Origin of the sequence: Roseovarius indicus, from assembly GCF_008728195.1 — a bacterium.
Lineage (GTDB): Bacteria > Pseudomonadota > Alphaproteobacteria > Rhodobacterales > Rhodobacteraceae > Roseovarius > Roseovarius indicus.
Window position 1 is genome coordinate 2,858,484 of the sequence record NZ_CP031598.1, and the last position, 54,954, is coordinate 2,913,437.

At 64.5% G+C, this 54,954-nt stretch carries 56 protein-coding genes and 1 tRNA gene (1 of these 57 cut by a window edge); 14 read left to right on the forward strand and 43 right to left on the reverse strand.

The features are described from left to right. Window positions 1–150 carry the 3' end of a tetratricopeptide repeat protein gene (locus tag RIdsm_RS13540; protein WP_143100328.1) on the forward strand. The gene continues 1,281 nt to the left of window position 1, outside the view, so only the last 150 of its 1,431 coding nucleotides appear in the window; its start codon lies off the left edge, out of view; the stop codon is at window positions 148–150. Then, window positions 150–1,754, forward strand: a complete 1,605-nt coding sequence (locus tag RIdsm_RS13545; protein WP_057815398.1) for a hypothetical protein — start codon at window positions 150–152, stop codon at window positions 1,752–1,754. Before RIdsm_RS13540 ends, RIdsm_RS13545 begins: the two co-directional genes overlap by 1 nt. A 142-nt stretch (window positions 1,755–1,896) precedes the next feature. Here the strand turns inward: RIdsm_RS13545 and RIdsm_RS13550 are convergent, their stop codons facing one another. Further along, the gene (locus RIdsm_RS13550; protein WP_057815397.1) at window positions 1,897–3,201 is read right to left on the reverse strand and encodes an ATP-binding protein; all 1,305 of its coding nucleotides are present in this window, start codon (window positions 3,199–3,201) and stop codon (window positions 1,897–1,899) included. Window positions 3,202–3,240: 39 nt separating this feature from the next. Between RIdsm_RS13550 and RIdsm_RS13555 the strand changes: the two genes are divergently transcribed. Together RIdsm_RS13555 and RIdsm_RS13560 are read left to right on the forward strand one after the other, a co-directional pair. Beyond that, window positions 3,241–4,149, forward strand: a complete 909-nt coding sequence (locus tag RIdsm_RS13555) for an MBL fold metallo-hydrolase (RefSeq protein ID WP_057815394.1) — start codon at window positions 3,241–3,243, stop codon at window positions 4,147–4,149. A gap of 82 nt (window positions 4,150–4,231) precedes the next feature. Beyond that, window positions 4,232–4,306: transfer RNA gene (locus tag RIdsm_RS13560), tRNA-Asn, on the forward strand. Window positions 4,307–4,442: 136 nt separating this feature from the next. On the opposite strand, the gene RIdsm_RS13565 is transcribed toward RIdsm_RS13560, so the two are convergent. Next, the gene (locus RIdsm_RS13565; protein WP_057815392.1) at window positions 4,443–4,682 is read right to left on the reverse strand and encodes a hypothetical protein; all 240 of its coding nucleotides are present in this window, start codon (window positions 4,680–4,682) and stop codon (window positions 4,443–4,445) included. Beyond that, window positions 4,679–4,903, reverse strand: a complete 225-nt coding sequence (locus tag RIdsm_RS13570) for a hypothetical protein (protein WP_057815390.1) — start codon at window positions 4,901–4,903, stop codon at window positions 4,679–4,681. The genes RIdsm_RS13565 and RIdsm_RS13570 overlap by 4 nt, the downstream gene beginning before the upstream one ends. Before the next feature lie 306 nt (window positions 4,904–5,209). On the opposite strand from RIdsm_RS13570, the gene RIdsm_RS13580 reads away from it, so the two are divergent. Both RIdsm_RS13580 and RIdsm_RS13585 read left to right on the forward strand, forming a co-directional pair. Continuing rightward, on the forward strand, window positions 5,210–5,809 hold the full coding sequence (locus RIdsm_RS13580; protein ID WP_057815389.1) for a hypothetical protein: 600 nt from the start codon (window positions 5,210–5,212) through the stop codon (window positions 5,807–5,809). 215 nt (window positions 5,810–6,024) lie between these two features. Beyond that, window positions 6,025–6,534 (forward strand): hypothetical protein, encoded by a 510-nt coding sequence (locus tag RIdsm_RS13585; protein ID WP_143100327.1) that lies wholly within the window; start codon window positions 6,025–6,027, stop codon window positions 6,532–6,534. A 47-nt stretch (window positions 6,535–6,581) separates the two neighbouring features. Here RIdsm_RS13585 and RIdsm_RS30155 read toward each other — a convergent pair whose 3' ends face one another. The 19 genes from RIdsm_RS30155 to RIdsm_RS13680 form a co-directional block, all read right to left on the reverse strand. Then, window positions 6,582–8,357 (reverse strand): hypothetical protein, encoded by a 1,776-nt coding sequence (locus RIdsm_RS30155; protein ID WP_057815387.1) that lies wholly within the window; start codon window positions 8,355–8,357, stop codon window positions 6,582–6,584. A 4-nt stretch (window positions 8,358–8,361) separates the two neighbouring features. After that, window positions 8,362–8,811, reverse strand: a complete 450-nt coding sequence (locus RIdsm_RS13595; RefSeq protein ID WP_057815386.1) for a phage terminase small subunit P27 family — start codon at window positions 8,809–8,811, stop codon at window positions 8,362–8,364. Window positions 8,812–9,024: 213 nt separating this feature from the next. Then, window positions 9,025–10,134 (reverse strand): phage major capsid protein, encoded by a 1,110-nt coding sequence (locus tag RIdsm_RS13600; RefSeq protein ID WP_057815384.1) that lies wholly within the window; start codon window positions 10,132–10,134, stop codon window positions 9,025–9,027. Next, a complete protein-coding gene (locus RIdsm_RS13605) occupies window positions 10,127–10,378 on the reverse strand; it encodes a hypothetical protein (RefSeq protein WP_143100326.1) in 252 nt (83 codons plus the stop codon). Before RIdsm_RS13605 ends, RIdsm_RS13600 begins: the two co-directional genes overlap by 8 nt. Then, entirely contained in the window at window positions 10,378–10,641 is a 264-nt protein-coding gene (locus RIdsm_RS13610; RefSeq protein ID WP_057815382.1) for a hypothetical protein, read from the reverse strand. Before RIdsm_RS13610 ends, RIdsm_RS13605 begins: the two co-directional genes overlap by 1 nt. After that, window positions 10,638–10,838: a hypothetical protein gene (locus tag RIdsm_RS13615; protein ID WP_057815380.1), complete on the reverse strand. Its 201-nt coding sequence runs from the start codon at window positions 10,836–10,838 to the stop codon at window positions 10,638–10,640. The genes RIdsm_RS13610 and RIdsm_RS13615 overlap by 4 nt, the downstream gene beginning before the upstream one ends. Window positions 10,839–10,964: 126 nt before the next feature. Further along, window positions 10,965–11,477 (reverse strand): helix-turn-helix domain-containing protein, encoded by a 513-nt coding sequence (locus tag RIdsm_RS13620; RefSeq protein WP_074939733.1) that lies wholly within the window; start codon window positions 11,475–11,477, stop codon window positions 10,965–10,967. Continuing rightward, the gene (locus tag RIdsm_RS13625; protein ID WP_057815378.1) at window positions 11,467–11,712 is read right to left on the reverse strand and encodes a hypothetical protein; all 246 of its coding nucleotides are present in this window, start codon (window positions 11,710–11,712) and stop codon (window positions 11,467–11,469) included. The genes RIdsm_RS13620 and RIdsm_RS13625 overlap by 11 nt, the downstream gene beginning before the upstream one ends. 207 nt (window positions 11,713–11,919) lie before the next feature. Next, window positions 11,920–12,117 (reverse strand): helix-turn-helix transcriptional regulator, encoded by a 198-nt coding sequence (locus tag RIdsm_RS13630; protein ID WP_057815376.1) that lies wholly within the window; start codon window positions 12,115–12,117, stop codon window positions 11,920–11,922. Window positions 12,118–12,200: 83 nt separating this feature from the next. Continuing rightward, window positions 12,201–12,875, reverse strand: a complete 675-nt coding sequence (locus RIdsm_RS13635; RefSeq protein ID WP_057815374.1) for a hypothetical protein — start codon at window positions 12,873–12,875, stop codon at window positions 12,201–12,203. Between the two features lie 20 nt (window positions 12,876–12,895). Beyond that, entirely contained in the window at window positions 12,896–14,149 is a 1,254-nt protein-coding gene (locus tag RIdsm_RS13640) for a tyrosine-type recombinase/integrase (protein ID WP_057815371.1), read from the reverse strand. A 345-nt stretch (window positions 14,150–14,494) separates the two neighbouring features. Next, the gene (locus tag RIdsm_RS13645) at window positions 14,495–15,400 is read right to left on the reverse strand and encodes a polysaccharide deacetylase family protein (RefSeq protein ID WP_057815368.1); all 906 of its coding nucleotides are present in this window, start codon (window positions 15,398–15,400) and stop codon (window positions 14,495–14,497) included. Window positions 15,401–15,430: 30 nt separating this feature from the next. Further along, window positions 15,431–16,216, reverse strand: a complete 786-nt coding sequence (locus RIdsm_RS13650) for an SDR family NAD(P)-dependent oxidoreductase (RefSeq protein WP_057815366.1) — start codon at window positions 16,214–16,216, stop codon at window positions 15,431–15,433. Between the two features lie 22 nt (window positions 16,217–16,238). Continuing rightward, window positions 16,239–17,030: an SDR family NAD(P)-dependent oxidoreductase gene (locus RIdsm_RS13655; RefSeq protein ID WP_057815364.1), complete on the reverse strand. Its 792-nt coding sequence runs from the start codon at window positions 17,028–17,030 to the stop codon at window positions 16,239–16,241. Beyond that, window positions 17,027–17,803 carry an ABC transporter permease gene (locus RIdsm_RS13660; RefSeq protein ID WP_057815362.1) on the reverse strand — a complete coding sequence of 259 codons (777 nt, stop codon included), beginning with the start codon at window positions 17,801–17,803 and terminating at the stop codon, window positions 17,027–17,029. Before RIdsm_RS13660 ends, RIdsm_RS13655 begins: the two co-directional genes overlap by 4 nt. 9 nt (window positions 17,804–17,812) lie before the next feature. Then, window positions 17,813–18,655, reverse strand: coding sequence for an ABC transporter permease (locus tag RIdsm_RS13665; RefSeq protein ID WP_057815360.1), 843 nt, complete (start codon window positions 18,653–18,655; stop codon window positions 17,813–17,815). Between the two features lie 3 nt (window positions 18,656–18,658). Then, on the reverse strand, window positions 18,659–19,747 hold the full coding sequence (locus RIdsm_RS13670) for an ABC transporter ATP-binding protein (RefSeq protein WP_057815357.1): 1,089 nt from the start codon (window positions 19,745–19,747) through the stop codon (window positions 18,659–18,661). Further along, the gene (locus RIdsm_RS13675) at window positions 19,744–20,889 is read right to left on the reverse strand and encodes an ABC transporter substrate-binding protein (protein WP_057815355.1); all 1,146 of its coding nucleotides are present in this window, start codon (window positions 20,887–20,889) and stop codon (window positions 19,744–19,746) included. Before RIdsm_RS13675 ends, RIdsm_RS13670 begins: the two co-directional genes overlap by 4 nt. 47 nt (window positions 20,890–20,936) lie before the next feature. Further along, complete coding sequence (locus RIdsm_RS13680) at window positions 20,937–21,851, reverse strand: dimethylarginine dimethylaminohydrolase family protein (RefSeq protein WP_057815354.1); 915 nt, start codon at window positions 21,849–21,851, stop codon at window positions 20,937–20,939. Between the two features lie 159 nt (window positions 21,852–22,010). Between RIdsm_RS13680 and RIdsm_RS13685 the strand changes: the two genes are divergently transcribed. Then, complete coding sequence (locus RIdsm_RS13685) at window positions 22,011–22,889, forward strand: LysR substrate-binding domain-containing protein (RefSeq protein WP_057815352.1); 879 nt, start codon at window positions 22,011–22,013, stop codon at window positions 22,887–22,889. Window positions 22,890–22,895: 6 nt separating this feature from the next. On the opposite strand, the gene RIdsm_RS13690 is transcribed toward RIdsm_RS13685, so the two are convergent. From RIdsm_RS13690 to RIdsm_RS13745, 12 genes are all read right to left on the reverse strand, one after another. Further along, on the reverse strand, window positions 22,896–24,599 hold the full coding sequence (locus RIdsm_RS13690; RefSeq protein ID WP_057815351.1) for a GMC family oxidoreductase: 1,704 nt from the start codon (window positions 24,597–24,599) through the stop codon (window positions 22,896–22,898). Window positions 24,600–24,602: 3 nt separating this feature from the next. After that, a complete protein-coding gene (locus RIdsm_RS13695; RefSeq protein WP_236553217.1) occupies window positions 24,603–25,880 on the reverse strand; it encodes a TRAP transporter large permease in 1,278 nt (425 codons plus the stop codon). Beyond that, on the reverse strand, window positions 25,871–26,395 hold the full coding sequence (locus tag RIdsm_RS13700) for a TRAP transporter small permease (protein WP_057815348.1): 525 nt from the start codon (window positions 26,393–26,395) through the stop codon (window positions 25,871–25,873). Before RIdsm_RS13700 ends, RIdsm_RS13695 begins: the two co-directional genes overlap by 10 nt. Before the next feature lie 61 nt (window positions 26,396–26,456). Then, complete coding sequence (locus RIdsm_RS13705; RefSeq protein ID WP_057815346.1) at window positions 26,457–27,461, reverse strand: TRAP transporter substrate-binding protein; 1,005 nt, start codon at window positions 27,459–27,461, stop codon at window positions 26,457–26,459. Window positions 27,462–27,519: 58 nt separating this feature from the next. Beyond that, a complete protein-coding gene (locus RIdsm_RS13710; protein WP_057815344.1) occupies window positions 27,520–28,986 on the reverse strand; it encodes an aldehyde dehydrogenase family protein in 1,467 nt (488 codons plus the stop codon). Continuing rightward, the gene (gene ilvD, locus RIdsm_RS13715) at window positions 28,983–30,680 is read right to left on the reverse strand and encodes a dihydroxy-acid dehydratase (protein ID WP_057815342.1); all 1,698 of its coding nucleotides are present in this window, start codon (window positions 30,678–30,680) and stop codon (window positions 28,983–28,985) included. The genes RIdsm_RS13710 and ilvD overlap by 4 nt, the downstream gene beginning before the upstream one ends. Beyond that, window positions 30,677–32,044, reverse strand: a complete 1,368-nt coding sequence (locus RIdsm_RS13720) for an FAD-dependent oxidoreductase (RefSeq protein WP_057815341.1) — start codon at window positions 32,042–32,044, stop codon at window positions 30,677–30,679. Before RIdsm_RS13720 ends, ilvD begins: the two co-directional genes overlap by 4 nt. After that, entirely contained in the window at window positions 32,041–33,078 is a 1,038-nt protein-coding gene (locus RIdsm_RS13725; protein ID WP_057815339.1) for a LacI family DNA-binding transcriptional regulator, read from the reverse strand. The genes RIdsm_RS13720 and RIdsm_RS13725 overlap by 4 nt, the downstream gene beginning before the upstream one ends. A 189-nt stretch (window positions 33,079–33,267) precedes the next feature. Beyond that, on the reverse strand, window positions 33,268–34,029 hold the full coding sequence (locus RIdsm_RS13730; RefSeq protein WP_057815337.1) for an iron ABC transporter ATP-binding protein: 762 nt from the start codon (window positions 34,027–34,029) through the stop codon (window positions 33,268–33,270). Next, a complete protein-coding gene (locus RIdsm_RS13735; protein ID WP_057815685.1) occupies window positions 34,026–34,970 on the reverse strand; it encodes an iron chelate uptake ABC transporter family permease subunit in 945 nt (314 codons plus the stop codon). Before RIdsm_RS13735 ends, RIdsm_RS13730 begins: the two co-directional genes overlap by 4 nt. Next, window positions 34,963–35,910: an ABC transporter permease gene (locus RIdsm_RS13740; RefSeq protein ID WP_057815335.1), complete on the reverse strand. Its 948-nt coding sequence runs from the start codon at window positions 35,908–35,910 to the stop codon at window positions 34,963–34,965. The genes RIdsm_RS13735 and RIdsm_RS13740 overlap by 8 nt, the downstream gene beginning before the upstream one ends. Further along, complete coding sequence (locus RIdsm_RS13745; RefSeq protein WP_057815333.1) at window positions 35,907–36,821, reverse strand: siderophore ABC transporter substrate-binding protein; 915 nt, start codon at window positions 36,819–36,821, stop codon at window positions 35,907–35,909. The genes RIdsm_RS13740 and RIdsm_RS13745 overlap by 4 nt, the downstream gene beginning before the upstream one ends. Before the next feature lie 133 nt (window positions 36,822–36,954). On the opposite strand from RIdsm_RS13745, the gene RIdsm_RS13750 reads away from it, so the two are divergent. After that, window positions 36,955–37,254: a DUF2218 domain-containing protein gene (locus RIdsm_RS13750; protein WP_057815331.1), complete on the forward strand. Its 300-nt coding sequence runs from the start codon at window positions 36,955–36,957 to the stop codon at window positions 37,252–37,254. 24 nt (window positions 37,255–37,278) lie between these two features. Here RIdsm_RS13750 and RIdsm_RS13755 read toward each other — a convergent pair whose 3' ends face one another. The 5 genes from RIdsm_RS13755 to RIdsm_RS13775 all read right to left on the reverse strand — a co-directional run bounded on the left by RIdsm_RS13755 (window position 37,279) and on the right by RIdsm_RS13775 (window position 43,389). Further along, window positions 37,279–37,947: a TrmH family RNA methyltransferase gene (locus RIdsm_RS13755; RefSeq protein WP_057815329.1), complete on the reverse strand. Its 669-nt coding sequence runs from the start codon at window positions 37,945–37,947 to the stop codon at window positions 37,279–37,281. A gap of 186 nt (window positions 37,948–38,133) precedes the next feature. Continuing rightward, window positions 38,134–40,077, reverse strand: coding sequence for a TonB-dependent receptor domain-containing protein (locus tag RIdsm_RS13760; protein WP_057815327.1), 1,944 nt, complete (start codon window positions 40,075–40,077; stop codon window positions 38,134–38,136). 290 nt (window positions 40,078–40,367) lie between these two features. Beyond that, on the reverse strand, window positions 40,368–41,741 hold the full coding sequence (locus tag RIdsm_RS13765; protein ID WP_057815325.1) for an NAD-dependent succinate-semialdehyde dehydrogenase: 1,374 nt from the start codon (window positions 41,739–41,741) through the stop codon (window positions 40,368–40,370). A 95-nt stretch (window positions 41,742–41,836) separates the two neighbouring features. Continuing rightward, window positions 41,837–42,595, reverse strand: coding sequence for a DUF1036 domain-containing protein (locus RIdsm_RS13770; protein WP_057815323.1), 759 nt, complete (start codon window positions 42,593–42,595; stop codon window positions 41,837–41,839). A 164-nt stretch (window positions 42,596–42,759) separates the two neighbouring features. Next, complete coding sequence (locus RIdsm_RS13775) at window positions 42,760–43,389, reverse strand: response regulator transcription factor (protein WP_244955830.1); 630 nt, start codon at window positions 43,387–43,389, stop codon at window positions 42,760–42,762. A gap of 294 nt (window positions 43,390–43,683) precedes the next feature. Between RIdsm_RS13775 and RIdsm_RS13780 the strand changes: the two genes are divergently transcribed. From RIdsm_RS13780 to sucD, 6 genes are all read left to right on the forward strand, one after another. Beyond that, window positions 43,684–44,895 (forward strand): aminotransferase class V-fold PLP-dependent enzyme, encoded by a 1,212-nt coding sequence (locus RIdsm_RS13780; protein WP_057815319.1) that lies wholly within the window; start codon window positions 43,684–43,686, stop codon window positions 44,893–44,895. A 3-nt stretch (window positions 44,896–44,898) separates the two neighbouring features. Continuing rightward, window positions 44,899–45,879 carry a 2-hydroxyacid dehydrogenase gene (locus RIdsm_RS13785; protein ID WP_057815317.1) on the forward strand — a complete coding sequence of 327 codons (981 nt, stop codon included), beginning with the start codon at window positions 44,899–44,901 and terminating at the stop codon, window positions 45,877–45,879. Between the two features lie 35 nt (window positions 45,880–45,914). Beyond that, on the forward strand, window positions 45,915–46,142 hold the full coding sequence (locus tag RIdsm_RS13790) for a hypothetical protein (protein WP_057815315.1): 228 nt from the start codon (window positions 45,915–45,917) through the stop codon (window positions 46,140–46,142). 393 nt (window positions 46,143–46,535) lie between these two features. Further along, window positions 46,536–47,477 (forward strand): HpcH/HpaI aldolase/citrate lyase family protein, encoded by a 942-nt coding sequence (locus tag RIdsm_RS13795; RefSeq protein WP_057815313.1) that lies wholly within the window; start codon window positions 46,536–46,538, stop codon window positions 47,475–47,477. A 15-nt stretch (window positions 47,478–47,492) separates the two neighbouring features. Further along, complete coding sequence (locus RIdsm_RS13800; protein WP_057815312.1) at window positions 47,493–48,677, forward strand: malate--CoA ligase subunit beta; 1,185 nt, start codon at window positions 47,493–47,495, stop codon at window positions 48,675–48,677. Next, complete coding sequence (gene sucD / locus RIdsm_RS13805; RefSeq protein ID WP_057815311.1) at window positions 48,677–49,558, forward strand: succinate--CoA ligase subunit alpha; 882 nt, start codon at window positions 48,677–48,679, stop codon at window positions 49,556–49,558. The genes RIdsm_RS13800 and sucD overlap by 1 nt, the downstream gene beginning before the upstream one ends. Before the next feature lie 325 nt (window positions 49,559–49,883). On the opposite strand, the gene RIdsm_RS13810 is transcribed toward sucD, so the two are convergent. From RIdsm_RS13810 to RIdsm_RS13825, 4 genes are all read right to left on the reverse strand, one after another. Further along, window positions 49,884–51,356, reverse strand: coding sequence for a carboxypeptidase M32 (locus tag RIdsm_RS13810; protein ID WP_057815310.1), 1,473 nt, complete (start codon window positions 51,354–51,356; stop codon window positions 49,884–49,886). A gap of 4 nt (window positions 51,357–51,360) precedes the next feature. Then, the gene (gene ctaA, locus RIdsm_RS13815) at window positions 51,361–52,500 is read right to left on the reverse strand and encodes a heme A synthase (RefSeq protein ID WP_057815308.1); all 1,140 of its coding nucleotides are present in this window, start codon (window positions 52,498–52,500) and stop codon (window positions 51,361–51,363) included. Between the two features lie 58 nt (window positions 52,501–52,558). After that, a complete protein-coding gene (locus tag RIdsm_RS13820) occupies window positions 52,559–53,305 on the reverse strand; it encodes an RNA methyltransferase (RefSeq protein WP_057815306.1) in 747 nt (248 codons plus the stop codon). Between the two features lie 372 nt (window positions 53,306–53,677). Continuing rightward, entirely contained in the window at window positions 53,678–54,541 is an 864-nt protein-coding gene (locus RIdsm_RS13825; RefSeq protein WP_057815304.1) for a hypothetical protein, read from the reverse strand. Window positions 54,542–54,954: the final 413 nt, after the last annotated feature.

The following is a 54,954-nucleotide window of genomic DNA, read 5'->3' on the forward strand; positions in this document are numbered from 1 at the left end:
GGCTACCGGCTGGCCAACAAGGGCGCGCCCGAGGGGATCGTGAGCGCCTCGCTCAGCCCGCTGGAGAAGGTGCTGGACGCCGCCGAGGGCGAAATGCCCGGCGAGGTGTCGGAGGCGCGCAAGGACCTGATCAGCGACTGGCTGAACTGATGGGCGCGGCGGTGATACGGGCGGCCCTCTATGCGCTGATGGTGCTTGTCACGGGCCCCGCCCCTGCCGAGACCTACAAGATCGAGAATATCGGCTCGGGCGACCCGCGCGGCGCGACCGACGGGTTGAGTTTCACCTACGATGTGCATCTGCGGCTGGAGCTGCTGCTGGGCGAGCCGGTGGTGGGCACGCGATTCCGCTGGCAGCTCAACCCCAATTTCAGCGAGGTCGAGGTCTCGGAGCTGGTGACGGATAAGCGACGGCGGGTGAAATTGCTGAACCTGCCGCGCGAGTCGCAGCTGAAGGCGCGGATCTACGACGTGGATATCGAGTTCGAGATGTCGGGGGCGACGGGCGTCTATTACCTGCTGGCCGATGGCGGCGACCCCGGCCCCGGCGATGGCAAGACGTGGAGCTTCAACGTGCCCGGCTCGCCCGACTGGAGCGAGATGTTCTACCGCACCCCGCTCGACGGGCCGGACGACCGGGCCGATTACGTCTCGGAGAAGGAGGCGAAACGGATCTGGAAGGAGGGGCTGCGCCTGCATACCGCGCGGCTGGTGGATGTGAAGGTCTCGACCCATGACCTCGTGCGCTGGTACGTGCAGCAGAGCAAGGCGCCGGAGGTGGCGGTGACGCAGAAGGCAATCCGCAACCTGGCCGAGGGGATCAGGGAAGGGTTCGGCTACGATCTCGACGCGGAAGAGTTCGCCGAGGTCACGCCGGAGGACCGCTGGGATACCGAGGGGATGAGCGGCCTGCCCGAGGAGGAGGGGCTGCGCGCGGCCGAGATCGACTACCAGATCCTGAGCGAGCGGCTGGGCAAGCTGCTGGCGATGCCGAAGAAGTTCGAACCGACGGGCGAGCTGATCCTGTTCGATGCGGCGGTGGCCGAGTTGCGCTCGGACATCGCGGCGCTGGCGGATAAGCGCACCGAGCGGGGGTTGCGGGACTATCCGCTCAAGCTTGGGCTGTCGCCGCGGGAGTTCGAGGAGGGGCATGATATCGAGGTTCAGCCACAGTATCGGATGATCAATACCGAGGGCGAGATCCGCCAACAAATCGTCTGGGACTCCGACTTGGGCATTGAGTACGATACCAGTTATGACCAGGCGGTCTTCGACGCAGAAGGAAACCAGGTCACGCCATTCGCCACAGGATACCGCAGCCAGTTGATTTTCAACCGCTACGTTGCCTTTGGCGGGTGCCTCTTTGAACTGCCGTCCGGCGATATGGTGACAGAAGAGCACACGTATGAAGGACGCCGGTACACAGGCGGTTTCGGATGGCATTGCGGTGGGAAGGAGCTCAAGGAGTATCCGAACATCCTTCTGAGCGAGTTGGGGCCGGACACACCGGAGTACGTTTTCGACGAGCGCAGGTTTAGATACACGTCCGACCTTGACGAAGACGTGAAGTGGGCGGGATTCGATGGTCCGGACGGGCCCGTCATCTACATGCTGAAATGCAATGGCTGGTGGTTCGAGGGTGCGGTGGTGTTCGACACCGATCTTCAAGAAATCGGAAAGATCGGGGAGTTCGAGTTTGGCTCGCACGATGACACCGAGGGCTATTTCAGCAGGCTCGGCGCCAGCTGCGGATGAACATGAAAGGCAACGATCAAGTGTGCGCGTTACGCGGGACCCTGCTCTCGCCACGGATTTCGCATCGCTTGTGAAACCGACCGGGGCGCAATCCGGGAAAACCTTGATCATATGCTGCGCCTAGGTCAGCCCCCTGCCCGCCTCAGCGCCCGATCACCAGCTCGGCGCGCAGGCCCCCCAGACGTTCGCTTTCGCCCAGCCGCAGCATGCCGCCATGGGCGCGGGCGATGTCGGTGGCGATCGACAGGCCAAGGCCAACCCCGGTGCCGAGGTTCTGGTTGCGCGCGGTGTCGAGCCGAACGAAGGGTTTGACCGCCTCTTCGCGCCGCTCCTTCGGAATGCCGGGGCCGTCATCCTCGACCCGGATGCGCAGGGACTTGTCGGTCAGCAGAACCGAGACCTCGGCCCTTGTGCCGTAGCGCACGGCGTTGTTGATCAGGTTCTCCACCGCCCGGCGGATGCCGGCCTTGCGCAGCGCCACGGTGCCCTCGCCCTCGGCGAGAAAGAGCGTCACGTTGCGCTCGGCCCGGCGCATGTCGTCGACGATCAGGCTGACCAGCGCAACCGGGTCGACGGGCTTGGCCTCGCCCTCGCTGGCGCCGCGGGCGAAATCGAGGAACTCGTCGATCAGGCGTTCCATGTCGGTCACGTCCTGCTCCATCGCCTCGCGGTCCTCGTCATCCAGCATCGACAGCCCCAGCTTGAGCCGGGTGAGCGGCGTGCGCAGGTCGTGGCTGACGCCCGAGAGCATGAGCGTGCGCTGTTCGATCTGCCGTTCGATCCGGGCGCGCATGTCGAGAAAGGCGTTGCCGGCCGCGCGCACCTCGACCGCCCCGGCGGGCCGGTAATCGAGGTGGCGGCCCCGCCCGAACGCCTCGGCCGCGCGGGCGAGCCTCGTGATGGGCCGCAGCTGGTTGCGCAGGTAGAAATAGGCGATCACCGTCATCACCGCCGAGAAGAACACCATGTTCACCAGAAGCTGGTGCGGGTTCGACGCCGAGACGCGGCGGCGGTCGAAGGTCATCCGGATCGGGCCGTCGGCGCTGTCGAAATAAAGCGAGACGCGCTGGTCGTCGGGCAGTTCGACCGCGCGAAGATCGGACAGCCGCTGCTTGAATTCGCGGATCACGGTGCCGCCGGTGAAATCGTACCAGCGGCGATAATCCTCCCCTGGCACGGCGCTTTCCGGCACCGGGTCGACCCGGATCTGCAGCGTGCGGGCCAGCGCCGAGTCGGAGACCTGCGCGGGGGTCATCCCGCTGTCGAGCATGACCCGCACCTCGCGGCTGACCGAGTTGGTCATCTGGGTCGTGACGCCCTCGAAATGGCGCTGGATGAACACCACCGAGACCACCAGCATCAGCGAGACCACCGGCAAGAGCAGGATCAGGATGGCGCGGCCATAGAGGCTGCCGGGCATGTAGGGTTTGAGCCAGCGAAAGGACATGCTTGAACCTAGCCAATGAACCGTGTGTAAGAAAGAACCATGAGCGAGACGGATTTCAACCCGGTGACGGGCGTGGCCGAGGATCTGGGCGGCGGGGTCAGGCGTATTCTGGCGCCGAACCCCTCGCCGATGACGTATATGGGCACGAACACCTACCTGCTGGGCGACCGGCAGGTTGCGGTGATCGACCCGGGGCCGGACCGGGAGGCGCATCTGAAGGCGATCCTGGGCGCGCTGGGGCCCGGTCAGCAGGTGACGCATGTCTTCGTGACGCATTCCCATGTCGACCACTCGCCCCTCGCGGGCCGGCTGGCGCGCGAGACCGGGGCCAAGGTGCTGGGCTTCGGGCCGTCGGGTGCCGGGCGCAGCGCCGTGATGCAGGAGATGGCGGCGCAGGGGCTGGAGGAGGCCGGCGAGGGCATCGACCCCGGCTTCGCGCCCGACGTGGAGCTGGCCGATGGCGAGAGGGTCGCGGGCGAGGATTGGGCGCTTACCGCGCATTGGACGCCGGGGCACCTGGGCAACCACCTGTGTTTCTCGCGAGGGCAGACGGTGTTCACCGGCGACCTCGTGATGGGCTGGGCCAGCTCGCTTGTCTCGCCTCCCGATGGCGACCTGACCGATTTCATGGCCTCCTGCCGCCGGTTGCGAGAGATGGGGGCGGAGGTTTTCCATTCCGGCCACGGCGCGCCGATGACGGCGCCGATGGACCGGCTCGACTGGCTGATCGGCCACCGCGAGGGGCGCGAGGCGTCGATCCTTAAGGGGTTGCAGGCCGGCCCGGCCGACGCCGCGACGCTCACGGCCGCGATCTACACGGATATCCCGCCGCAAATGCTGCCCGCGGCCGAACGCAACGTGCTGGCCCACCTCATTGACCTTTATAAGAAAAACCGCGTGGAACCCGTCGGCGGCCTGTCACAGCACGCCCGCTTCCGCCTGCTGTGACCCGCCCTGCCCGATCGGGTGAAATTTTTGTCACAAACCCACTGGACGCCACCTGAGCCTGTTGCTATATCGCGCCTCGTGTTCCGGCGTAGCTCAGCGGTAGAGCAGTTGACTGTTAATCAATTGGTCGTAGGTTCGATCCCTACCGCCGGAGCCAAAATCCTCAAGTAAATCAGAGATTTGGCGGAAAGCCGTGCTCGGGGCCTTCTTCATTTTCGTTCTGGGGTAACGTTTAGGGTAACAAAAAACCGGGGCAAATGGCCCCGGCTTCGTGGTTGGATTCGCGCCGTGCTTTAGGCGTCTTGCTCGGAGTTATTCCTCGACATCTTCCCCTCGGCTTCATGCAGCTGCATCGCAGTGCGAGCCTTTTCTCGGGCGACCTCCAATATCGCCATCATTTCTATCGCCTCCTGATCAGAATGGTCTATCGCTCGGCATTCCATTGCCATGTCATACGCCGCGTCGATCAGGCTGGTGGTCAGGTGCAGTTGATGATTGGTTTCGTTGAAAGCTTCTGTCTGAAGGCAAGTCATGCCTCACCGCCTTTCTTGTCCATGGTTTCGAGGTCATTCGCCAGTTCGGTCGCGCGTCGGCGCATATCGGCAAAGATCGCGGGAAGAGAATTCCGTGCTTGCTGAAACTCAGGGTCATTAGAGTCGCCGCACGTGGCTCTATCAGCCAGCAGGTCAGCACCGTCGATAAGCGCGGCTAGGTAAACCGCCTCAGTCTGTATGTCGGAAATTGTTTTGGGCATTGTCTCAGTCCTCCATCGTGGTAATGTTACCAAAAGGAACAATACGGAATGTTCTGAAATGGAACAAGCGAAAATTTCGCAAGGACAGTTAAGAGCTGCACGTGGCTTGCTTGGCTGGTCACAGGCGACACTGGCAGATCGAGCGGGCATATCTTCGATGACGGTTAAACGTGCCGAAGGGTCTGGGTCGCCCTACCCTGCACAAGGAGCGCTCAGTGCCATTCGCGCGGCCCTGGAGGATGGAGGCGTACAGTTCATCGAGGAAAATGGGGGCGGTGCGGGTGTTCGCTTGAGAAGAAGAGAGCCATGAATCCCATACTTGAGTACGACGACTTAAGAAAGGCGGGGCGCGCGGTCGTCATCACGTCATTTCTGGTGATCTTGACCTCGGAATGCACGGCTCCATTCAAGGAGATTAACTTTCTTGGAATTAATGTAGGCTTTGGGCTGGGCGAACTCATTGTAATCCTTTGGTTCCTTTTGGTTATATATACGATAAATTTTCTGTTCTTTTTGTTTTCGGAAAACCCTCTCTACGCCACAGACAAATTGCGAATTCAAAGAGATAATCGGGTGCAGCAGCGCCATGAAGATATCCGTCATCTGAGCGCAGAATTGGATGCATCACTCAAAACTCAGCGAGACCAAGTTAGAAGGAACAGAAAAATCGATGTCTTCGAACGTGACAATAAGGAGAACGCTATTGTTGAAAGACAGGGGCAACTTAGCAAGAAAAACAACCAAAAGAAAAAAAGAGCGTCACAATACTTCGGATGGGTTTTTCGCTTTGAAGCCGCGAGGTTTTGGCTCTTTCAAGTCGCTGCACCAGTCCTCCTGTTAGCTGTCGCTCTAACCCCGCTGTCTAACTTCTTCGGTGAGCAAGTTTGTCCAAATTTCACTCCATAGTGTGATGAAGGCATAAGATGCGCTAAATTAGACCCGTCAGGTTGGCGGCATTCAATTCAAAGAGGGAACGGCACCGGGCTATGGGTCAAGCGGACTTGAAAGAAAGCGTTTGGCAGAGAGCGCGAAGAACAACTGGCGACGTGGTCTTTGCCCGACACCCGAACAAATGGCTATCACTCGGGTTTTGGAGTTTTGAAGTTATCGGAGGCGCCTTGATGGGTGCGCTCAACGGATGGCTGAGCCTATTTTGGGTTGTTGGGATTCTCTTGTTGGTCTGGCTTGGTGCTGTTGGCACCGCGCCGATGATACAAAGAAACGAAGCGAGGAATGAGTGCCGAGATTTACGTCAGCGGCTTGCGCCGAATGAAGCTCAATGGGTTTCTGTGGAAATGGCGCTGCAGTATTTATACGATGAGTTAACCTCGGGGCGCTTCCGAGACCAAGGCCAGATTCTACAGGCGACAAAATCCCTTGGGGGTCAAAGCGAAAACCTATGGGATCACGTTGGAGCTTGGCTCGTTGATGGCATTAAGTCAGGAAAGATTGTCGCTAGAGGCATAAGGGAGATGCGCAGTCGCTTAGAAAGAGTCCCTCGATCTATAAGTGACAATCCCTGGGATGGTGATCTCGCGCATAAAGCGGTACTCGATGACGATGGGATAAAGTGGTCACTGAAAGAGATAAATCAGCCGTCCGTAAGGGAATACCTAGTAGGTTTGTCTTGACACTAGCCCGAATAGGCCAGCGAGAAAGACAAGTTTACGCTAGGCCATCAGACCACCCGGATATTGCCGCCGTCTTCGACGTACTCGTTAAGCTCGGTCAAAAACTCCGCCACTTGCTCGCGCGTGAACATCGGGCCTCCGGTAAGTTGCACCACGACGTCGCGGGAAACCTGCGGGGTTTGTGCCGCCCCGCCTGCTGCCGCTGCTCCACCGCCGCCAACGGCGCCGGCACCTCCGCCCCCGCCACCACCATACTGAGTGGATGCAATCTGAGAAATGAGCATCCCGGTCTTTGCCACAGAAGCTGCCGCGAAGGCCGCAGCCAAATGAGGCCCACCGCCGGGCGTTGACATACCCTTTTCCCAAGCCGCAACCGCTGCCTGATACCCCTTGATCGTTGCGTCCGCGATTGCCGCCGCCTTGCCGATCTGAAAAGCCTTCTTGTTCTCCGACTGCATTAGGCTGGCAACATCGCCCAATGCGCCCGAAATGGCGTTTAGGGTTGCCGCGCGGCGCGCCTTTTCCAAGGCGAGCATCTTGTCCTGGTGGTCCTTGTGGATGCGCTTCTCAAGCTCGTTGTATTCTTCCTCAGTCGCCAGCTTGCGGTTACGGAACTCCTCAAGCTGCTCAAGCTGCCGCTCGTAGTTCTCCTGAATGATTTCCTGCTCTGTCGCGAACTGATCGCGTAGGCGCTCGAAATCTTCTTCGGTCGGCCCCGAGCTTGACCCGCCACGACGACTTGAGCCCCTGCCCGTGTTAAGATCTTCTGGGCGAGCGCGGGGGCGCCTCATCGACGGGCTGTTAGGTCTTCCTTGGCCGTTCAGGCCTTGGGAAAAGAACGGGTCTGTATAGTCGTATGTTCCGGTGTTTGAGTTCGGTTCGTTGCCGGGCGTACGCTCATTATCAGGAATGGGGTATTCACGATTGGGGTCTGCCGGCGTCATGCCGTCCAGATCGTTCATAACCCTCATAGCCGAAGCAACAATGTTGACACCTTCCGCCGCTGCCGATGCCCATTCCACCAATTTCTTGAAGGCAGGAACACCATAGTCAGCCACGAAATCTGCAAGCGCGACCAGCTCATCCTCTAGATCGACCATCGCATCAATCAGGTGCGCGTCGATCTCGTTGCGCATCCCGCGCAACTTCTCTTGCAGATCCGCTGCACCCTTCACGGCTTCGTTGGAAATGATCGCGCCGGCGTCTCGGGCTTCCTTGCCAAGCCGGTTCATTTCCCGCCCGTTGTCCCGCAGCAGCGGCAGCATTGCCGTCAGGTCGGACGACATGGCCTCAAGATAGAAGGTCATCTCGTTCTGCGTCAGGTTCGCCCGCTCAAGCGAACTGACATAGAGTTGCAGCGCTTCCGGCCCGCTCAGCTTGGCGAATTGTTCGGCGGTCACACCAACTTTAGGTGCGATGTTCTCGAAAAAATCCGCCATCGGCCCGCCGCCGGTTTGCAGGAAGTCACCAACACGGTCTTGAACGTCCTTCAGAATGTCGGCCAGCTTTTCCTGCTCGACACCAACCGAACGGGTCGCAACCGCCATTTCCTGAAACTTTTCAGGCGTCGTGCCTGCTACTCGGGATAGGTTGGTAAGGCTCTCACCCACCTCCCCTACTCGGTTGGCAAGCGCCACGCCTGCCGCTGATGCGGCGACAAACGCCCCGGTAATTACCGCACTCATCCGCGCGGCTCGTCGGGCCATCTGTTCGACATTGCGGCCAAAGCGGTTCACATCGCCCCGCGCTTGCCTCATGCCGCGCTGCAGCGGGGCAATGTCTGCGGATACCTCGACGGCGATATCGCCCACAATCTTGCTCATTTGATTAATCCAGTGCTGCGAATGGGTTCTTCTCGGCGGGCTTGTTCGCCGTAACTTTGTTTCGTGTCGCCGGGCTTAGGCCAAACTCGCTCAGAAGGGCGTGACAGTGGCGCATGGCCTCGTTGCGCTGCGAGACCTCGGGGCGCGCTTTCCAGAGGCCGCTTTCGCCTTTGTACGTCCGGCCCTGGTCTTCAATCGTCGCGGTCAGTACCTCGATTTCCTCGAGCCGGCTGGCCAGCATGGCGATCATGCATTCATCAGCCGGGCTGACGATGTTCAGGTTATCCAGAACCGCGCAAAGGCTCGCAAATAGCTCTGACGCGCGCTCAGAGAGCCATGCAGGGGCTTCGGGAATGCCAGATGGTACAGAAGGCGCGTTCGGGTTGCTGCGATCCTTGCGGAACGTGCCCGTGATGACCTTCATTTCGTCGGGGATCTGCTTACCGCCCTTCATGGAAATTTACCTCAATGCTGACCCTGTGAAAAAAAGACGCCCGCCGCCGGTCCCGTGACAACGCGCCCAGAGATTTGCCCACCCCCTACCCTTCGGGAATTGGCGCCACCGCACCCGACCGCATGAAGCGGCAGGACGCGGGCGCGGTGGCTGTCGGCCAGTCTGAACTGCTGGCCTAGACCGCAACGGTAGGGAAAACCGAGCGGCATTCTCTTAGTTCGCGAACTTGATCAGCTTGATCGCGTTGCTATCTGCAACGGTGCCGCCCGTGCGGCGCGCTGCGTACAGCTTGATGAAGCCCGGTTGCGTCACCTCATCCCGGATCATGGTCATGCCTGCCCGGTCAGCGATGATGTAGCCTCGTTGGAAGTTGCCGAAGGCGATGCTGAGGGAGTCAGCCGCAATGTCCGGCATGTCCTCTGCAATCTCCACCGGATAGCCCAGAAGGCGCGAGGGTTGCGCCTCGGTCAGACCGTCCACCCAAAGGCTGCGACCGTCAGTGTCCTTCAGCTTGCGCACCGCCGCTGACGTGGTGCTGTTCATCATCCAGACAGCGCCGGCGCGATAGCCCGGCTTCAGCGCGGCCACAGTGTCAAAGAACACGTTGTCAGGGTCCGAAGCCGCGAAGTCACCGCTGGCGCCCGTGGCAATGAATTGCAGGGTTCCGAAGTCCCGCGTATCGTCGCCGGTTGAAACCGGCGCATCACCCGCGAGGAAACCAACCGGCTTGTTGACGCCATCGCCGGAAACAAAGGCCGCGCCTTCCTGCACCGCGAATTCGGTGACGATGTTCTCGATCAACCATGCCTCGATATCAAAGGCCGCGTCTTCCAGCAGGTGCCGCGTCACTGTGCCGTAGGTGTAGAGTTCACCCATGCTCGGTTTGACCTGCGCCAGGTTCGGCGTGTCCTGCGATGTGCGCGTGCCGGTTTCAGAGGTCCAGCCCGATCCGGTGCCGCGCCGGCCGATCAGCTTCGCATAATCCGGCGAGGTTGTTTTGACCACTTGGGCCACACGACGCACCGGCGTGATATCTACCAGCTGGTCGAGCACCATTCGGTCGATCTGCTCGGGAACGGCAAAGCCGCCTTGCGCGCCGACATTACCTTGAAGCTGTTTTGCTTCGAGGCCCTGGCCCGTGCGCAGAAAGTCGATCATCTGCGCTTTGGCGCCGTCGCGCAGATCCCGCGCTTTGGCGAACGGTGCGCCCGGTCGGTTTGCGTTGGTTTCAAGTTCTGCGAGGCGGTCAGCGAGTTGCTGCACCTCGGCTTGGGTATTCGAAAAGAGGTTTTTCACCTCAACAAGGGTGTTGCCATCAGCCATTGGGCTTCTCCATGCAATTCGGAGCGGCGAAAGCCGCAATATGTAAGGGGGTTGTCGCCGTCATCGCGCCAGCGTCGTGCATGGCGGTATGTCGGTTGGACCAGCGCCCGGCATGGCCCGAAGTGATCGCGCGGCCAGCGTCGTGCTTGGAAACGCGATAATTAAATCCTATCACAATGAGCAGATAGTCGCAAATATAAGTTATGGTCAATTCCACTGTTCTCGATGTTCCTTGCCAGTCCATTACGCCCGCCCTGCCGGTCCACAGTGCGGCGAACTGGGGTCTTGCGCCGCGCGTTCCGCCTCACGGGCCGCAATCCGGGCCAGCATGGCAGTCAGTCCGTTGGCGTCGCTGTCGCCATGAACGAGGCGATAGAGCGCGCAAGACTGGCCCAGAAGGCAGTTAGCGAATTCGCCAATGTCGCCGTCCTCGCTGATCTCGTTGAGTGCTTGGTCGATCAGGCTGCGGGCGCGGCTGTATTCGGGGTGGGTATTGGGGTTGCTCATTTTTGGCGCTCCTTCTGGATTTGCTCTTTCGCTTCTTCGGCCACTGCGATGCATTCCCGCGCGGTCATAATTAGACCATCCAGGGAAGCGATGGGGTCATGTCCAAGCTCTTTCGCTTTAGCCAATGCGTGGTCCACGCTTTGCGCGGCTACGGCTGTTATGCTGGCCTTGATGTTGTCGTCGAAGCTGTCGTTCATGGATCTTGCTCCTATGGGGTATGGTAGATTAAGGATTTGCCCATTTTGGGCATGGTCACTTTGCGAAAACGGGCGAAACCAACCCCATTTTGGGCATAGGGCTTCCCCATTTTGGGCATGGTGTTTTCAGAACCTTCCCCTTTTTGGGGTTGCTCCTTCCCCATTTTGGGCATGGGGTTTTGTTTTTCGATTGATGCCGCGCGGGTTGTTTGCGGGCGCTCGATAAACGGGAAAATCTTTTCCGGGCCTCCAATCGTTGAACAGTTTCCGCCCCACCACCGGCTTGACGCCTGGAAGTGCGATTTCTGTGAGTTCGTAGGCCGGCGCGGTGCCTGAACCTTCAGAGCCGAGGTGCGCGCCCTCTGTGACCACAAGAAAGCCTTTGGCCTGTAGGTCGTGGAATGCGCGCCCAGCAGTCTTGATGTTGACGCCCATGCGCTCGGCAAGCTGAGACAATGAAAGGCGCAATTGGCCGTTCCGGTTCGCTTTCGGCCCTTTCCATTCCATGCGAAGCCACGGGTATGCGGCCTGCGCGGACGGAGACAGGGCGCGCCATGCAGGCGTTTCCAGCGTTGCGCGAAGTATCTGTGTTCCCCAATGCTGCCCTTTGCCTGCTTCATTCTTCTTCTCACGCCCCATCCTTCGGCCCTTTGGCATGGTGTTGCTTGTGATGGCGTCGGCAGAGAAAGCGCACATCGAAGGGCCGCGAATAATCGTCGTGATGCATGTCCGCCTTTTCGCCGCCACACACCTCGCAGGGTTGACGCTTGATCACGCCGAGGCGTAGGGCGTTCTGCGCTGCAAGGTGGCAGGCGTATTTCTTCGGATTGCGCTTCCGCCATATCTGCTGGCGTGTGGGCTTCTCCTTGCTCATTAGGAAGCCCCCCAGATCAGGAAGGCGAGGGCCTGTGCCTGTGCTTCGGTCACGCTATGCAAGCGCATCAGGTATTTGACTTGTAACTTCTTCATTTGCTCACCTCGTTGTTGCCCGAGGTGGCGCGGCATGGTATCTTTCCCGTCGAACCCGCTAAAATTCGCACTAATGGAAAGCCCCCGCCGTGCCATCGGTCGGGGGGTTTTCTTATGCGGCTTCCGTGTTCTGGGATTCGAGCCATTCAATCACGTCGGCTTCACGCCAGTAACGGCGATTTCCGATGTAGACTGGCTTAGGAAAGTTCAGCGCGGGATCGCGCATCCAGCGCCAAAGCGTCATTTGGGAAATGTCACCACACAGGGCCAAGACCTTCGCGGCCTGAATGCGTTTTTCGTTCTCAGTCACTGGCTTACCTCCTTCGCGTTAAACCATGTGCGAAAGAGGTAACGTGTCGAGTTGACGGCACACGATCATGCCTCGTCAACTTTCTAAATGGCTTGTCGGATTGTGTTTGTCGCCGGGCGTAATACCCCGGCATCTTCGGGCCAATTGCGGCTGATCCAAATGGCGATACTGGACTTGGAAGCCTGTGGGTTCCTTTCCTTGTATTCGTTCGCCATTCTGATGGCGATCATCTTCCATTGCTTGGCCTTCGCCGCTTTCTCGGCGTTGGCCGCAGCGCGCCCTTCCGAGACTTCTCGAAGACCTCGCTCTGATTTCTTGCGGATCGTTATTCTTTTTAGGTGCCGCCGCCGTGCGTTAAAGCGGTTGATCCCAACCCCAAGTTGAAAGGCGTTAAAAAAAACTTTCTCCATATCCCCATGAGCCAAAGCGCTTTCCAGGAAAATGATACCCATGTAGATGCTTGCCGCCTCATGCACAGGCGTAAGCGGTTCAGATTGACTTCTCGCGAAAGCCCAACCTGGCGATACCGCCTTGCCAGTGGGGCGCTCGCCTTCTTGAACATCACACCAGAACCTGCCCTTGTGGAAAATGCTTTTACCAGGATCTGAAAACCCCGCATCCGTCAAAACCTCCGCAATCTCACGCTTTACTGCAGATAAAAGGTTCTTGGAACTGATGTTCCCAGCTTTTGACAGCTCTGCCAGCGCATCAAAATCTTCATCTGAGTCAGAAAACGTTTCACTTTCAACGCGATGCATCGCGTCTTCCCAAACGCACTTCACCGTTTTGCCCCCTCAATCTGAACCACGTTATCCGACCTGCCCTCTACCAGATCGGCCACCAGCCTCGCCCATGCGTCCAGCGCGGCCCGCTTTTCGTCGGCATAGTCATGTCGCTGATAAACGGCCACAATGCCGCCGCCCGTGCCGCTGACGTGGTTTAGAACCGCCTCTGTCACACGCACAGGTATGCCAAGCCGCGCCATGCCAGTAGCGGCAGTGCGGCGCAGATCATGAAATGTCCAATGCGGGATTTCCACCGGCTCCCCGGCTTCTTCGCTGGCAATCTCGGCCATGCGTTCGGCAATGTGATTTCGGCCTTTGTGAAAGCCGCTGAGTGGGCTTGCGCCGGTTGTGGTATAGATTAGGCGGGGGCGGCTCTCTACCCGCTCCACGCCCGCCAGAACAGCCCGCACGGCCTCAGAGAGCGGCACCGTATGCGAGCGTCCGTTTTTGGTGCGTTCGGTAGACAGATACCAAACACCGCCTTCTATTTCGGCGTCGGAAATCCCGGCAACTTCTCCAAGCCGCTGGCCGGTCAAAAGCAAGGTTTTGCCAAACGGCCCCCAAGGAAAGCCCAGATCGTCGCAGGCGCGCCAGAACCATCGGATCTCGTCATCACTCAGAACGCGGTCGCGGCTCTTTTCCTTGACAACCGGCTTGACGCCCTGCGCCGGTGACATGGCGATGATGTCACGATCCACGCACCAACCGAAGAACGTTCCGAGATAGGATCGGACGCGATTTGCGCTCACAACGCGACCGCTATCAGCTATCCCGTCTAGAAGGTCGATCACATCACGGCGGGCAATGTCGTGAATGTCGCGATCCCCCCAGACGGTCCTAACGTGACGGTCCAATTCGCGCTTCACTGTCGCGCCGGATTTCAAAGTGCTGAGATGCCTTTTAGCGTATTGTTCTAGTAGCGTCTTGATCTTGTCGCGCTCGGATAAGTGCGCCTCGATGCGCGCCGCCTTGGCCTTCCTTTTCGCGGCGCCAGGATCGTTACCTAGTTCCAGCGCCTCGATTGCCTCCGATGCAGCGGCCCGTGCATCTGCCACTCCCATAATCGGCCATTTGCCTAGCGTGAGTTTGCGAGGCTTGCCGGAATACCGATATCGGAGCGCCCAGCTTTTGACGCCGCTCGGTTGGATCACAAGGTACAGGCCAGAAAGTGCCGGATCTGGAATTTCACGACGTTTTGGCCCCGGCTTAAAAGCCTCCACCGCCTTGGTTGTCATCGCCTTTGCCATAATCAATTTGTCCCTTGGGGTAACGATGGGGTAACAGTTTTGCGTGTTTTCGACTGTTACCCCAAGTTAGGAACATTGCATAACAATGCAATAAAATACTTGTTTTACAGGGTATTTTTCTGACCCGATAGTTTTACATGGTTATGATCTGTTAGGCCAAGAATTTCGACTGTTAATCAATTGGTCGTAGGTTCGATCCCTACCGCCGGAGCCAAAATCCTCACAACCTCCTGATTTCATTGGAAATCCGTCTCGGCGGGGTGGTGGGGTGTGTTCTGGCCCAGGACGCAGGGGCAAGGCAGCGGGGGCGAGTCCCCTCGCAGGAGCCCCGCCCGTCTCGCCAAATCAGATCTGTTTCGGCCGTTGGTCGTCCGGCAAAGCGCCGGTGTAATACGGCAGGTCGACCGCGCGCGGGGTGTAGCTGCCGTCGGCGATGCAGGCGTTGATGTGGGTGGCGATCTCTTCCAGCGTCGCGAACCAGACGTCGACCTTGTCCATGATGTAGCGGATCATCTGCGAGATCGCCTGTGCCCGGGGCCCGCGCGCCGACACCCAGGGGTGCCAGATCGCCAGCCACAGACCGCCATGCTCGTAGGCGAAGTCGAATTCCGACAGGTACACCGCCTTGGCCTCGTCGGGGGTGCGGATGCTCATCATGTATTGCAGTTCGATATTGTGGACGTAATGCGGCCAGTCATCCATGGCCCAGTGCGTCGGCAGTTCGATCAGGTTGCCCGAGCCGGTGCGGATGAGGTTGGGCACGTCGTCGGTCATCAGGCTGGAATCGTAGAGGAACCCCTCCTGCGCCAGAAGATCGGCGGTGTCGCGCGAGAAATTGTAGACCGGGGCGCGGTAGCCGCGGGGTTTCTGGCCGGTCATCCGCACGATCGTCTCGGTCGAGCGTTGCAGCCAGTGCAGCTCGTCTTCGCGGGTCAGGCGGTTGGGGCTTTCGTGCAGGTAGCCGTGATGGCCGATCTCGTGCCCGCCCTCGAGGATCATCTCGACAAGCCTGGGGTGCTGTTCCATGCACCAGGCCGGGTAGAAGAAGGTCTGGCGCAGGTCGTATTCGCGGAAGATCTTCAGAAGGCGCGGCACCGCGATCTCGTCATAGCGCAGCCACGAGGTGGAGGAGACCATGTCGGGCACGCGATCGCCGTACTCGAGATGCAGGAAGCTGTCGGTGTCGATGTCGAAGGTGATGGCCGCCGCGCATTTCGCGCCGTTGGGCCAGGGGACGGGGTTCTCGATCATGGGAGGCTCCTTTCGCGGGTCGGGGGGCGGTCAGGTCAGCAGGTGGCCGCCGTCGATGGCCAGTTCGGTTCCGGTGACATAGGCGGCCTCGTCCGACAACAGGTAGACGGCGCCATGGGCGATATCGGCAGGCTGGCCGATGCCCAGCGGGCAGAGCCGGTGCCATTCGGCGCGGACCTCGGCGTCGGAGGACAGGCCGCGTTCGCGGGTGACGTCGGCGATCTCGCGTTCGACCATCGGGGTGGCGATCACGCCGGGATGGATGGTGTTGACGCGGATGCGGGCCTCGGACGTGGCGCCTTCCAGCGCCGCGACCTTGCTGAGCTGGGTCACCGCCGCCTTGCTGGCGCAATAGGCGGCGTTCAAGGCAAGCGGGTGGGAGGCGAGCGTGGAGGACATGTTGACGATGGCCCCCTGCCCGGCCGCGCGCATCACCCGCATCGCGGCCTGCGTGCCGAGGAACGTGCCCTCGAGATTGACGGCGAAGACCCGGCGAAGATCGTCGAGCGTGGTGTCGAGAAGCGGGCGGGAGAGCTGGATGCCGGCGTTGTTGACGAGGCCGTCGAGGCGGCCGTGGGTGGCGGCGATCCCGTCGGTTACTTCTGTCCAGCGGAACGGGTCGGTGACGTCGAGCGGTTGGGCCTGTGCGGCGTGGCCCTGGCCGGTGATCTCGGCGGCGACGGCCGCGCAGGCGGAGGCGTCGATATCGGCGACGGTCACGAGCGCGCCCTCCGTGGCCGCCTGGATCGCGATGGCCCGGCCGATCCCGGCGCCCGCGCCGGTGACGAGGATCACCTTGCCTGTCAGTCTGCCCATCGGTTGGCCTTCCTTGTCCGTCTCATATCACCCCTGCGCCCCGGTCGACATTGATCGCCTGCCCGGTCATGTCGCGGGCGAGGTCGGAGGCGAGGAAAAGGTAGATCGCCTGCATGTCCTGCGGTTGCATCATGCCGGGCATGGGGAAGCTGTCGGCGATCTGCTGCACGATCTCGGCGACAGGAATGCCCTGTTCGGCCGCCTGCTCGCGCACCGTCCACATGGCGCCCTCGGTTTCGACCCAGCCGGGACAGACCGCGTTGACATTGATCCCCTTCGGCCCGAGATCGGCGGCGAGCGCCCGGGTCAGGCCGATGACGGCGTGTTTTGAGGTCACGTAGCCCGCGTATTCCGGCACCGCCGTCTTGCCCCAGATCGAGGAGGTCAGGACGATCTTGCCGCCCTGCCCCATCTTGCCAAGCGCGGCGCGGGTGACATGCCACATGCCGGTGACGTTGATGGCCATGCAGCGCTCGAACTCGGCGTCGATCAACGGGTCGGGGTTATCCACCGGCGTGCGCGGCTGGTAGCCCGCGACCTGGATCAGCGCGTCGATGGGCGGCAGCGGGTCGAGCGCGGCGCGCACCTGCCCGGCATCCGATACGTCGCAGTGCAGGACATGCTCGGGCGCGGTGCCGGTGGCGGCGATCCCGGCCGCCGCCTCGTGGATCAGGTCGTTCTCGGCCAGCACCGACAGGCGCGCGCCCGCCTGCGCCAGCCCCAAAGCCACGGATCGGCCAATGCCGCTGCTGGCGCCTGTCACCAGCACGTGCCGCCCCTCGTAGAGTGCGCGATAGGCGGCCGCCGCGCTCATCCGCGGTACCGGGTGATGCGCAGGGCCACGATGCTGGCGCTGATCGTCGCCACCAGAACCAGCGTGCCGAGCGCGTTGATGCTGGGGTCGAGCGAGGTGCGCAGCATGCCCCAGATCAGCGTCGGCAGGGTCATGCCGCTGCCGATGGTGAAGAAGGTGATGATGAAATCGTCGAGCGAGACGGCCATGGCGATCAGCGTTGCACCGATAAGGGTGGGCCGGATGATCGGCAGGATGATGGTGAAGAAGATCCGCAGCGGCGAGGCGCCAAGGTCGCGGGCGCTGTCGACCACGGCATAGTTGAAGTTCGACATCTGCGCATAGACGATCAGGATGACGAAAGGCTGGGTGAAGACGAGGTGGCTGGGGATGACCGTATGCAGCCCCATCGGAATGCCAAGCCCCGCGTAGGAGGTGACGAGCGACAGCGCCAGCACCAAGGGCGGCATCATGATCGGGAAGGACAGCACCGTTATCAGCCTTCCGGCCCGCGCCGGCCTGAGCCGCGCAAGGCCCAGAGCGGCCAGCGTGCCCACCACGGTCGAGGACAGACCCACCGCGCCGGTGACGATGATCGAATTCTGCAAGCCGCGCCAGAAATTGTCGTTGTCGAAAAGCGCCCGGTACCAGTCGAGCGTCAGCCCGCCGATGGGCAGCGTTGCCTGCGCGTTCTCTCCGAAGGAGAAGAGCACCACCAGCACCAGCGGCGACAGCATGAAGAAGATGCTCACGGCACCGAAGAGCGGCCAGAAGAGGTTGTTGGATCCCTGCATCGCCGCCCCCTATCGCCGTCTCAGAAGCCGCGACAGCGCCACCCGGAAGGCGACCAGCGTGGCGAGGCAGACCAGGAGAACCGAATAGGACAGCGCCGATCCCATGGGCGTGTTGAGCCGGTTCACGAACTGGCTTTCGATGAAGTTGCCCACCATGAAGGTATGCGGCCCGCCCACCAGTCGGGGCGTCACGTAATCGCCGGCCGACATCAGGAACGACAGCGCAAAGGCCGCGAAGATCCCCGCCTGGCATTGCGGCAGCACCACGTCGAGCACGGTGCGGGCCTTCGAGGCGCCAAGGTCGCGCGCGCATTCGACCGGCGTGTCGTCGATGCTGCTGAGCGAGCCGACAATGGGCAGGATGGCGAAGGGCAGCAGGAAATGCACCAGCGTCAGCACCACGGCGGGCGGGCTGTAGAGCAGCCACGAAATGGGCTCCGACACGAGCCCGAGCCCGACAAGCGTCTGGTTGAGGATGCCGTTGGTGCCGAGGATCGTCTTCCAGGCGTAGATCTTGACGAGGTAGCCGCCGAAGAGCGTCACCAGCGCGATGAACAGCACCAGCGGGCCGAAGCGGCCGGCATGAAACCGGATCATGTAGGCGATCATGAAGGCAAGGAAGGTGGTGATCGTGGCAATCAGCAGCGCGATGCCGAGGGTGAACAGCCCGGCATGGAAATACTGCTCGTAGACCTCGACATAGTTCTCGAAGGTCGCGTCGGGCACAAGCTGGTACATCTTCAGCTGCCAGAAGCTGACCACGAAGAAATAGCTCATCGGCAGCACGAAGAAGCACAGCAGCACCAGAAGCGCCGGCGTGGTCATCAGAAGCGGTTTGCGGTCGGCTGACATGGGCTACTCCGGCGCGACGGCGTTGCAGCGGTCACGGTGCCAGCCCAGCCGCACGGCCGCGCCCTCTTCGGGCAGGTCGGGGCCACCGGGGGTGGGCTGCGTCACCATCATCTCTTCACCGTTGGCCAGCCGGGCGGTGAAGGTGACATGGGTGCCGTAATAGACCTGGCTGGTCAGGGTGCCCGTCACCTCGAATTCCCGGGTTTCGCCGCCGGTCAGAAGGTCGACCGCATCCGGCCGCACGACGATGGATACGTCGCCATCGGGCCCGTCGACATGGCCAAGCTTGGACAGACCCGGCACGATCACCTCGCCGCTGCGGCGGGTGCCGCGCAGGATGTTGGCGTCGCCGATGAAGTCGGCCACGAATTCGTTGGCGGGCTGTTCGTATACTTCGCGCGGCGTGCCATGCTGCACGATCCGCCCGTCCTTCATAATGGCAATCCGGGTCGCCAGCGCCATCGCCTCGGCCTGGTCGTGGGTCACGAACACGAACGTGCCGCCGATGGCGCGGTGAATCTCGCGCAGCTCGTTCTGCAGCGACTTGCGCAGCTTGAGGTCGAGCGCGCCCAGCGACTCGTCGAGCAGCAGCACGGCGGGGTTCATGATCAGCGCGCGCGCCAGCGCCACGCGCTGGGCCTGCCCGCCCGACAGCGCCGCCGGCATCCGGTCTTCGAACCCTTCGAGCCGCACCAGCGACAGCATCCGCGCCACCTTCTCGTCGATCTCGGCGCGGGGGCGCTTCATCAGTTGCAGCCCGTAGGCGATGTTGGCCCGCACGCTCATATGCGGGAAAAGCCCGTAGCCCTGGAAGACCATGTTGGTGCGCCGCTTCTCGGGGCCGAGGCGGGTGACATCCTCGCCGTCGATCTCGATCCGGCCGGTGGTCGGCGCGAGAAACCCGCCGATCATCCGCAGCACGGTCGTCTTGCCACAGCCCGACGGGCCCAGCAGTGCCAGGAACTCGCCCTCGGCAATGTCGAAATCGAGAGGCGGCACCGCCGTGACGGTGCCGTAATCCTTCGAGACACCGCCAAGGCGCACGAGCGGTCGGGGGCTTTCGCCCCCGGTTGGTTCAGTCTTGTCGCTCATCCCTTCAGTACACGCTCCCAGGCTTCCTGGTACTCGTCCCAGGTGGCCAGCTCGCCATCGGATTCCAGCGGGTACATCGGCACCACGTCGGTTTCCTCGGTGAAGTAGCTCTCGATATTGGCGTAATCGTAGAGCGCGTCGTTGAGATCGCTGACCTGGCTCATGGCGTCGGCATTGACCACCGGCATGGTGTTCCACTCCGCCCCCGCAAGCTGCCCCTCGACCGAGATGGCGTGGTCGATATAGGCATGTGCCGCGTCGATGTTGGACGAGCCCTTGCCGATCGAGTAGCCCTCGATGAAGCCCATGCATTTCTCCTTCGGGTAGGCCGGGCGGATATCCACGCTGTCGCCCACCCAGGTCGAGACCGGCTCCCAGCCCTGGCACATCACGATTTCCTCGTTGGCCAGCAGGTTGATCAGCTCGCCATAGCTCGAGGCGATGGTGCGCAGGTGGTTCTTTTTCAGGTTGATCAGCATGTCGGTGACCTTCGACAGTTCATCCCGGGTCATGCGGTTGGGGTTCTCGACACCGGCCACGCGGGCCCAGGCATAGAAGTTGCCGGGATAGTCGCTGGTGATGGCCACCTTGCCCTTGTACTCGTCCTTCAGCATGTCGGTCCACGAGGTCGGCTTTTCGGCCAGGTCGGCATTGTACATCATGCAGATCGAGCCATAGGTCACCGGCACCGAGTACCACGAACCGTTCTCGCTCATGTTCTCTTCGCAATATTGCCGGATCACCGGATGCAGCTTCTCGAAGTTCGGCACTTTCGCCAGGTCAATCGGTTCGAGCAGGTCCTGCGAGACGAGGAAGTCGTCATGGATGAAATAGGGCGTGCAAAGATCGACCTGCGACGACCCGAGGCGCAGCTTGGTGATGACCTCGTCGGCGGTGGAGATGAAGGTCTTTTCCAGCGTCGCGCCCACCGTCTCGGCAATGTCGCCGGCTTCGAGGAAGGTGTCGTAGCCTTCCCAGCCCACGTAGTTCAGGCTACCCGCGGCAAAGGCGCGGCTGGCGGTGGCACCCATCGCGCCGACACCGGCGGTGGCGGCCATCCCGGCCAGCATCTGCCGGCGGGTGGGCGTGATGTAGGTTCTCGTGCGGGTGACGTTTGCAGGCTTGGCTTTCTTGTCGGTCATGTCTTGGTTCCCCTGTTGGCTGAGTTTCTGGTCTTCCTCCCGGTGCGTTATTCTTCCGGTACGCGCTTGAGTTCGTGGCACGAGCAGTGCACGCCGCCACCGCCGAGGGCGAACATGTCGTAATCGACCGCCGTCACCTCGAAACCGGCCTCGGTCAGAACCCGGTTGACGTTCACGTTGTGGGACATCGACAGGACCCGCTTGTTGCCCAGCGAGACGATGTTGCCGCCAAGCTTCACGCAGTCGGCATAGGGCACCACGATGCGCTCGATGCCCTGGTCGTCGAGCCAGTCGATGGCGTAGCTGGGCAGCGCATCCTCGCAGACCAGCGCGAGGCCCTTCTCGAGCATCACCACGACCGCATCCATATGCACGAATTGCGGCGGGATCGGCACGATGAACGCCTCCCAGCCCTTGTCGCGCATCCAGCCGGCGACCTGTTCGGCGCCCGCCTTGGTCGAGCGGTCCCCGGACCAGCCAAGAAGCGTGACGCCGGGCTTGATGATGACGAAATCGCCGCCTTCGAAATGGTCCGCCGTGACCCATTTCCAGATCGGGATGCCGGCGTTGCGGTAGAAATCGCTGACCACCGAGTAATCCTGCCGCCGCACCGGCGTCTGGACGCTGGTCACCACGGCGCCCCAGGGCGTCATGAAGCTGGAATCGCGGGTGAACACGCTGCTGGGCAGGCCCTCGTCGGCCTCGACGAAGTGACAGCGCACGCCGTTCGTCTCGTAGACCTCGACCATGCGCTGGTGTTGCTGCATGGCCTTCTGCGCGTCGAAGCGATAGCCGAACTGCTCGGCATTGGCCTGGTTGACCGCCGAGATCGAGTTGAGCGGCACCCAGCGGAAGTGGTCGGGTTTCCCCAGCAGAACATCGGTTAGAACCCCGGTCTGGGCGTTGACGCCCCAGGGGGTGGTCTCGGGGGTCGTCTTTTCGGCAATCGTGTTGGTTGTCATGGGAGTTGTCCGTTGATCGAAGCGTTAACTCACGGTAATTCAGAATCTGACTCAAACATAACGAGTATTTCTCCGTTTTATCTTGAACTGGATTCAAATCATGATCAGAAATGCGGCAGATTTCGCGCGCGTCGCTCAGGCAATCACCGGGGTGCGAACATGATCAAGCGCCGCGACCTTCCGCTTTACGCTTTGCGCAGTTTCGAGGCCGCCGCGCGACTTCAAAGCTTGACGGCCGCCGCCGAGGAGCTCGGGGTCACCTATAGCGCGATCAGCCACCAGATTCGCAAGCTCGAACAGCTGGTCGCGCTCGACCTGTTCGACCGCCGCCACAAGCCGCTGATGCTGACCGCGCGGGGCGAGGCTCTGTTCGCCAGCGTCCGCGACTCCTTCGATCAGCTGGCGCAGGCGACCGAGGGGTTGGAACGGGCCGAGCCCGGTGGCGAGCTGACCATTTCCAGCGTGCCGGGGCTGGGCACCAACTGGCTGATCCCCGAGCTGGGCGAGTTCATCCGCACCTTCCGCAGTGTCGACATCCACATCACCACGCATTTCTGGCACCGCGAGGCGCAGAACACCGATGCCGACCTGTCGATCGTCTATGGCTCGGCCGAGCATCCGGGCAAGAAGGTCACCCGGCTGGGACAGTCGCAGTTCTTCCCCGTCTGCAGCCCCCGCATCGTCGATGCGCTGGCCAAGCCCAAGACACTGGCGGGCATGGTGCTGCTGCACGATCACACGGAAGAGACGTGGTCGCGCTGGCTGCTCGAGGCCGGGTTCGACAGCATTCAGCGGCACCAGAACATGTATTTCGACAATGCCAACATGTCGCTGGAGGCCGCGCGCCGCGGGCTGGGCGTGGCGATGGGCGACCGGGTGACGGTCAAGAGCGACCTTGCCGAGGGCCGGCTGATCCGGCTCTTCGACAAGTCGGTGCCGGCCATCCACCCCTATTACATCGTCACCAAGGCCGAGGATAAGGCCCTGCCGGTGGCCCGCGCGCTCGAGGCGTGGCTGATCGATCGGTTCAGCGACTGACGCGGCTCAGCCTCGGCCGAGAATGGCGTCAGATAGCTTCTCGGCGATCATGATGGTGGTGATGTTGATATTGGCGCAAGGGATGCGCGGCATGACCGAGGCATCCGCCACGCGCAGCCCCTCGACCCCGATGACCCGGCCATCCGGGTCGACCCCCGCGGCCGGGTCTGTCGCGCCGCCCATGGCAACCGTGCCGCAGGCATGCCAGTTGCCAAGCACCGTGTCGCGGATGAAGCGCTCCAGCTCGGCGTCATCGTCGCGCATGCTCGTGATGTCATAGCCCCGTACCGCCATGCCGATCATCGCCTTGCGCAGCGTCGGGTGCAGGTCGAGCAGCTTCGCCCCGATGGCGTTCACCGTCCTCGACAGCGGGTCCTTCTGCCCCAGCCGGCGGATCCAGGTCGTGTAGGCCCCCGCGAAGGCGCCCTGCCCCACGGCGGCCAGCTCGGGCGCGTGCAAAAGGTCGATGGCAAAGCGGACGCCGAGTTTCATCCGCTCCATGTCGCGCGGGTCGGACAGCAGGTTGAAGGCCACGAAGGGTTCGTCAGCCGGGTCAGCCGAGCGCAGCTCGACAAAGCCCGTGGAATGCGCCTGATCGGGGCCGACGCGCAGCACGCCCAGCTGGTGGCCGATGGGGGTCTGGTCGAACCGGGCGCTGAGCGACATTTTCATGTCGCCGGGCGCGCAGCCGTCGAGGCCGGAAGAGAAGCGCGTGTAGACGAGGAAGGCATTGGCCATCGTGCCGGGCATCCGCGCCTCGGGGCGCAGGTGCAGGCCAAGGCCCACCAGCGGGTGATCCTGCAGGTTCCGACCGATGCCGCGCCGGTCGGCCAGTACGGGAATGCCGTGCTCGGCGAGATGCGCGGCAGGGCCAATGCCGTGGCGCATCAGGATTGCGGGTGTATGCAGGGCCCCGGCGCAGAGGATCACCTCGCCCGCGTCGACGCGTTCGGTCGTGCCATCGGGCCGCGCGAGGGTCACGCCGGTGGCGCGGTGCCCGTCGAAGATGATCCGCTCCAGCGTGGTCTCGGCCATGATCCGCAGGTTCGCCCTGCGGCGCGTCACCTGGTCGAGATAGGCCACAGCCGCCGACACCCGGCGGCCATAGACGTTGTTCTTGGGAAAGGGGAAGCAGCCGGTCCCGGCCACGTCGTGGCAGTCGTCGTGATAGTCCAGCCCCTGCCCCGCCAGCGAGTCACGGAAGGCCAGCGCGAAGCCCGACCAGTTATCCGGGAAGGTACGTTGCAACGGCACCGGCCCGTCGCGGCCATGTTTCGGCCCGTCGAAATCCATATCCCGCTCCAGCCGCCGGAAATAGGGCAGACAGTCGTCGTAGCTCCAACCCGTGGCGCCCAACCCCTCCCACCGGTCATAATCCGACGGGATGCCGCGCAGGGCCACCTGCCCGTTCACGCTCGACCCGCCGCCCATCACGCGGGCCTGTTCGTAGCGGTGTTCTTCGAGGCTCCTGCCGCCGGTATTGCCCACCGGGTCGCGGGTGACGGTCAGCTTGGTCCAGTAGCGGTTGTCCTTGAAGTAATCCGGCAAATAGCCGTCGGCGTAGATCGACGCCGGCACCTCGTAGGGCGGCGTGTCCGGCCCCGCCTCGACCAGCAGCACGCGCGAGCGCCCGTCCGCCGACAGCCGGTTCGCCAGCACGCAGCCAGACGAGCCCCCACCAATCACGATGTAGTCGTACCGTTCCGTCATCGCTCAGCCGCCGTAGAGATCGGGCAGGACCATCACCAGCGCCGGCACGAAGGTGATGAGCAGCAGCACGGCAATCGATACCAGCAGGAAGGGCATGTTCGCCAGCGCCAGCCGTTCCGGCGATATCCGGGCGATGGTGGCGCCGATGAAGAGGCTGATGCCCACCGGCGGGGTGATCATCCCGATGGTCAGGTTGATCGCCACGATGATACCGAAATGCACCGGGTCGAGCCCGATGCCGGTGACCACCGGCAGCAGGATCGGCACGAGGATGATCAGCGCCGCGATCATCTCCATGAAGGCGCCCAGGACCAGCAGCATCAGGTTGATCAGCAGCAGAACCACGATCGGGTTGTCCGAGACCGACTGGATCGCCGCCGTCACCGTGGCGGGCACTTGCTCCTTGGTCAGGATCCAGCTCAGCGGCGCGGCGATGGCGACGATGATAAGCGCGCTGCCGGTCGTACGCGCGCTCTGGATCACGATGCCCGGCAGGTCGCGCCAGCTGATCTCGCGGTAGATCAGCATCCCCACGACCAGCGCGTAGAGACAGGCCACCGCCGCCGCCTCGGTCGGGGTGAAGAAGCCCGAGAAGATGCCGCCCAAGATGATGATCGGCATACCCAGCGGCAGAAGCCCGTCGAGAAACGCCTTGAGGAAGGCCACGATCGAGAACCGCCCCTTCTCGCCGAAGCCGTAGCGCCACGCATAAACCGAAACCAGCAGCATCTGCGCCACTCCCAAAAGGATGCCCGGCACGATCCCGGCAAGGAACAGCGCGTTGACCGATACGCCCGCCACAACGGCATAGACGATCAGGATGATGCTCGGCGGGATGATCGGCCCGATCAGCGAGGACGAGATCGTGACCGAGGTGGCGAACTCCGTCGGGTAGCCCCGCTCGCGCATCGACTTGATCATGATGCTGCCGACCGCGGCGGTATCCGCCGCCGCCGAGCCCGAGATACCGGCAAAGAGCATCGAGACCACGATATTCACATGCGCCAGCCCCCCGCGCACCCAACCGACCATCGACTCGGCCAGCGCCACCAGCCGCCGCGTGGTGCCGCCCGCGTTCATCAGGTTGCCCGCCAGCATGAAGAACGGCACCGCCATCAGCACGAAGACATCGATCCCGGCAAAGGCGCGGTGCGGAATGGTCACCGGGTTCACCCCGGAAAAGATGAAATAGACCACCACCGACATGCCCATCACCGCATAGATCGGCAGGCCGATCAGCAGCGTCAGGAAAAAGGTGGCGGCAAGGGCTGTCAGTTCCACAGTCGGTTCCCCGCGTCGGCGTCAGGCGGTGTCAGGATATCGCCGGTCACGACCCGGTGCAGGGCGTCGACCAGTAGCGAAAGCAGCATCAGCAGCGTGCCCACGAAAAGCGGCGCATAGACCAGCCACAGCGGGATATGCAGGTTGGCCGACGACCGCCCCGTCTTGATCATCAGCTGCACCAGCCCCAGCGCGTACCAGCTGAAGAAGGCGAGAAAGGCCAGCAGGATCAGGCGTCGCAGCACCCAGAGCACGGCCTGCACCTTCGGGCCGCACATCTTCGAGAGCGACTCCATCCCGATCAGGTCGCCATACCGCGCGCCCGCGGCGGTGGCGAGAAAGACGATCCAGACCAGCGAGTACCGCGCCAGCTCGTCCAGCCCGCGCACCCGCAGCGACGAGTTGCGCACCAGCACGTCGAGCAGCACGGCCCCCAGCATGAACAGCATCACCGCCACCACGAGGATGCGGATCAGGCGTTCGATGACGAGGCTGGTGCGATGTATCCGCTCCAAGGCGAGGCTCCTGTCAGGGGTCAGGGCCCGGCGCACGCCACCGCGCGCCGGGCCATCGGGTTTACTTGGCCGAGGGCAGTTCCTGGATTTCGGCCATCAGGTCACGCACCCACGGCTCGAGATCCTGCGAGTATTTCTCGCGCACCGGGGCCGTGGCCTCGACGAAGCTCGACAGGTCGTCGATCTCGTTGACCTTGAGGCCCTCCTGCTTCATCGCCTCCAGCGCCTCTGCATCCATCGAGGCATAGTCGCTGTTGTTCTTCTCGACGGTCTGCTTGCCGATCTCGTCGACCAGGGCCTGCTCTTCCGCCGACATCGCGTCGTAGGTCGACTTGCTCATCACCAGCACGGCGATGTTGGCGACGGTGGGCAGCAGGGTCAGGTATTCCTGCACCTCGTTGAAGCGCATGGCGTTGAGCGCCGACAGGGCGTTTTCGTTGCCGTCCACGGTGCCGGTCTGCAGCGCGCCGTAAAGCTCGGCGAAGGAGGTCGAGGCGACCTGCGAGCCAAGCGCCTCGTAGGTGTCGATATGCGCCGAGACGCCCATCGTCCGCATCTTGATATCCTCGAAATCCGCCGCGGTCTCGATCGGCCGGATATTGTTCATCGGATAGCGGAAGGCCGGCGAGCCGATGCCGATCAGCTTGAAGCCCGCCGCGTCGGCCTCCTCGTAGAATTTCGAGAAGTCGAGCGTGCTCAGCGCCTCCTCGATATGCTCGGGGCTGTGGAACACGAAAGGCATGTTGAAAAGCTCGAAAGACGGCACGAAGCTCGCCATCGCGGCGGTGTGCACCCAGGTGAAATCCATCGTGCCCAGCAACAGCGCGTCAAGCGCGTCGCGCTCGCCGCCCATGGCGCCGCTCGGATGCACCTCGAGCGTCCACTTGCCGTCGGTCTCCTCCGCCATCTTCTCTTTCATGAACATCGCCGAGGTGTGGTACGGGAACTGCTCGGCCACCACGTGGCCAAGCGTCATGGTGCGTTCCTGAACCTCCTGTGCCGCGGCGCCCGCGACCCCCGCCAGTGACATCGCGGCGCCAAGCGCCACGCTCCTGAAGTAACTCATTTTATCCTCCCATTCAGGTTTCTTGGTTCAAACATCCCGCCCGCGCCAGGCTTTTCCCTCAGTCCAGCGCATAGCGAACGTTCTTCAACTGGGTGTCGTCCAGAAGCGCGTCCTTCCCGCGCTCCTTGCCGAACCCGCTCATCCGGAAGCCGCCGAACGGGGCGTCTACCGAAACCTTGCGGCCCGCGTTGATGCAGACCGTGCCGGCGCGTATCTGGCGTACCGCGCGCATGGCCCGGCCGCTGTCGCGGGTGAAGACCGCGGCGGCGAGGCCGTATTCCGTGTCATTGGCGAGGGCGATACCCTCATCCTCGGTGTCGAAGGTCAGCACGCTCTGGACCGGGCCGAAGAGTTCCTCCCGCGTGGTCGCCATGTCGCTGCGGGCGTTGAGGATCAGGGCGGGCGGCAGGTAATAGCCCGCGCCAAGGTCGTCTCGGCCCTCCAGCTCGACATAGCGGCGCACCTCGGCGCCCTCCTCTTCCGCCTTTGCAAGACAGCCCGCGATCCGGTCGCGCTGGGCGGCGCTGACCACCGGGCCCATCTGCGTGTCTTTCTCGTTGGCCGGACCCACATGCACGCCGCGCAACCGCTCTTCCAGCCGCGCGACGAAGGCGTCATGCAACTCGCGATGCACGATCAGCCGTGTACAGGCCGCACAGACCTGGCCGGAATTGCGCACGTTGTCGGTGAAGGCCGCCTCGACCGCGGCCTCCAGATCGGCATCCTCCATCACCAGAAGGGGCGACTTGCCGCCCAGTTCCAGCGTCAGCCGTTTCATGCCGTGGCCCGCCGCCTGGAAAATCCGCCGCCCCGTGACGGTGCCCCCGGTGAAGGAGATCTTGCCCACGTCCGGGTGCGTGACCAGCCGCATTCCCGGCTCGGCGCCCCCATGGATCACGTTCAGCGTCCCGGGCGGCAGATCGGCCTCCCGCGCGCATTCGGCCAGCAGCGCCGACGACAGCGGCGTCACCTCCGAGGGCTTCAGCACGGCGGTATTCCCCGCCGCCAGCGCCGGCGCGATCTTCAGCACCGCCAGAAGCGCCGGGTAGTTCCACGGCGTGATCAGCCCGCAGATGCCGATGGGCTCGCGCAGGGTGAAATCCGCCAGCGTCGGGTCCGAGACGTTGAGCGTCTCGCCCGACAGCCCCAGCAGGATGCCGGCATAATACTCCACCGAGTCCGCCAGCCCCTCCATCTCGGTCGAGGTGATCGAGATGGGCCGCCCCACATCCATCGTCTCGGCCAGCGCAAAATCCTCGGCCCGCGCCCGTATCGCATCGGCAAAGCGCATCAGGTACCGCGAACGGGCCTTGGGCGTCAGCGTGCCCCAGGTCGTCTCGAAAGCCTTGCGCGCCGCCGCGACCGCCCGGTCGGCATCCGCTTCGCCCGCCTCGGCAAACCGCGCCAGCACCGCGCCGGTCGAGGGGTTCATCGCCTCGAATGTCTGCCCGCTCTCGGCCGCGACGGCCTCGCCGCCGATCAGCAGCGGCCAGGGCGTGTCGGTCATGGTGAAATGGGTGGTCATCGTTTGCGATCCTCCGAAACCTCGCGCCCGGGGCGCAGAACGCCGCCGCGGCTGAGCGGTGTGACAAGCTGCTGGTAAAAGCCGAGCCAGCCGTCGCGCATCTTGAAAGCCGGGCCGGTGGCCGCCTTCTGCCGTGCGGCAAGCGTGTCCTCCGCGACCAGCAGGTCGACAGCCCGCGCCGCCAGTTCGATCCGGATCGCGTCGCCATCCCGCACCAGCGCCAGCGGCCCGCCGCTGGCGGCCTCGGGCATGACCTGCCCCACGACGATGCCGCGATTGAGCCCCGACAGCTGGCCATCGGTGACAAGGGCCACGCTGCCCGCCAGCCGGCTGCCCGCCAGCGCGGCGGCAAACCAAGAGGCCGAGGCGACACCCGGCCCGCCAAGCGCGCCGAGCCCGCGCAGGACAACCACGTCGCCCTCGACGATCTCGCCAGCTTCCAACGCATCGAGCGCCGCCTTCTGCGTCTCGTAAACCCGTGCCGGACCTTCGAAAACGAGATCGGCATAAGCCCCCGTGCCCAGCTTCATGATCGCCCCTTCGGGCGCCAGGCTTCCCTTCAGCACCATCAGCGAGGGCCCGGCCGAAACCGGCGCCGCCATCGTGGCCACGTCACCGCTCTCCACCGCCTCGAACGCATCCAGCCGCGCGCCCAGCGTCTGCCCGTCGACGCCCATCGCGCCCTCGTGCAGCACGCCGCGCAGCCGGCTCATGATCGCCTGCGTGCCGCCCGCCGCGTCGAGCTGTTCTATCCGTCCCTCGCCGTTGGGCTTGATCGCGCAAAGCACCGGCACCTTGCCGTCGAGCCCCGCGAAGACGTCGTAGATATCGACCGGCACCTGCCCCTCTTCGGCCACGGCCTGCATGTGGCGCATGACGTTGATCGAGGTGCTGAGCGCCATCGCCACGGCGGCGGCGTTCTCGAACGCTTCCGGCGTCAGGATCTTGGAAGGCCGCAGATCCTCCCACACCATCTCGACAATCCGCGCCCCGGCGGCGCGGGCGCGCTCATACATCCGTTCGCTTTCGGCGGCCACCGGCGCGCTGCCCGGCAGGGCCATGCCAAGCGCCTCGGTCATGATATGCATCGAATTGGCCGTGCCCATCCCGGCACAGACCCCCGGCCCCGCCACGGCCACCCGCGACATGCAGGCGATGTCGGAGATATCGAGCTCCCCCGACCCCAGCTTGCCGACGCTTTCAAAGACATCCTCGATATCCACCGTCTCGCCGTTGAGCGCGCCACAGGCCTGGTAGCCGCCGATCACCAGCAGCGTCGGAATATCCAGCCGCGCCGCTGCCATCAGCTGCGCCGGCGCCGTCTTGTCGCAGGAGGCCAGGCACACCATCGCGTCCAACTGCGGGCCTTCGACCGACACCTCGATATCGTTCACCACGAGGTCGCGCGACGGCAGGATGTAACTGCCCGACGAGCCTGCGCAGTGGATGAAATCGCTGGGCGCGGTGGTCTTCACGACAAAGGGCAACGCCCCTGCCGCCCGCACCGCCTCGCTCACCGCCTCGGCCACCCGGTCGAGATGCGAGAAACAGCTCGACAGCTCCGACGAAGTGTTGATGATGGCGATCTTGGGCTTGTCCATGTCGGCCTCGTCGATGCCGAGCGCAATCCACTGCGCGCGGCGCAGGGCCCAGATCGTGCTGCCTTCCTCGAAATTGCTCCTGAGCTTTCTCATCGCGCGGCCTCCAGTTCGGCCCCGGCGGGCTGGAATGTCTCGGGCTGGCCGTCACCGAGGAAGGCGCCCCGCTTCGCCAACTCTGCCCGCAACGCCGGCACATCAAGCGCCCGAAGGTCGCCGCCATGCCGCGCCGCCGCCATCGCCGCACCAATCCCCGCCGCCTCGCCCATGGCGAAACACGTCCCCGCCACCCGTAGCGACGCCTGCGCCACGTGGGTGGCGGAGACACAGCGCCCCGCCATCACCAGCCCGCCGATCCCCTTCGGCAGAAGGCAGCGCCACGGGATCTGGTAGAACGTCCCATCCGGCAGCCAGACCCAGCGGGTCGCCCGATCGGCGCCGTGCTCCTCGACCGGCCAGGCACAGGCGGCGATGCCGTCCTCGTACCGCGCCCCCGACAGCACTTCGTCCTCGTCGATCGTGTAATCGCCCGCGATCCGGCGGCTTTCCCGCACACCGATCTGCGCGCCGGTGTCCAGCAGCCAGGCATTGGCATAGCCCGGCACGTGCTGGCGAAAGGCCTCGAGATACAGCTCGGCCATCCGCCGGCCCTTGGCCTCGGCCTCGCTCATCTCGCGCACCGAAAGCGGGTTGGGCGGGCGCCCGTCCACGTCGACGCGGGTGATGTTGAGATGCACGACCTCGGCGTTGAAGGCAAAGATGCCGCCCGCCGTGCGCGGCAGATCGAACCCCGCGGCCACGGCGGCCTCGAGATGCCGGTGCAATGCCGCGCGGTCGGTCTTCTCGACCGCCTTGGTATCGACACCGCCAAAGCGGATCATCGTCGTCGGGAATTGCAGGTCTTCGACGTCACAGCGCCACTCGGCCCCGGCCAGCGCGGCGATCTGGCCGTCGCCGGTCGTGTCGACCACGACACCGGCCTCGACGCCCCAGCGCCCATCGATCGACTCGAAGATCACACCGCCCACGCGCCCCTCGCGCCGGATCACCTCGACCGCCAGCGAATGGAAGCGCACGGCAACGCCGGCCTCCTCCATCAGGTCATCGGCCACCCGCTTCATCGGCTCGGGGTGATAGGGCAGCGACGCGGTCTGAAGCCAGACCTTGGGCGCATTGGCCCCGCCGCGCCGTGCCAGCCTGTCGATGATCTCGTCCGCGAGCCCCCGCACCAGCCGCTGCACCCGGCCGCCATCCAGTCCGTAAAGCCCGCATATGCTGCCAAGCGTGACCGAGGTCAGCGTACCGCCCAGGAACCCCATCCGCTCGACCAGCATGACGCTGGCGCCGGTCCGCGCCGCCGCAACCGCCGCCGCGATCCCGGCCGAGCCGCCGCCCACCACCAGCACATCGACGCGCTCGCGGATTTCGGTCTGCCGTTCGGCCTCGGTGATATTCGTCATTCCGCCTTGTCCTTCTGCCCGCCCTTGCGGGCCCGCGCCGTGCTGCGCCGGATCATCATGTCGACCGGGTGCACGATGCGCCTTGGTTCCAGTTCCGGCTGGGCCAGCCGTTCGAGCAGCAGCGCCACGCCATCCTCGACGATCTTGCGCACCGGCTGGCGCACCGTTGTCAGCGACAGGGTCGACCACGACGCCTGTTCCACATCGTCGAACCCCACGACCCAGCACTCCTCGGGCACCCGGACGCCCGCCTCGAACGCCCCGTCGAGCGCGCCGAGCGCCAGCAGGTCGTTGGCGCAGAACACCGCGTCGGGCGGGTCGGCCAGGTCGAGCAGCGACTGCATCGCCGTCCGTCCGCTTTCATGCGAGAACGGCACCCGGCGGGTGAGCGAGCTTTCCAGCGTCACGCCGCGCCGCTCCAGTTCCTCGAGGAACCCCGCCTCGCGGTCGCGCACCGTGCTCACCTCCAGCGAGCCGCTGATGAACCCGATCCGCCTGCGCCCGTGGTCGAGCAGGTAGCTCGCCACCGCCGCCCCGCCCGCGCGGTTGTCGCTCGACACCTGGTCACAGCTCAGGTCGTCGATCGTCCGGTTGATCAGCACCAGCGGCGCGGCCGAGCGGATCGCCTCTTCCAGAACCGGAGAGCTGCGCGTCACGGCGGCAAAGATCACCCCGTCGACCAGCGACTGGCTGATCGAGTCGATGGCGGCGGTCTCGCCCGTGCCTTCCGTGTCCCACAGGACAACCTTCAGCTCCTTGTCGGCCAGCACCTCGTTCAGGGCACACAGGATCTCGGTGTAAAGCGGGTTGCTGAGGCGGGCGACGACCACGCCGATCACCCCAAGGCGGCTGGTGCGCATGGCCCGCGCCAGCACGTTGGGCCGGTAATCGATCTGCCTTGCCGCTTCGAGAACGCGCTCGCGGGTGTCGGCATTGACGCTCGCCTCGCCCCGGAACACGCGCGACACGGTCGCCTGCGACACCCCGGCGGCGCGGGCAAGGTCTTTACTGGTGGCACCTGATTTCGATTTCATTTTTCTTCTTTGGAATCATGTTTCCCTGTTGATACGGCATGACTACGTAGTCATTCAACTGAAATCTTCACCGCCCGTCGGGTCTCCATGACGCTGCAATGCGGAAATGAACGGCTCACACCCCGGCACCCGCCATGGCAGGCCCGGCGCTCTGAATGCTCAGATGTTCAGGAAAATCAGCCGCCGCGCTCAGCGCGCCACGACCACCGGCCGCCCGGCATGTTCCAGCACGTCGAACCGCGTTTCGTAGATCTCTTCCAGCACCCCGGGCGTCAGGATATCGGCACTCGGCCCGCTGGCGTGAATGCGCCCGTCCTTCATGGCGATCACCCGGTCGGCCCAGGTGGCCGCCGCGTTGATGTCATGCAGCACCACCACGACCGAGCGCGCCCCCGGCCCCGGCCGGGTCAGCTCGTGCAGCCGGTGCATCAGGTCGCGCGCATATTTCGGGTCGAGCGCATTGAGCGGCTCATCGAGCAGCAGCCACGGCGTCGACTGCGCCCAGACCATCGCCACCTGCGCCCGCTGCCTCTGCCCGCCCGAGAGCGTCTCGAGCGCCCGGTCGGCCAGCGGCAAAAGATCGAACGTCTCCAGCGCCGCCTCCGTCAGCCGCGCATCCTCGGCCCCCGGCCGGCCCTGGTGATGCGGCCAGCGCCCGAAGGCCACCAGCTCCCGCACCGACAGGCGGTTCACGATGGTCTGCGACTGCTGCAACAGCGCCACCGCCCGCGCGCGGTCCCGGTCCGGCAGCGACAAGACCGGCGCCCCCTCCACATGCACCTCGCCCGCAGCCGGGGTGTTGAGCCCCGCCAGGCAGTGCAACAGGGTCGACTTCCCCGCCCCGTTCGGCCCGATCAGCGCGGTGATGCCGCCCGCCGGGATCTCCGAAGACACATCCGACAGGATGCACGCCCCGCCCGCCTCGAAGCTCAGGTTGGAAAAGGAAATCACAGGCGCCTCCGGCCAAGAACGAGAGCAAGGAACAGAAGCCCGCCAAGGAACTCCACGATGACGCCAAGCGCCGATTGCTGACCCATCAGCCGCTCGAACAGGAACTGCCCGGCGACGAGGATGATCGCCCCGGTCACCGCCGCCGCGGGCAACAGCAACGCATGGCGGCTTTCCGGCACCACCTCGCGCGCTAGACTGGCGGCAATCAGGCCCAGAAACGTCATCGGCCCCACCAGCGCGGTCGCCGCCGCCACCAGCACCGCCACCAGCGCCAGCGCCTGCATGACCACCCTGTCATAGCCAAGCCCCAGCCCCCGCGCCACGGGTCGCCCCAGCGCCGCCACGTCGAGCGCCGGCGCCAGCCGCAAGGCCGCGAGGATCGCCAGCGCAATCACCACGCCCGCCAGCCCCAGGTTCGCCGTCTCGACGCTGTTGAAACTGGCAAAGGTGGCATATTGCACGATCGAGAACTGCGACGGCTCCAGCAGCCTCTGCGCGAACTCCGCCAGCCCCCGGAACAGAAGCCCCAGCACGATCCCCGTCAACACCATCCGCGCGATATCCTGCGCCCCGCGCCTGAGCAGCAGGTGAAACAGCACCAGCGCCGCCCCGGTCATCAGCGCCGCCTCTCCCAGGAAGCTCAGGTTCGGATGCAGCTGCGAAAACCCGATGCCGCCCAGCACAAGAACCAGCATCGTCTGCAGGAAGATGAAAAGCGCGTCGAACCCCACGATCCCCGGCGTCAGCAACCGGTTCCCGATCACCGTCTGAAACAGCACCGTCGCCGCGCCCGTGGCCGCGCCCACCAATATCAGCGCCACCAGCTTCCCCGCCCTGAGCGACAGGATGAACCCCACGGGCTCCCGCAACTGCCATGTCAGGAACACCAGCGCCGCCACCAGAAGCGCGCCCGTCAGCATCAGCACCCGCCTGTCAGCCATTGGCCCGCCGCCCCGGCCCGGCATTGAGCATCCACAGGAAGACGCAGGCGCCGAAGACGGCAAAGATCGTCCCCGCCGGGATCTCGTAGGGCGGGCGCACGACCCGCCCGAGGATATCCGCCGCCAGCACCGAGGCCGCTCCCAAAGCCGCCACCACCGGCAGGTTGGCCCGCAGGTTATCCCCCCGCCAGCGCGACACGATATTGGGCGCCAGCAACCCGACGAATGGCAGATAGCCCACCGTCACCACGATCACCGCCGTGATCAGCGCCACCGCCCCCAGCCCGATCACCCGCGTCTGCGCATAGTTGAGCCCGAGGCTCCGCGCCTGCGCCTCGCCAAAACCCAGCAATGTGATCCGGTCGGCAATGGCGTAAAGCAGCACGGCCACCGCCGCCACCACCCACAACAGCTCGTACCGCCCCTGCATGACGCCCGAGAACTCGCCCAGCCGCCAGGTGCCCAGGTATTGCATCAGGTCCGTCGTCCACGCGATCCAGACCGCCGAGGCATACAGGATCCCTGCATAGATCAGCCCGACAATCGGCAGCAGCATCGGGTCCTGCCGGGGAATGGCGCGGGCGAGCATCAGGAACACCCCCATCCCCGCCATCGCCGCGGTCCCGGCCACCGACATCTTGGTCACGATGGCCGCGCCGGGCGCCAGTAGCGTGACCGCCAGCAGCCCCAGCATCGCCGATTCCGGCGTGCCGATCAGCGACGGCTCGACCATGCGGTTCTGCACCGATTGCTGTACCACCACGCCCGACAGCGCCAGCCCCACCCCCGTCAGCAGCGCCGCGGCCGTGCGGGGAAACCGGCTGATCATCAACAGCCAGCCGGCATCGAGCTCTCCGGAAAAAAGCGACGTGGCGCCAATCGACAGGCTGACCGCCGACAGCCCGCCCAGCAGCAGCGCCCAGGCAACCCATGGCTTCAATTATCGGACCTCACCTCGCCGAAGGCGGCGATCAACTCGTCCAGCGTGCCCAGCATCGACTGAATGCCACCGCTCGCGATATAGACCGGACCGGCGTCGAGATAGACGATCTGGCCGTTCCGCGCGGCGCTGGTCCCGTTCACCAGGGGGTTGTCGAGCGTCGCCGCCGCCGCATTACCCCCAGCCCCGATCGCCGCGCCCCGGTCGACCACCAGAAGCCAGTCGGGGTCGATCTCGGCCAGGAACTCGAACGACACCGCCTCGCCATGGGTGTGGGCCGTCACGGTCGGATAGGCTTCGGGCAGCCCCAGCGCCGTGTGCAGCCAGCCATAACGGCTGTCATCGCCATAGGCCGAAATCTTGCCGCCATTGGTGAGGATGATCAACCCGTCGCCCTTGCCCTGCACCACCTTGCGGGCATCCTCGAGCTTCGCGTCAAGCGCCGCGCGAAGCTCTGCCGCCTCGGCCTGCCGCCCGAAAATCTCGCCATAGGCAGAAAGCCTGTCGCGCGCCTGTCCGACCATGTCGGCGCCCCAGATCGTCATGTCGATGGTGGGCGCGATGCGCTCCAGCGCGGCTTTCTGCGGCGACGACCGGCCGCCGATGATGATGAGATCGGGGCCCAACACCGCCAGCGCCTCGAAATCCGGCTCGAACAGGGTGCCGACCTGCGTGGCGCCCTCGGTCGCGGCTTCGAGATATGGCAGGTAGACAGGGCTCGGCGCCCCGTCCACGGCAACCCCGAGCGCCGCCAGCGTGTCGAGCGCGGCCATGTCGAACACCGCCACGGTCTCGGGATCGGATTGCACATCGACGGGCCCGCCCGCCGTGTCCACCGTCACCTGCTCGGCCAACGCCCCGGCGGGGGCGAGAAGACATGCGGCCAGCCCGGCCGCCAGAAGGGATTTCATCGCAGGGCGCTCCTGAAAACTCTGGGTGCGCTTGGCTTGCGGAAGGCTGGCGGCGCGTGTCGGCCACTGGATACGCCCTTGTCAGCGAGACGCGCAAGGCTTAATTCTTTCCAAAACAGTCAGGATTTCCAGAATGACCGAGACCCTCAAGGCCGAAACCGGCACCTTCCAGACGGAACATGCCAGAAAGTACCTCCAGCAACTGTGCAAGCACTTCGCCCACAAGATCGAGGTCGAATATGACGCCGAGAAAGGCGCCGCCGCCCTGCCCCCGGGCCCGGCCGAACTGCACGCCACCGACAGCGACCTGACGGTGCGGATCACCGGCAAGGATGACGAGGCGCTGAAAGTCGCCCGCTACATCATCGACTCCCACCTCGAACGCTTCGCCTTCCGCGAGAATTTCGAGACGATGGACTGGCACGCGGCCTGACGGGGACCACGGAAGGCGCACCGATCAATCGTCGTCCGGCGCCGCTTCCTCTCTGGACAACACTGTGGGCAGCGGCTCCGCCCGCTGCTCCCGTCGACCACTTCTGCGGTACTGGCTCTGGTACTGACGCCGTTGTTTGGTAACCTCGTAAAGGACGATACCTGTACTCGTTCCGAGGTTCAGGCTCTCGATCAATCCGAACATGGGAATGGCAACGCACATCTCGCTTCGTTCGATCGCAAGCGCGCTGATGCCATGATGCTCATTGCCGAACCAGACGGCGAGTTTGGCCTGCTCGGTATAATCGCCCTCTTGCAGGAAGACGTTGGTCTGTCCCTTGACGTGTGGTGACGTGACAATTGAACGAAACCCCTGGCCCTCAAGATGGTCAAGGCAGTCTTCGGTGCTGTCGAACCGCTTCACGAAAGTCCATTTCACGGCCGAGGCCGAGGTCTTGTTCAACGCCCGCCGTCCTCGCATGTCCTGCCAGTCCGCTGGCAGTGCCTGATCGGGGTCGACGACATAAACCTTCTCGACACCGAGTGCGTTCGCGTTTCGAATGACCGTCCCGATATTGCCAATATCGGACGGGTTTTCGATCACTGCGATCAGGTGTTTGCAGCGAAACGGCTTGATCGCATTGGCGCGAGTCCGAACAGTCGACCGGCCCTTTTTCGCTTCCGTGTCTTTCATCCCGAATTCATACCATCCGACCAGCGCATGACAAGCATACCGACCTGCCGATTGCAGCGAGCGGTCATCCCCGGTCAAAGCTTGTACCGGCCAACAGCAGGCCAAGCAGGCACAACGACCCCTCTCACCCCACAAAAAAGGGGCGCGAAACCCGCGCCCCTTTCCCGTTTCCGAAGCTGCAAAGCCTCAGAACTTGATCTTCGCCGTCAGCTCGAAGCTCTGGCCCGGCTCGTTGAGCGCCACCACGTTCGGCAGGCCGACCCCGTCGGAGCTGCGCGAGGCGTAAGTCTCGTCGAAGACGTTGCGCACATCCAGCCGGAACTCGACATTCTGCATCGATTTCGGCGTGTAGGCGGCATAGAGGTCGACCGCCTCGTAGCCCGACAGCTTGACCGGCGTGTCGTGGTTGTCGAGCGCGATCTCGGCGGTGCCGCCGATCCGCAGATGCGGGTTCAGGTCATATGCCGCTTCCAGCCCGATGATATGCCCCATCGGCCGGCCGAAGTAATAGGCGGTCGACCCGATGGCGGCATTGTTCAGCTCGACATCGGCATAGGTGTAGTTCGCCCGGAAGAACCCCTTGCTGCCATAGTACCCCAGCGAGCCGTCGAAACCCTGCGAGACGAGGTCGGATTGCGCCCCCCGCGCGCCCCCGGTGGGCAGCACGGCATTGATGTCGTTCACCTCGGTGTAGAAGATCGCGCCGCTGGCTTCCCACGGGCCGCTTTCATAGCGCAGACCGATCCGCGCGGCATTGGCCCGCGAGGTGGTGAAGCCCGCGTAATTCCACGCGCCGCCGAAGTTGATCAGCGCCGCCTCGCCCAGCTCGTAGCCGCCGAAGCTCGACGCGACACCGGCGTTCAGCGTCCAGCGGTCGCTGAGGATCACGTCGACCGCGCCGTTCACGCTGACGCCGGTCTCCTCGAAGGTCTGGCCGGTCGCCGCCTTGAACTCCTGCGTGTCGACCCGCGCGCCGTAAGACACCGACACCCGGTCGGTGACGTCCTGCCGTGCCTGCGCGAAAAGCCCCAGGTTGGTCAGCTCTTCCTTGCCCGAGCTGCCGAACGGCCCCGGCCCGCGGCCGCGCCCCTTGGCGGTCTCGTGGAAGAAATCGAGCCCCGCGGTCAGCGTGCCGTTGCCGATCTGCCATTCGTTCTGAACGATCCCGCTCAGGCTTTCGTTCACGCCCCAGACGCCCGAGGCATCGATTTCCTGCTCGTTGTAGCTGAGCTGGATCATCGGGTCGAACCAGCCCTCGGGCTTTTCGTCCGTATAGGTCAGCGTATACGACATCCGCTTCGACAGCGCATCGACGAAGACACTGGGCCGGCCCACCACGGCGGCGAAGTCGGGCCGCGTGAACAGGATGCCGCCCGGGCCCGCCTGGGCCGAGCGCGTGCCGGTATCCTCGGTCTGCGAGGCCGAGAATTCCAGCCGGCTGCCGCTGTCGGCTTCATAGGCCAGCTTCAGGATATAGTCGGTCAGGTCCGCCTCGGTGCCGGGAACTCGCACACCCGCGCCGTCATCGTAATCGCTGCTCTTGTGCCGCGTGGCGCTCAGCAGGTACTCGAAGCCGCCCTGCCGGCCGAACAGCGTCAGGTTGCCCCGCGCGCTGTCGCCATTGGTGCCGACCGTGGTCGAGGTCATGCCGCCGAAAGTGTCGCCCTCTTCCAGCAGGTCGCCAGCATCCTTGGTCTCATAGGCAATCCGCCCCGCCAGCGCGCCGGGCCCCGCATCGGCGGGCGCGATCCCTTCGCTGACCTCGACACGCTTCAAAAGCGCGGGGTCGAGCAGCACGTTGCCGGTATGGTGGAACGCCGACTTGTTCTGCCGCGCGCCGTCGATGGTGATCGACAGCAGGCTTTCCTCGATGCCGTTCACGTAAACCTTCTGGGCAATCGCCGCCCCGCCGCTCGCCGTGATCGAGGATTCCCCTGCAAAGACGTCCTTTGTGGTCGCCGCGTTGCGGTTGTCCAGGTCTTCCTCGTCGATCTCCTCGTTGCCCAGCAGCGCCTGTGCCGCGCTCGATTCGATTCGCAGCGTACCGAGGAAATACGGGTCTGCCTCCTGCGCCTGCGCCGCACCCGTGGCCGCAACCGCGCCGGTCAGAATCCATCCGTAAGTTTTCATTGATGCCCTCTTCCGTGTTTCATTTTGTTGGCTGAAACGCGCGGCAAGAGAGCGTCTTGGCTGAAGGAGTGATGCCTGTGTCGGCAGCTTCCCGCCTGATACCCGACTTTTTTACTTTGTCAATGCGACCCGCCCGCCTGACGCAGGCCAATGCGCCGTCCCGGCGCCCGACCGTGGCGCGTTTGCCGCGGTTTTTCCCGGCGCCACCGGATCAAGCAATAAGAAACGGGGCCCGCCAAAGGCAGGCCCCGCTGAAATTCCGCTTACGTCGCGGGCCGGGCTCTCGGCCCTCACGCCATGTAAAGCGACTTGGCGTTCACGAACTCCTTCATGCCGAAGCCGCCATGCTCGCGGCCATAGCCCGAATCCTTCACGCCGCCGAACGGCATGTTCGGAATGGCCACGTTGTACTTGTTGATGCAGACCATGCCGGTATCGAAATGTTTCGACGCCAGTTCGCGGGCGCGTGTCTCGTCCTTCGAGAAAATACCGCCGCCCAGGCCATAGCGGCTGTCATTGGCGATCCGCATCGCGTCCTCGTCATCCTTGGCCTTGATGACCGAGGCGACCGGGCCGAACAGCTCGTCGTCATAGGCGGGCTGACCGGGCTTCACGTCGACCAGAACGGTCGAGGGGTAATAGGCGCCCTTGCCCGCCGGCACCTCGCCGCCGCACAGCACGCGCGCACCCTTGGCGACGCTGTCCTCCACCTGCTTGGCCAGATCGTCGCGCAAGCTGGTCTTCGACATCGGCCCCAGCTTGGTGCTCTCGTCCGTGGGCTCGCCCATCGTCATCGTCTTCATCTGCTCGGTGAAGCGCTCGACAAAGGCGTCGTAATTCTTCTCGGTCACGATGAAGCGCTTGGCGGCGACACAGGTCTGGCCGTTGTTATAGATCCGGCCCGCCGCACAGGTCTCGACCGCCAGGTCGAGATCGGCATCGTCGAGCACGATATAGGCGTCGTTCGAACCCAGCTCCAGCACGGTCTTCTTGAGATGCTTCGCGGCCTGTTCGGCCACGATCCGGCCCGCGCCGTCGCTGCCCGTCAGGGTGACGCCCCGCACGAGGTTATGCGCGATCACCTTGTCCGACTGGTCATGATCGATCAGCAGCACGGTGAACAGATGCTCGGGCAGGCCCGCCTTCTTCATCACGTCCCGCAGGAACAGCCCGCTGCCGGTGCAATTCTCGGCATGTTTCAGCATGACGCCATTGCCGGCCATCAGGTTGGCCACGGCATAGCGCACCGCCTGGTAGCACGGGAAGTTCCACGGCTGGATGCCGTAGATCACGCCGACCGGCGCATAGGTGATCACCCCGGTGCCGTCGGGAATGTCGCGCTCCTCGTCGGCCAGCTCCTTCGGCCCGGTCTCGGCGGTGAAGTCGCAGATCGCCGCGCAAAGCTCGATCTCGTCGCGGCTGTCGCCGATCAGCTTGCCGACCTCCTCGGTCATCAGCCGGGCGAACTCTTCCTTGTTGTCGCGCAGCGCCTGGCCGATGGCCTTGATCACCTTGGCCCGCTCCTCGAGCGATACCAGTTTCCATTCGTTGAACGCGCCGTGGCACAGCTCGATGGCGGCGCGCATCTCCTCGTCGCTCATCGTCTTGTAGGTGTCGATCGTCTCTTCCGTCGCCGGATTGACCGTCTTCAGCGTGCTGGTCATGTCTATCTCCCAAACGTGTGCATCTGCATGTGTCTGGGATCACAACGCGCCCGGCGCCGCTTGTTTCCATCACCTCCCGGTGAGCCGACGCGACGTCAAAGACCGCGATCCATCCGGATCGGCTTGTCACGGTTGGCCGGAATGTAGACGAGGGTCTCCGCGTCCAGCTCCAGGATGATCCAGCACAGCAGCGGCACATCCGGGTAATTCACCAGCATCACCGGCCCCGCGCCATCGGCCCCGTCACAGGTCTCGGCCAGTTCGAACATCGCCAGCCCGGCCTTGTACCCGGCATAGCTGTCCTCGATGACCGTCCCGCTGATGGTCATGACGAAATCGTCGTCGGAGACGTTGTACCACGTGCCCTGCAGCAACTGGGACACCGCGTCCAGGTCAACGCCCGCCTCGGCCGGCTGCGGCTCGGGCGCCGGTGCCGGCGCGGCCACCGGCTCTGACACCGCGGCGCCGGTCATCCGCACGGTCACGTCTGTCGCGCTGCCCACCACGATCTCGCTGAATGGCTCGCGGGTATAGCCCCGCACTTCGCAATTCGTGTCGCCCACGATGGTGAACACATCGTCGCTCGAGCAGAAATAGTAATCCTCTGCCGGGAAATCCTCGTCTCCCGTGGTCGCGCGCCAGTAGTAATGCGTGAGCGGCAGGTCGCCCCCGAGGACCGTGGTGCATTCGCCCGCCAGCACCTCCCACCAGCCTTCCGAGGTCCAGCCCTCATCACCCTTGTAGCCGATGGCCACGGTGGCCCGCATGGCGGTGTCGTTGCAGAAGGTCAGCCCGGCCCGCGCCGGGGCGGCGAACCAGAGGACGGCAAGGCAGGCAATCAGGAAAAGGCGCATGGTAATCACTCCAAAAGCAATCTCTGCCCGCCACCCTATCACAGTTTCCCGCCGTCAAAGCCGCCAAAATCGCCCCGGCCCCGCGCGCCCCGGCCCTTCATCTTGCCGAAAATACTCCCGCCGGAGGCATCCCGAACGCGCCACAAGCGCGGCCGCCCGAAAACTCAGTAATTCCCCGCCACGTATTTCGCGATCGCCGCGCCACGCGAATTCACGTCCAGCTTCTGGTAGATCGCCTTGAGGTAATACTTCACCGTGTTCTCGCTCAGCCCCAGCCGGGCCGAGATCTGGAAGTTGGTCAGCCCGTCGACCAGCAGCGCCAGTATCTCGTGCTCCCGCCGCGACAGGCTGTCGGCATTCTCCGAGGTCAGCTTGCGCAGGATATCCGTCGGCACGATCGAATGCCCCTCCACCAGCTTGCCCAGGATCTTCGGCAGGCTGGTCAGGATCTGGCTCATCATGCAAACCGAATTCGCCCCCGACTTGATGGCGGTGCGGATGAAGGCGAACTCGGTATCCTCGGCCACCACCACGATCATCACCTGCGGATAGCTCTTGCGCACCACGTCGAGCACCGAGGTCAGGTCGCCATCCGACAGCCGCACTCCCAGGATCAGGATCGCCGGGCCTTCCGTCTTCGACAGCAGCTGTTTCAGCCCCGCCTTGTCGGTCGCGAACGGCCCCAGCCGCACCTCGGGGATCTGCGCCACGAGCGATCCGATGCCCTGGCAGACGATCAGCTGGCGGTCGGCCACGATCACCTGCGGGCGGTCTGCAAGGGGTTCGGCGGTCATGTCGACCTGGGTCTGCGCGTCATTCATCCGGCAAGCATACACCACAAGCGGCTTTCCCCTAGGGAATTGTTTGCGACACTTGGCCGCCGGAAACCGATGAAATTAAACGAAAAAACGGTATGCAAAGGCATGCATTGGTGTTCAATGCCCCCCGCTCACCCGAAAGGGTGGGCGCCGCCTACCCGTTCGTTGGCCCGCCTCCGCCACCGGCCTGCACGGGGTATCCCCTCGGGCGTTACGAACCGGCGCGCCCGCCCCGATAAGAGGCCCCAGACAAGCGGAGGAGACCATCCCATGAACGGCTACCAGCACCTTTTCATCCCCGGCCCCACCAACGTGCCCGAGCCCGTGCGCCAGGCGATGAACCTGCCCATGGAAGACATGCGCGCCCCCGATTTCCCCGGTTTCGTGACCGGCCTTCTGACCGATCTGAAGAAAGCCTACCGGATGGAAACCGGCCGCGTTTTCGTCTTCCCCTCCTCCGGCACCGGCGCCTGGGAAAGCGCGATCCAGAACACGCTGCAACCGGGCGACAAGGTGCTCATGTCGCGCTTCGGGCAGTTCTCGCTCCTCTGGGTCGACATGGCCGAACGCCTCGGCCTCGATGTCGAGCTCTGCGAAGTGGACTGGGGCAAGGGCGTGCCGCTCGACGACTACGCCCGCATCCTCGCCGCCGACACAGACCACAAGATCAAGGCGGTCTTCGCCACCCAGAACGAAACCGCGACCGGCGTCACCTCCGACATCGCCGGCGTCCGCGCCGCGCTCGACGCCTGCGACCACCCGGCCATGCTCTTCGTCGACGGCGTCTCCTCCATCGCCTCGATCGAGTTCGAGATGGAGAAGTGGGGCGTCGACCTCGCCGTTTCCGGCTCCCAGAAAGGCTTCATGCTGCCCGCCGGCCTCGGCATCCTCGGCGTCTCGGAAAAGGCGCTCGAAGCCAACAAGGCCCTCGCCGGCTCTGGCATGGCCCGCTGCTATTTCAGCTTCGAGGACATGATCAAGCTCAACGACACCGGCTATTTCCCCTACACCCCCGCGACCCAGCTCCTCCGCGGCCTCCGCTGCTCGCTCGATATGCTGCTCGAAACCGGCATGGAATCGGTCTGGGCCCGCCACCACCGCCTTGCGGGCGGCGTGCGCGCGGCGGTCGCGGCCTGGGACGGTTGCGAGCTGGTGGCCCACGGCCCCGAATGGGCCTCCGACACCGTCTCGGCCATCTACGTGCCGCAAGGCGTCGACGCCCGCGACGTGATCTCCGGCGCCTATTACAAGTACCAGACCTCGCTCGGCACCGGCCTCAACAAGCTGATGGGCAAGGCCTTCCGCATCGGCCATCTCGGCTCGCTGAACCCGGTGATGCTCTGCGGCGCCATTTCCGCCGCCGAAATGGCGCTGGTGGATGCCGGCGCCCAGATCGTGCCCGGCTCGGGCGTCGCCGCCGCGCAGGCCCATTTCCGCGACACCACCCCCGCCACCGTCGCCGCCCCCGCGAAAGCCGCCTGACCCATGGCCGACCGCACGATCCTCGTCACCCGCGCCTGGCCGAAAGAGGCCGAGGAACGGCTCGTCGCCGAACGCCTCGGCACCGTCACCCTGCGCCACCCCGACACGCCCATGAGCCGCGACGAATGGATGGCCGCCGCGCAAAGCTACGACGTCATCATGCCCACCGTGTCGGACAAGATCCCGGCCGAATTCTATCCGGCCGCAAAGGGCAAGCTGCGCGTCATGGCCAATTACGGCGTGGGCTTCAACCACATCGACATCGACGCCGCCCGCGACAACGGGATTGCTGTCACCAACACGCCCGACGTGCTGACCGACTGCACCGCCGATCTGGCCATGGGCCTGCTGCTCTGCGCCGCCCGACGCATCGGCGAGGGTGAACGCGAGACGCGCGCCGGGCAATGGGCCGGCTGGCGCCCCACCCACATGATCGGCAAGAAGGTCTCCGGCGCCACCATCGGCATCATCGGCTTCGGCCGCATCGGCCAGGCCATGGCCCGCCGCGCCCATGGCGGCTTCGGCATGCGCGTGGTGTTCCAGGATGCCTGGGACGTGCCCGACGAGATCAAGGCGGCCAACGGACAGGCCGAACAGCTGGGCTCCATCACCGAGGTCGCGGCCGAGGCCGATTTCCTCTCCCTCCACTGCCCGGGCGGCGCCGACACCTACAAGCTGATCAATGCCGAGGTGTTCAACGCGCTGAAACCCGGCGCCATCCTCGTCAACTCCGCCCGCGGCGACGTGGTCGACGAAGACGCCCTCTTCGACGCGCTCGACAGCGGGCGGGTGGCGGCGGCCGGGCTCGATGTCTACCACAATGAACCCGCCCTCGACCCGCGCTTCCTGACCTACGGGAACATCGTCCTCGCCCCGCATCTGGGCAGCGCCACCGACGGCACCCGCGCCGCCATGGGCCACCGCGCCATCGACAATCTCAAGGCGTTCCTTGCGGGCGAAACCCCGGGCGATCTCGTCACGTAAACCGGCTGTTAACCAAGGTGGGAAAGGATCGGGCCATGAGCGATCATGGCCCGATCACGCCCGAGCAATGGCTCGGCAAGCTGTTCTCCTCCCGCGCCGCCCGCGAGGGGCGCGTCATCCGGCGGCAACTCCGCGACATCGACCGTTATATCGGCCGCGACCGGTTCGAGGCCGAGCTCGCCCGGCGCGGCTATCACGCGGTCGAAAACGCCGGACAGATGGTCATCTTCTGCAACCAGGAACCCGTCCGCGTGGTTCTCTAGGTACTTTCCGCGCGGAAAGTACCCTCGGGAAATGCGCATTTCCCGAGCCCGGAATTTGCGCAAATTCCGGGACCCTGCCGCCACCGTCACGCTCGCGACTCGCCCGGAAAATTCGAATTTTCCGGCCCGGAATTTTCCAAAATTCCGGCACCAAAGGGAACATAAGTTTCCGATCATAAACACTTGTTTTCCCGCCCCTTTCTCTGCGCCGCAGCGAGTGCATCCCACCGCATCCCGCAACGCCTGCACCGGGTAGGCCCACCCTACCCGTTCAGGCCCCATCCCCCTCCCCGCGCCGCCATTCTTACCCGCAGGGAAGTGTCGCGGCCGCCGCTTTCGGGCGACAACCGAAGACAACGGACACGCCCCGTCCGAATGAGGAAGGACACCCACATGAGCTACACCCTCCACCCGCTCAAGAAACAGCGCCTGCAACGATCCGAACTGGCCGTGCCCGGCTCGAACCCGTCGATGATCGACAAGGCCGCCGACTCGGGGGTCGATTACATCTTCCTCGACCTCGAAGATGCCGTCGCGCCCCCCGACAAGGTGCAGGCCCGCGCCAACATCATCCAGGCCTTGAACGACATCGACTGGAAGGCCAAGGGCAAGACCATGTCGATCCGCATCAACGGGCTCGACACCCATTACATGTACCGCGACGTGGTCGAAATCGTCGAACAGGCGGGCCAGCACCTCGACACCATCCTCGTGCCCAAGGTGGGCGTGCCGGCCGATCTCTACACCGTGGAAACCATGGTCAGCCAGATCGAAGAGGCGATGGGCTTCACCCACCAGATCGGCCTCGAAGCGCTCATCGAAACCTCCCTCGGCATGGCCAATGTCGAGGCCATCGCCGCCGCCCCCGGCCGGCTGGAAGCCCTGCATTTCGGCGTGGCCGACTACGCCGCCTCCACCCGCGCCCGCACCGTCGTCATCGGGGGCCTCAACCCCGATTACCCCGGCGACCAGTGGCACTTCGCCCTCTCCCGCATGACCGTCGCCTGCCGCGCCTATGGCCTCCGCGCCATCGACGGCCCCTTCGGCGACTTCTCGGATCCCGACGCCTATGTCGCCTCGGCCAAACGCGCCGCGGCGCTCGGGATCGAGGGCAAATGGGCCATCCACCCCAGCCAAATCGCGCTTGCCAACGACGTCTTCTCGCCGCCCGAGCCGGAAGTCACCAAGGCCCGCCGCATCATCGAGGAACTCAAGAAGGCCGCCGCCGAGGGCAAGGGCGCCGCCTCGCTCGACGGCAAGATGATCGACGCCGCCAGCGAGCGCATGGCCAACAACGTCATCACCGTCGCCGACGCCATCGCGGCCAAAGGGTAACAGGAGGTCACACCCATGGACATTCACGAATACCAGGCCAAGGAGATGCTCAAGCGCTTCGGCGTCAGCACCCCCCGCGGCGGCATCGCCTATTCCCCCGAACAGGCCGTCTATCGCTGCTCGGAACTCTCCGGCGACAAATGGGTCGTCAAGGCCCAGATCCACTCCGGCGCCCGCGGGAAAGCGGGCGGCGTCCGCATCTGCGCGACCGAGGAAGAGGTGGCCGACGCCGCCCAATGGATGCTCGGCCGCCGCCTCGTCACCCACCAGACCGGGCCCCAGGGCAAGCTGGTCAACCGCCTCTATATCGAGGAAGCCACCAGCATCGCCCAGGAAATCTACCTGGGCTTCGTGATGGACCGCAAGCTCGAGCGCGTCGTCGTCGTGGCCTCGGCCCAGGGCGGCATGGAGATCGAGGAGATCTCGGCCAACGAACCCGACTCCCTCATCCGCAGCGTGGTCGACCCCGCCGTCGGCATGCAGAACTTCCAGGCGCGCGAGATCGCCTTCCAGCTGGGCCTCGACCCCACTCTCATCCCGGCGGCGGTGAAAACCATCATCGGCTGCTACCGCCTGATGAGCGAAACCGACGCCAACATGGTCGAGATCAACCCCCTCGTCGTCACCAAGAGCAACGAGATCGTGGCCCTCGACGCCAAGCTCGCCTTCGACGACAACGCGCTCTTCCGCCACCCCGACATCTCGGAACTGCGCGACAAGAGCCAGGAAGACCCCCGCGAAACCTACGCGGGCGACCGCGGCCTCAACTATATCGGCCTCGACGGCAAGATCGGCTGCATCGTCAACGGCGCCGGCCTCGCCATGGCCACGCTCGACATGATCAAGATGGCCGGCGGCGAGCCCGCGAACTTCCTCGACGTGGGCGGCGGCGCCAGCCCCGAACGGGTGCTCATGTCCTTCAAGGCCGTGCTCAACGACCGCAATGTCGAAGGCATCCTCGTCAACATCTTCGCCGGCATCAACCGCTGCGACTGGATCGCCGAGGGCGTCATCCGCGCGGTGAAGGAGCTCGACCTGCAAATGCCCCTCGTCGTCCGCCTCTCCGGCACCAATGTCGAGGAAGGGCGCAAACTCCTCGCCGATAGCGGCCTCAACATCACCACCGCCAGCTCCCTCGCCGAAGCCGCCGAGAAGGTCGTGGGCGAATGGAAGGCCGCGCAAATGAAGGAAGCCTCGTAATGGCCATTCTCATCGACAGCACCACCCGCGTTCTCGTCACCGGCATCACCGGCCGCATCGGCAGCTTCCACGCCCAGGACATGATCAAGCACGGCACCAACGTCGTGGGCGGCGTGACCCCCGGCAAGGGTGGCTCCACCCATCTCGACCTGCCGGTCTTCAACACCGTCAAGGGCGCGGTGGCCGAAACCGGCGCCGACCTTGTGGTCAGCTTCGTGCCCCCGCCCTTCGCCGCCGATTCGATCATGGAAGCGGCCGATGCGGGCATCAAGACCTGCGTCTGCATCGCCGACGGCATCCCGGCCCAGGACATGATCCAGGTGAAACGCTACATGCGCCGCTACAAGGAAGACCGCCGGATGCGCCTGATCGGGCCCAACTGCGCCGGCATCATCACCCCGGGCCAGGCCTTCGCGGGCCTCATGCCGCCGCATATCTACAAGCCCGGCCGCATCGGCATCGTCGGCCGCTCCGGCACGCTGGGCTACGAGGCCGCGAGCCAGATGTCCGAACGCGGCATCGGCGTCTCCTCCTCGATCGGCATCGGCGGCGATCCGATCAACGGGTCCAGCTTCAAGGACATCCTGGAACTCTTTGAAAACGATCCGGAAACCGACGCCGTCGTCCTCGTGGGCGAGATCGGCGGCCCGCAGGAAGCCGAAGCCGCCGAATACATCCGCGACCACATGACCAAACCCGTGGCGGCCTATATCGCCGGCCTCTCGGCCCCCAAGGGCCGCCGCATGGGCCATGCCGGCGCCATCGTCTCGGCCTTCGGCGAATCCGCGCAAGAGAAAGTCGACATCCTCAAGGAAGCGGGCGTGACCATTGTCCCCACGCCCTCTTCCTTCGGCGAGGTTGTCGAGAAGATGGTCGCCTGATCACTCCCAAGCTCACGGCCACCATTCCGAGCCCCGGCGCCGACCCCGCGCCGGGGATTTTCACATCAAGAACGGCCTGCAAACGGATGATAACAAACAGAGGTCACAGAATCACACCGCCCAAAACGCCAAACACCCCCTGACAAAAATACCCAGCCCGCCGCTTCTTCTGGCCCAAAATATCCCGGGGGCTTGGGGGCTGGCCCCCAATCCAACCCTCGCCACACGCACCGAACCCACAGCTTCTTCTCGAACAAGACATCCCGTGCGAGGCGCCCAGACCTGAAGTGATTTCAACGGTGGGGACAGAGCCCCCACACGCAGATCATCCCGGATACAAGGCGCAAAACTTGTCCGCCAGATATCCCATCAGCGGCCCCGCCGACGGCTCCTCCCCGCCACAGGCAAGCGTGATCACCTCGCGTGGCTCGTACCGCCCGCCGTGCCGCTGCACGTTCTCGTGCAGCCATTCCACCGCCGGCCCCGGATCGCCCCGCTCTAGATGCGCATCCACATCCGGCACCGCCGCCCGCAGCGCCTTGTTCAGACACCCGGCATAGACATTGCCAAGGCTGTAGGTCGGGAAATACCCGAACAGCCCCACCGACCAATGCACATCCTGCAAAACCCCGTTCGAGGCCTTGTCGACCGGATATCCGAAATCCTTCAGAAACCGCTCGTTCCACGCCGCTTCGAGGTCGCGCACCGCGAGATCCCCGGCCACCAGCGCCTTTTCCAGGTCGAACCGCAGCATGATATGCAGGTTATACTGCACCTCGTCGGCCTCGGTCCGGATATACCCCCGATGCACCCGGTTCACGGCGCGATAGAACGCCTCTTCGTCGGATACCCCGATATCCCCGAACCGCGCCCGCATCTCGCCATAAAGCCACCGGCAGAAGGCCGGCGACCGCCCCAGCTGGTTCTCGTAGATTCGGCTCTGGCTTTCATGCACCCCCATCGACACGCCCTGCCCCAGCGGCGTCAGCCGATAGGCCGGGTCGATCCCCTGTTCGTAACAGGCATGGCCCGTCTCGTGGATCGTCGAATAGATGCAGTTGAACGGATCGTCCGCCGCCGTCCGCGTCGTGATCCGCACATCGTCGCCCGAGCCTGAGGAAAACGGATGCACCGCCAGGTCCAGCCGCCCACGCGTCCGGTCATAGCCGAACCGCCCAGCCAGCTCGCGCGCCAGCGACAGCTGCACCTCCGCCGGAAATTCGCCCGAGACCCCCTCGGCCGCAACCCCCTCCAGGGCCCGCTTGCGCAACTGCACCAGCCCGGGCCGCATATCCTCGAACAGCGCCTCCAGCATCGCCGCCGTCGCCCCCGGCTCGAAATCATCCAGCAAGGCGTCGTAAAGCGTCACGTTCTCCGCCAGCGCCGCCGCCTCCTCGCGCTTGAGCCGCACGACCTCCTCCAACGTCGGCGCAAAGGCCGCGAAATCGTCGTTGGCCCGCGCCTCGGCCCAGACGCCCTGCGACCGGCTCGTGAGCCTCGCCAAAGCCGTCGCCAGCTCCGCCGGCACCTTCCGCGCCCGGTCATGCGCCCGCCGGATCTGCCGCAACTGCGCGGCGCCAACCTCGTCGGGCGCCTCCGCCGCCGCCAGCCACTCACCGACCCGAGGATCGGTCCGCCGCGCATGCAGCACCGCCTCCATCGCGCCCGACTCTTCCGACCGCTGCTCCGCCGCCCCGCGCGGCATCACCGTCTCCTGGTCCCAGGACAAACGCCCCGCCACCTGCGCCAGCGCCTGCGTCTCGCGCTCATGCGCCATCAACTCGTCATAGGCACTCATCGTCTTACCCCCTCACCGATTGCGCCAGCGGATACTGGCTGAGGAACCGCGCCCGGATGATCAGCACCCAGACTACGACCGCCAGCACCTGGTGCACGATCGCCACCTGCCACGGCGCGGCATAAAGCACCGTGGTGATCCCCATCACCACCTGCGCACAAAGCGCGATGAACGCCCCCGTAAAGGCCGCCCGCGTCGCGCCATTGGCACTCCGCCGCCCCTTCAGCCACACCATCACGGCAAAGCCCAGCAGCAGATACCCCACCATCCGGTGCACGAACTGCACGAACCCTGGGTTCTCGAACAGGTTCCGCCACCCCAGCTCCGGCATCCAGAAATCCACCGGCAGGAACCCTCCCGCCATCAGCGGCCAGTCCGTAAAGGTCCGCCCCGCATCGATCCCCGCCACCAAGGCCCCGATCAAGATCTGCAGGAACGCGAAATGCATCCACCCCGTCGACAGGCTGAACAGCTTCGCCTCCCGGCCCCGCCGCGCCTGCATCAGCTCCCGCTCCTCGCGACCGAGGCAGAACACGTACCACGCGATGAACCCGAGAATGACGAAAGCCAGCCCCAGATGCACCGCCAGCCTGTAGCTCGCCACATCCAGCATCTGCCCCGTCAGGCCCGAGGATACCATCCACCAGCCAATCGCCCCCTGCGCGCCACCCAGCACACCAAGGCCCAGCAAGCGCCCGGTCCACCCCGGCGGCATCTTCCGTGTCAGCAGGAACCCGAAGAACCCCAGCGCCCAGACCAGCCCGATCACCCGGCCCAGCTGACGATGACCCCATTCCCACCAGTAGATCGTCTTGAACTCCTCAAGGCTCATGCCCTTGTTCTGCAACTGGTACTCGGGAATGGCCTGATACTTCTCGAACTCCGCCTCCCAGGCGGCCTGGTCCGTCGGCGGCAACGCCCCCTTCACCACGTTCCATTCCGTGATCGACAGCCCGCTATCGGTCAGCCGGGTCAGCCCGCCCACGGCGATCATCACCACCACCAGCGCGAAAAGCACCATCAGCCACACCCGCACGGCCCCGCGCGCCCCGCGCCGGCCCTTGTCGATCATGCCGCCCTTCGGCGCCTCGCGCCGGGCCTCGCCCTCGCCAACCTCTTCGAAAATGCTGCGCTTGCCGCTCATCCCCGGCCCTTTCCCTTGTTCAGGCGAAGGTTAGTGCCGCCACCCCCCCGCTTCAAGCTCACTCGCCCCGGTCTTTCCACCGCACCATCTGCCGCAGCACACCGTGCAGCATCCGCACATCGGCGCCGGTCAGGGGCATCCGGCTCCACATGTTACGAAGATTGATCTTCATCCCCTCCCGCTTGTGCTCGGGGAAAAAGAACCCGGCCTCTTCCATGCGCTCTTCGTAATGATCGGCGAGCTTCTCCACCTCCAGATGGCTGGCCCAGTCGGCGCCCCCCATGTCGGTGCGCTCCATCTCGACCTCGCCAGAGGCCCGCCGCCACTCATAGGCGGTCAGCAACACGCATTGCGCCAGGTTCAGGCTGGCAAATTCCGGGTTCACCGGCACGTTGATGATGGCATTGGCGCGCGCCACGTCCTCGTTCTCGAGCCCGGCCCTCTCCGGCCCGAACAGCACCGCCACCTTCTCGCCGGCCGAAATCTTCTCGGCCGCCACCTGCATCGCCCGCTCCGGCGCATAGACGGGCTTCGTCAGCCCCCGCACGCGCGCGGTCGTCGCAAACACGTAGGTGCAATCCGCCAGCGCCCCCGGCAGATCATCCGCCAGCACCGCCTCATCGAGCAGCCGCCCGGCCCCGCTCGCCATCGCGGCGGCCTTGGAATTCGGCCAGCCATCCCGCGGCGCCACGATCCGCATCCGGTCGAGGCCGAAATTCCACATGGCCCGCGCGGCGGCGCCGATATTCTCGCCCATCTGCGGGCGCACCAGCACGAAGGCCGGCTGGGGGGTCTCGGTCGGCATGGGCTCTCTCCTTCACCGCCCGCCTCTTAAGACAGCCCCGGCCCGCTGAAAAGCCCCCGACCCGCCGCCACGCACGGAATCATCCCGCCCGCCACGCGCCACCCGCACATGGCGACGCGCCCGCCCCGTCTTCCTCGCCCGGTATACCCCCGCCGGAAGCGCCCACGCTCTCCCCCACGCCCGACCTCACCCCCTGGCGCCCCAAGCTTCTTCTTGGCCCAAATATCCCCGCCGGAGGCGTCCCACGCCCTCCCCCAACCCGGACGTCACCCCATGGCACCCGGGCTTCTTCTTGGCCCCAATATCCCCGCCGGAGGCATCCCTCCCGTCCGGCCGCCCCACCGGCCGAAGAAGACACGCCCGGGCCCGGGCTCACCGCGCCGCGCAGACCGTCGCGCGCGCGTTCGACCAGCACCCAGCCGAGCCCAGCCGGAAATCCTCGCCCAGGAAGCCCTGCGCATGGGTTGCCCCTGCGACCCCGTTCCACCAGGCCGAGGCCAGCCCCGACCCGTCCGGCCGCACTTCCGCGAACCAGTCGCCCAGGTAGCTGTCGCGGTCGGTGTTGATCCAGAACGACCCCGACCCGTCATTTTCCAGCCAGATCGGACAGCCCGACGCCATGTCGAGATAGACCCGACCGTCGACCGCCAGCTTGCAGCTCCCGTAAATCACCTTCGGCCCCGCAGTATCCGCCGCCGGCGCGCTGCCGGCGGTCTGCACACAGGCATAGGTCTCCTTCGAGGCCCGGCTCGACCCGGTCAGCGGAAAGCTCACCTGCGTCGGCCCGGTGCCGGTGTCATAGGCGAAATGCACCGTGCCGGCACTGGCAAACAGGTCCAGCTCTCCCCACGGCTCGCTGTTGGGCATCACCAGCCCCCGCCAGGTGAACCCGTTATGGTCCTCGACCGGCTCCATGCCATAGACCTGCCCGGCGCCGCGGTCGCCGTCGAACCACATCTCCACGTCGATCGCGAAGGGCGAGGCCGCCGAGGCGAAGCTGCTGAACCCGATCACGGTCTCGGCCGGGTCGTGGCGAAAGAACAGCCCCTCCTCCATGCCGGTGATCCGCATCGCCTCGCAGGCCGCAACCTGGCCGCCCTGGCGAAGCTGGCTGATATCCCAGCCATTGGGCGCGCTGTAGGGCACCGCCTCCTGCGCGGCCAAGGGCGCCGCCACGGAAAGGGAAAGACTACAGGACAGACCTGCCGCCGTGGCGGCCGAACGGATGAAACTCATCGGAAAACCTCATAGGATGCATCTGAATATCACGGCACCTGCAAACGCCCCGGCCGAAATTGCCGAAAGCCCCCCACCGGCCCCTCAGAACCCTTGCCCGACCGCGCCGAAGGATCAAGCGTTTCAAGCGGCGCCCGGCCCCTGTGCCCAAAAAACCCGCCCTTTCCTTCCCGAACCACCCTCCCGAAACCTCACCCGGAGTTTCATCTTTCCCCAAATACTCCCGCCGGAGGCACCCTTGCCTCTCCATCCAACCAACCGCCCGAACCCCGGCCACACCCCGTGCTTTCATTGTTCCCGAAATACTCTCGCCGAAGGCGTCCCGCCCTCGAAACACGTCCCTCCAACCGCCATGGACGCACGCGTTTTTCCCAGCTATAGGAGCCCCGATAAGCAGAAGAGGAGCGCCCCGG

Bases quoted from the DNA above. Each gene is read 5' to 3' on its own strand.
- RIdsm_RS13545 (WP_057815398.1), top strand. From the start codon at position 150: ATGGGCGCGGCGGTGATACGGGCGGCCCTCTATGCGCTGATGGTGCTT.
- RIdsm_RS13550 (WP_057815397.1), bottom strand. From the start codon at position 3,201: ATGTCCTTTCGCTGGCTCAAACCCTACATGCCCGGCAGCCTCTATGGC.
- RIdsm_RS13555 (WP_057815394.1), top strand. From the start codon at position 3,241: ATGAGCGAGACGGATTTCAACCCGGTGACGGGCGTGGCCGAGGATCTG.
- RIdsm_RS13565 (WP_057815392.1), bottom strand. From the start codon at position 4,682: ATGACTTGCCTTCAGACAGAAGCTTTCAACGAAACCAATCATCAACTG.
- RIdsm_RS13570 (WP_057815390.1), bottom strand. From the start codon at position 4,903: ATGCCCAAAACAATTTCCGACATACAGACTGAGGCGGTTTACCTAGCC.
- RIdsm_RS13580 (WP_057815389.1), top strand. From the start codon at position 5,210: ATGAATCCCATACTTGAGTACGACGACTTAAGAAAGGCGGGGCGCGCG.
- RIdsm_RS13585 (WP_143100327.1), top strand. From the start codon at position 6,025: ATGGGTGCGCTCAACGGATGGCTGAGCCTATTTTGGGTTGTTGGGATT.
- RIdsm_RS30155 (WP_057815387.1), bottom strand. From the start codon at position 8,357: ATGAGCAAGATTGTGGGCGATATCGCCGTCGAGGTATCCGCAGACATT.
- RIdsm_RS13595 (WP_057815386.1), bottom strand. From the start codon at position 8,811: ATGAAGGGCGGTAAGCAGATCCCCGACGAAATGAAGGTCATCACGGGC.
- RIdsm_RS13600 (WP_057815384.1), bottom strand. From the start codon at position 10,134: ATGGCTGATGGCAACACCCTTGTTGAGGTGAAAAACCTCTTTTCGAAT.
- RIdsm_RS13605 (WP_143100326.1), bottom strand. From the start codon at position 10,378: ATGGACTGGCAAGGAACATCGAGAACAGTGGAATTGACCATAACTTAT.
- RIdsm_RS13610 (WP_057815382.1), bottom strand. From the start codon at position 10,641: ATGAGCAACCCCAATACCCACCCCGAATACAGCCGCGCCCGCAGCCTG.
- RIdsm_RS13615 (WP_057815380.1), bottom strand. From the start codon at position 10,838: ATGAACGACAGCTTCGACGACAACATCAAGGCCAGCATAACAGCCGTA.
- RIdsm_RS13620 (WP_074939733.1), bottom strand. From the start codon at position 11,477: ATGGGGCGTGAGAAGAAGAATGAAGCAGGCAAAGGGCAGCATTGGGGA.
- RIdsm_RS13625 (WP_057815378.1), bottom strand. From the start codon at position 11,712: ATGAGCAAGGAGAAGCCCACACGCCAGCAGATATGGCGGAAGCGCAAT.
- RIdsm_RS13635 (WP_057815374.1), bottom strand. From the start codon at position 12,875: ATGCATCGCGTTGAAAGTGAAACGTTTTCTGACTCAGATGAAGATTTT.
- RIdsm_RS13640 (WP_057815371.1), bottom strand. From the start codon at position 14,149: ATGGCAAAGGCGATGACAACCAAGGCGGTGGAGGCTTTTAAGCCGGGG.
- RIdsm_RS13645 (WP_057815368.1), bottom strand. From the start codon at position 15,400: ATGATCGAGAACCCCGTCCCCTGGCCCAACGGCGCGAAATGCGCGGCG.
- RIdsm_RS13650 (WP_057815366.1), bottom strand. From the start codon at position 16,216: ATGGGCAGACTGACAGGCAAGGTGATCCTCGTCACCGGCGCGGGCGCC.
- RIdsm_RS13655 (WP_057815364.1), bottom strand. From the start codon at position 17,030: ATGAGCGCGGCGGCCGCCTATCGCGCACTCTACGAGGGGCGGCACGTG.
- RIdsm_RS13660 (WP_057815362.1), bottom strand. From the start codon at position 17,803: ATGCAGGGATCCAACAACCTCTTCTGGCCGCTCTTCGGTGCCGTGAGC.
- RIdsm_RS13665 (WP_057815360.1), bottom strand. From the start codon at position 18,655: ATGTCAGCCGACCGCAAACCGCTTCTGATGACCACGCCGGCGCTTCTG.
- RIdsm_RS13670 (WP_057815357.1), bottom strand. From the start codon at position 19,747: ATGAGCGACAAGACTGAACCAACCGGGGGCGAAAGCCCCCGACCGCTC.
- RIdsm_RS13675 (WP_057815355.1), bottom strand. From the start codon at position 20,889: ATGACCGACAAGAAAGCCAAGCCTGCAAACGTCACCCGCACGAGAACC.
- RIdsm_RS13680 (WP_057815354.1), bottom strand. From the start codon at position 21,851: ATGACAACCAACACGATTGCCGAAAAGACGACCCCCGAGACCACCCCC.
- RIdsm_RS13685 (WP_057815352.1), top strand. From the start codon at position 22,011: ATGATCAAGCGCCGCGACCTTCCGCTTTACGCTTTGCGCAGTTTCGAG.
- RIdsm_RS13690 (WP_057815351.1), bottom strand. From the start codon at position 24,599: ATGACGGAACGGTACGACTACATCGTGATTGGTGGGGGCTCGTCTGGC.
- RIdsm_RS13705 (WP_057815346.1), bottom strand. From the start codon at position 27,461: ATGAGTTACTTCAGGAGCGTGGCGCTTGGCGCCGCGATGTCACTGGCG.
- RIdsm_RS13710 (WP_057815344.1), bottom strand. From the start codon at position 28,986: ATGACCACCCATTTCACCATGACCGACACGCCCTGGCCGCTGCTGATC.
- ilvD (WP_057815342.1), bottom strand. From the start codon at position 30,680: ATGAGAAAGCTCAGGAGCAATTTCGAGGAAGGCAGCACGATCTGGGCC.
- RIdsm_RS13720 (WP_057815341.1), bottom strand. From the start codon at position 32,044: ATGACGAATATCACCGAGGCCGAACGGCAGACCGAAATCCGCGAGCGC.
- RIdsm_RS13725 (WP_057815339.1), bottom strand. From the start codon at position 33,078: ATGAAATCGAAATCAGGTGCCACCAGTAAAGACCTTGCCCGCGCCGCC.
- RIdsm_RS13735 (WP_057815685.1), bottom strand. From the start codon at position 34,970: ATGGCTGACAGGCGGGTGCTGATGCTGACGGGCGCGCTTCTGGTGGCG.
- RIdsm_RS13745 (WP_057815333.1), bottom strand. From the start codon at position 36,821: ATGAAATCCCTTCTGGCGGCCGGGCTGGCCGCATGTCTTCTCGCCCCC.
- RIdsm_RS13750 (WP_057815331.1), top strand. From the start codon at position 36,955: ATGACCGAGACCCTCAAGGCCGAAACCGGCACCTTCCAGACGGAACAT.
- RIdsm_RS13755 (WP_057815329.1), bottom strand. From the start codon at position 37,947: ATGAAAGACACGGAAGCGAAAAAGGGCCGGTCGACTGTTCGGACTCGC.
- RIdsm_RS13760 (WP_057815327.1), bottom strand. From the start codon at position 40,077: ATGAAAACTTACGGATGGATTCTGACCGGCGCGGTTGCGGCCACGGGT.
- RIdsm_RS13765 (WP_057815325.1), bottom strand. From the start codon at position 41,741: ATGACCAGCACGCTGAAGACGGTCAATCCGGCGACGGAAGAGACGATC.
- RIdsm_RS13770 (WP_057815323.1), bottom strand. From the start codon at position 42,595: ATGCGCCTTTTCCTGATTGCCTGCCTTGCCGTCCTCTGGTTCGCCGCC.
- RIdsm_RS13775 (WP_244955830.1), bottom strand. From the start codon at position 43,389: ATGACCGCCGAACCCCTTGCAGACCGCCCGCAGGTGATCGTGGCCGAC.
- RIdsm_RS13780 (WP_057815319.1), top strand. From the start codon at position 43,684: ATGAACGGCTACCAGCACCTTTTCATCCCCGGCCCCACCAACGTGCCC.
- RIdsm_RS13785 (WP_057815317.1), top strand. From the start codon at position 44,899: ATGGCCGACCGCACGATCCTCGTCACCCGCGCCTGGCCGAAAGAGGCC.
- RIdsm_RS13790 (WP_057815315.1), top strand. From the start codon at position 45,915: ATGAGCGATCATGGCCCGATCACGCCCGAGCAATGGCTCGGCAAGCTG.
- RIdsm_RS13795 (WP_057815313.1), top strand. From the start codon at position 46,536: ATGAGCTACACCCTCCACCCGCTCAAGAAACAGCGCCTGCAACGATCC.
- RIdsm_RS13800 (WP_057815312.1), top strand. From the start codon at position 47,493: ATGGACATTCACGAATACCAGGCCAAGGAGATGCTCAAGCGCTTCGGC.
- sucD (WP_057815311.1), top strand. From the start codon at position 48,677: ATGGCCATTCTCATCGACAGCACCACCCGCGTTCTCGTCACCGGCATC.
- RIdsm_RS13810 (WP_057815310.1), bottom strand. From the start codon at position 51,356: ATGAGTGCCTATGACGAGTTGATGGCGCATGAGCGCGAGACGCAGGCG.
- ctaA (WP_057815308.1), bottom strand. From the start codon at position 52,500: ATGAGCGGCAAGCGCAGCATTTTCGAAGAGGTTGGCGAGGGCGAGGCC.
- RIdsm_RS13820 (WP_057815306.1), bottom strand. From the start codon at position 53,305: ATGCCGACCGAGACCCCCCAGCCGGCCTTCGTGCTGGTGCGCCCGCAG.
- RIdsm_RS13825 (WP_057815304.1), bottom strand. From the start codon at position 54,541: ATGAGTTTCATCCGTTCGGCCGCCACGGCGGCAGGTCTGTCCTGTAGT.